The sequence below is a fragment of the Streptomyces colonosanans genome (genome assembly GCF_001866645.1).
GTDB classification, from domain to species: domain Bacteria; phylum Actinomycetota; class Actinomycetes; order Streptomycetales; family Streptomycetaceae; genus Streptomyces; species Streptomyces colonosanans.
This window is the reverse complement of the sequence record NZ_MLYP01000008.1, coordinates 113855-162550: the sequence shown is the minus strand read 5'-3', so window position 1 is coordinate 162550 and position 48696 is coordinate 113855. Positions and strand designations below refer to the sequence as shown.

53 protein-coding genes (1 of these 53 running past the window's edge) are annotated in these 48696 nt (G+C 69.6%); 21 read left to right on the top strand and 32 right to left on the bottom strand.

Annotation, left to right across the window (positions count from 1 at the left end; translation table 11 throughout):
- Positions 1-12: 12 nt before the first annotated feature.
- The 3 genes from icmA to BIV24_RS04530 form a co-directional block, all read right to left on the bottom strand.
- The gene (gene icmA, locus BIV24_RS04540) at positions 13-1713 is read right to left on the bottom strand and encodes a coenzyme B12-dependent isobutyryl-CoA mutase large subunit (protein ID WP_071364817.1); all 1701 of its coding nucleotides are present in this window, start codon (positions 1711-1713) and stop codon (positions 13-15) included.
- 94 nt (positions 1714-1807) lie between these two features.
- The gene (locus tag BIV24_RS04535) at positions 1808-2146 is read right to left on the bottom strand and encodes a DUF3817 domain-containing protein (RefSeq protein WP_071364816.1); all 339 of its coding nucleotides are present in this window, start codon (positions 2144-2146) and stop codon (positions 1808-1810) included.
- 65 nt (positions 2147-2211) lie between these two features.
- Positions 2212-2721, bottom strand: coding sequence for a MarR family winged helix-turn-helix transcriptional regulator (locus BIV24_RS04530; RefSeq protein ID WP_071364815.1), 510 nt, complete (start codon positions 2719-2721; stop codon positions 2212-2214).
- A gap of 124 nt (positions 2722-2845) precedes the next feature.
- On the opposite strand from BIV24_RS04530, the gene BIV24_RS04525 reads away from it, so the two are divergent.
- Positions 2846-3277 carry an SRPBCC family protein gene (locus BIV24_RS04525; protein ID WP_071364814.1) on the top strand — a complete coding sequence of 144 codons (432 nt, stop codon included), beginning with the start codon at positions 2846-2848 and terminating at the stop codon, positions 3275-3277.
- A 74-nt stretch (positions 3278-3351) separates the two neighbouring features.
- Here BIV24_RS04525 and BIV24_RS04520 read toward each other — a convergent pair whose 3' ends face one another.
- From BIV24_RS04520 to BIV24_RS04500, 5 genes are all read right to left on the bottom strand, one after another.
- Positions 3352-3987 carry a TetR/AcrR family transcriptional regulator gene (locus tag BIV24_RS04520; protein WP_071364813.1) on the bottom strand — a complete coding sequence of 212 codons (636 nt, stop codon included), beginning with the start codon at positions 3985-3987 and terminating at the stop codon, positions 3352-3354.
- Positions 3984-4664 (bottom strand): DUF4166 domain-containing protein, encoded by a 681-nt coding sequence (locus BIV24_RS04515; protein ID WP_071364812.1) that lies wholly within the window; start codon positions 4662-4664, stop codon positions 3984-3986. The genes BIV24_RS04520 and BIV24_RS04515 overlap by 4 nt, the downstream gene beginning before the upstream one ends.
- A complete protein-coding gene (locus BIV24_RS04510) occupies positions 4661-5413 on the bottom strand; it encodes a hypothetical protein (protein ID WP_071364811.1) in 753 nt (250 codons plus the stop codon). The genes BIV24_RS04515 and BIV24_RS04510 overlap by 4 nt, the downstream gene beginning before the upstream one ends.
- Before the next feature lie 148 nt (positions 5414-5561).
- The gene (locus BIV24_RS04505) at positions 5562-5858 is read right to left on the bottom strand and encodes an MTH1187 family thiamine-binding protein (protein WP_071364810.1); all 297 of its coding nucleotides are present in this window, start codon (positions 5856-5858) and stop codon (positions 5562-5564) included.
- Positions 5855-6205 (bottom strand): DUF3817 domain-containing protein, encoded by a 351-nt coding sequence (locus tag BIV24_RS04500; protein WP_071364809.1) that lies wholly within the window; start codon positions 6203-6205, stop codon positions 5855-5857. Before BIV24_RS04500 ends, BIV24_RS04505 begins: the two co-directional genes overlap by 4 nt.
- Before the next feature lie 204 nt (positions 6206-6409).
- On the opposite strand from BIV24_RS04500, the gene BIV24_RS04495 reads away from it, so the two are divergent.
- The 4 genes from BIV24_RS04495 (at position 6410) to BIV24_RS04480 (ending at position 9042) form a co-directional block, all read left to right on the top strand.
- Positions 6410-7042: an AIM24 family protein gene (locus BIV24_RS04495; protein ID WP_071364835.1), complete on the top strand. Its 633-nt coding sequence runs from the start codon at positions 6410-6412 to the stop codon at positions 7040-7042.
- A gap of 1 nt (position 7043) precedes the next feature.
- On the top strand, positions 7044-7694 hold the full coding sequence (locus tag BIV24_RS04490; RefSeq protein WP_071364808.1) for an AIM24 family protein: 651 nt from the start codon (positions 7044-7046) through the stop codon (positions 7692-7694).
- Positions 7695-7732: 38 nt separating this feature from the next.
- On the top strand, positions 7733-8473 hold the full coding sequence (locus tag BIV24_RS04485; protein WP_425442522.1) for an AIM24 family protein: 741 nt from the start codon (positions 7733-7735) through the stop codon (positions 8471-8473).
- A gap of 92 nt (positions 8474-8565) precedes the next feature.
- Positions 8566-9042 (top strand): MarR family winged helix-turn-helix transcriptional regulator, encoded by a 477-nt coding sequence (locus BIV24_RS04480; protein WP_071364806.1) that lies wholly within the window; start codon positions 8566-8568, stop codon positions 9040-9042.
- A gap of 101 nt (positions 9043-9143) precedes the next feature.
- Here the strand turns inward: BIV24_RS04480 and BIV24_RS04475 are convergent, their stop codons facing one another.
- From BIV24_RS04475 to BIV24_RS04465, 3 genes are all read right to left on the bottom strand, one after another.
- A complete protein-coding gene (locus BIV24_RS04475; protein ID WP_079167994.1) occupies positions 9144-10442 on the bottom strand; it encodes an MFS transporter in 1299 nt (432 codons plus the stop codon).
- A 200-nt stretch (positions 10443-10642) separates the two neighbouring features.
- Complete coding sequence (meaB, locus tag BIV24_RS04470) at positions 10643-11599, bottom strand: methylmalonyl Co-A mutase-associated GTPase MeaB (protein WP_071364804.1); 957 nt, start codon at positions 11597-11599, stop codon at positions 10643-10645.
- Positions 11600-11633: 34 nt separating this feature from the next.
- Complete coding sequence (locus tag BIV24_RS04465; RefSeq protein ID WP_071364803.1) at positions 11634-12836, bottom strand: acetyl-CoA C-acetyltransferase; 1203 nt, start codon at positions 12834-12836, stop codon at positions 11634-11636.
- Between the two features lie 149 nt (positions 12837-12985).
- Between BIV24_RS04465 and mce the strand changes: the two genes are divergently transcribed.
- The 5 genes from mce (at position 12986) to BIV24_RS04440 (ending at position 20985) form a co-directional block, all read left to right on the top strand.
- Positions 12986-13426, top strand: a complete 441-nt coding sequence (mce, locus tag BIV24_RS04460; protein WP_071364802.1) for a methylmalonyl-CoA epimerase — start codon at positions 12986-12988, stop codon at positions 13424-13426.
- Between the two features lie 233 nt (positions 13427-13659).
- Complete coding sequence (scy, locus tag BIV24_RS04455) at positions 13660-17508, top strand: polarized growth protein Scy (RefSeq protein WP_071364801.1); 3849 nt, start codon at positions 13660-13662, stop codon at positions 17506-17508.
- 182 nt (positions 17509-17690) lie between these two features.
- Entirely contained in the window at positions 17691-18629 is a 939-nt protein-coding gene (locus BIV24_RS04450; protein WP_071364800.1) for a coiled-coil domain-containing protein, read from the top strand.
- A 269-nt stretch (positions 18630-18898) separates the two neighbouring features.
- Positions 18899-20119 (top strand): ABC transporter ATP-binding protein, encoded by a 1221-nt coding sequence (locus BIV24_RS04445; RefSeq protein ID WP_071364799.1) that lies wholly within the window; start codon positions 18899-18901, stop codon positions 20117-20119.
- Positions 20116-20985 carry an ABC transporter permease gene (locus tag BIV24_RS04440; RefSeq protein ID WP_071364798.1) on the top strand — a complete coding sequence of 290 codons (870 nt, stop codon included), beginning with the start codon at positions 20116-20118 and terminating at the stop codon, positions 20983-20985. The genes BIV24_RS04445 and BIV24_RS04440 overlap by 4 nt, the downstream gene beginning before the upstream one ends.
- Positions 20986-20992: 7 nt before the next feature.
- Here the strand turns inward: BIV24_RS04440 and BIV24_RS04435 are convergent, their stop codons facing one another.
- Complete coding sequence (locus tag BIV24_RS04435; protein WP_071364797.1) at positions 20993-21322, bottom strand: ATP/GTP-binding protein; 330 nt, start codon at positions 21320-21322, stop codon at positions 20993-20995.
- A gap of 221 nt (positions 21323-21543) precedes the next feature.
- Here BIV24_RS04435 and BIV24_RS04430 point away from each other — a divergent pair, with 221 nt between their 5' ends.
- Entirely contained in the window at positions 21544-22572 is a 1029-nt protein-coding gene (locus tag BIV24_RS04430) for an LLM class flavin-dependent oxidoreductase (RefSeq protein ID WP_071364796.1), read from the top strand.
- Between the two features lie 106 nt (positions 22573-22678).
- Here BIV24_RS04430 and BIV24_RS04425 read toward each other — a convergent pair whose 3' ends face one another.
- A complete protein-coding gene (locus BIV24_RS04425) occupies positions 22679-23071 on the bottom strand; it encodes an SCO5389 family protein (RefSeq protein WP_071364795.1) in 393 nt (130 codons plus the stop codon).
- A 354-nt stretch (positions 23072-23425) separates the two neighbouring features.
- Between BIV24_RS04425 and nucS the strand changes: the two genes are divergently transcribed.
- Positions 23426-24097, top strand: coding sequence for an endonuclease NucS (nucS, locus tag BIV24_RS04420; RefSeq protein WP_071364794.1), 672 nt, complete (start codon positions 23426-23428; stop codon positions 24095-24097).
- A gap of 67 nt (positions 24098-24164) precedes the next feature.
- Here the strand turns inward: nucS and BIV24_RS04415 are convergent, their stop codons facing one another.
- The 4 genes from BIV24_RS04415 to BIV24_RS04400 form a co-directional block, all read right to left on the bottom strand.
- Positions 24165-26738: an ATP-binding protein gene (locus BIV24_RS04415; protein WP_071364793.1), complete on the bottom strand. Its 2574-nt coding sequence runs from the start codon at positions 26736-26738 to the stop codon at positions 24165-24167.
- Between the two features lie 251 nt (positions 26739-26989).
- Positions 26990-27313 carry an STAS domain-containing protein gene (locus BIV24_RS04410; RefSeq protein WP_071364792.1) on the bottom strand — a complete coding sequence of 108 codons (324 nt, stop codon included), beginning with the start codon at positions 27311-27313 and terminating at the stop codon, positions 26990-26992.
- A gap of 148 nt (positions 27314-27461) precedes the next feature.
- Entirely contained in the window at positions 27462-28310 is an 849-nt protein-coding gene (locus tag BIV24_RS04405) for a 3-hydroxyacyl-CoA dehydrogenase family protein (protein ID WP_071364791.1), read from the bottom strand.
- A gap of 127 nt (positions 28311-28437) precedes the next feature.
- Positions 28438-29079 (bottom strand): TetR/AcrR family transcriptional regulator, encoded by a 642-nt coding sequence (locus tag BIV24_RS04400; protein WP_071364790.1) that lies wholly within the window; start codon positions 29077-29079, stop codon positions 28438-28440.
- A gap of 79 nt (positions 29080-29158) precedes the next feature.
- On the opposite strand from BIV24_RS04400, the gene BIV24_RS04395 reads away from it, so the two are divergent.
- Entirely contained in the window at positions 29159-29944 is a 786-nt protein-coding gene (locus tag BIV24_RS04395) for an ABC transporter ATP-binding protein (RefSeq protein WP_071364789.1), read from the top strand.
- A gap of 10 nt (positions 29945-29954) precedes the next feature.
- A complete protein-coding gene (locus BIV24_RS04390; RefSeq protein ID WP_071364788.1) occupies positions 29955-30704 on the top strand; it encodes an ABC transporter permease in 750 nt (249 codons plus the stop codon).
- 70 nt (positions 30705-30774) lie between these two features.
- Here BIV24_RS04390 and BIV24_RS33800 read toward each other — a convergent pair whose 3' ends face one another.
- The 3 genes from BIV24_RS33800 to BIV24_RS04375 all read right to left on the bottom strand — a co-directional run bounded on the left by BIV24_RS33800 (position 30775) and on the right by BIV24_RS04375 (position 32894).
- On the bottom strand, positions 30775-31188 hold the full coding sequence (locus BIV24_RS33800) for a hypothetical protein (RefSeq protein WP_143064559.1): 414 nt from the start codon (positions 31186-31188) through the stop codon (positions 30775-30777).
- A 618-nt stretch (positions 31189-31806) separates the two neighbouring features.
- On the bottom strand, positions 31807-32067 hold the full coding sequence (locus BIV24_RS04380; protein ID WP_071364786.1) for a DUF397 domain-containing protein: 261 nt from the start codon (positions 32065-32067) through the stop codon (positions 31807-31809).
- Positions 32064-32894, bottom strand: coding sequence for a helix-turn-helix domain-containing protein (locus tag BIV24_RS04375; protein WP_071364785.1), 831 nt, complete (start codon positions 32892-32894; stop codon positions 32064-32066). The genes BIV24_RS04380 and BIV24_RS04375 overlap by 4 nt, the downstream gene beginning before the upstream one ends.
- Before the next feature lie 112 nt (positions 32895-33006).
- Between BIV24_RS04375 and BIV24_RS04370 the strand changes: the two genes are divergently transcribed.
- The 4 genes from BIV24_RS04370 (at position 33007) to BIV24_RS04355 (ending at position 34637) form a co-directional block, all read left to right on the top strand.
- Entirely contained in the window at positions 33007-33417 is a 411-nt protein-coding gene (locus tag BIV24_RS04370; RefSeq protein ID WP_071364834.1) for an ATP-binding protein, read from the top strand.
- 71 nt (positions 33418-33488) lie between these two features.
- Positions 33489-33755, top strand: coding sequence for a type II toxin-antitoxin system Phd/YefM family antitoxin (locus BIV24_RS04365; protein ID WP_071364832.1), 267 nt, complete (start codon positions 33489-33491; stop codon positions 33753-33755).
- Positions 33748-34011: a type II toxin-antitoxin system RelE family toxin gene (locus BIV24_RS04360; protein ID WP_071364833.1), complete on the top strand. Its 264-nt coding sequence runs from the start codon at positions 33748-33750 to the stop codon at positions 34009-34011. Before BIV24_RS04365 ends, BIV24_RS04360 begins: the two co-directional genes overlap by 8 nt.
- 50 nt (positions 34012-34061) lie before the next feature.
- Positions 34062-34637: a cob(I)yrinic acid a,c-diamide adenosyltransferase gene (locus BIV24_RS04355; RefSeq protein WP_071364784.1), complete on the top strand. Its 576-nt coding sequence runs from the start codon at positions 34062-34064 to the stop codon at positions 34635-34637.
- A 63-nt stretch (positions 34638-34700) separates the two neighbouring features.
- Here the strand turns inward: BIV24_RS04355 and BIV24_RS04350 are convergent, their stop codons facing one another.
- On the bottom strand, positions 34701-35273 hold the full coding sequence (locus tag BIV24_RS04350; RefSeq protein WP_071364783.1) for a hypothetical protein: 573 nt from the start codon (positions 35271-35273) through the stop codon (positions 34701-34703).
- A gap of 151 nt (positions 35274-35424) precedes the next feature.
- Here BIV24_RS04350 and BIV24_RS04345 point away from each other — a divergent pair, with 151 nt between their 5' ends.
- From BIV24_RS04345 to BIV24_RS04335, 3 genes are all read left to right on the top strand, one after another.
- Positions 35425-36606 carry a sensor histidine kinase gene (locus tag BIV24_RS04345; RefSeq protein ID WP_071364782.1) on the top strand — a complete coding sequence of 394 codons (1182 nt, stop codon included), beginning with the start codon at positions 35425-35427 and terminating at the stop codon, positions 36604-36606.
- Positions 36603-37244, top strand: a complete 642-nt coding sequence (locus BIV24_RS04340; protein WP_071364781.1) for a response regulator — start codon at positions 36603-36605, stop codon at positions 37242-37244. The genes BIV24_RS04345 and BIV24_RS04340 overlap by 4 nt, the downstream gene beginning before the upstream one ends.
- Before the next feature lie 118 nt (positions 37245-37362).
- Entirely contained in the window at positions 37363-39189 is a 1827-nt protein-coding gene (locus BIV24_RS04335) for a glycoside hydrolase family 18 chitinase (RefSeq protein WP_071364780.1), read from the top strand.
- Between the two features lie 72 nt (positions 39190-39261).
- Here the strand turns inward: BIV24_RS04335 and BIV24_RS04330 are convergent, their stop codons facing one another.
- The 11 genes from BIV24_RS04330 to BIV24_RS04280 all read right to left on the bottom strand — a co-directional run.
- A complete protein-coding gene (locus BIV24_RS04330) occupies positions 39262-39708 on the bottom strand; it encodes a DUF2550 domain-containing protein (protein ID WP_071364779.1) in 447 nt (148 codons plus the stop codon).
- 129 nt (positions 39709-39837) lie between these two features.
- On the bottom strand, positions 39838-40212 hold the full coding sequence (locus BIV24_RS04325; protein WP_071364778.1) for a F0F1 ATP synthase subunit epsilon: 375 nt from the start codon (positions 40210-40212) through the stop codon (positions 39838-39840).
- Between the two features lie 228 nt (positions 40213-40440).
- Positions 40441-41877 carry a F0F1 ATP synthase subunit beta gene (gene atpD, locus BIV24_RS04320; protein WP_071364777.1) on the bottom strand — a complete coding sequence of 479 codons (1437 nt, stop codon included), beginning with the start codon at positions 41875-41877 and terminating at the stop codon, positions 40441-40443.
- Positions 41877-42794 carry a F0F1 ATP synthase subunit gamma gene (locus BIV24_RS04315; RefSeq protein ID WP_071364776.1) on the bottom strand — a complete coding sequence of 306 codons (918 nt, stop codon included), beginning with the start codon at positions 42792-42794 and terminating at the stop codon, positions 41877-41879. Before BIV24_RS04315 ends, atpD begins: the two co-directional genes overlap by 1 nt.
- Positions 42795-42815: 21 nt before the next feature.
- Entirely contained in the window at positions 42816-44408 is a 1593-nt protein-coding gene (gene atpA / locus BIV24_RS04310; RefSeq protein ID WP_071364775.1) for a F0F1 ATP synthase subunit alpha, read from the bottom strand.
- Positions 44409-44523: 115 nt separating this feature from the next.
- The gene (locus BIV24_RS04305) at positions 44524-45339 is read right to left on the bottom strand and encodes a F0F1 ATP synthase subunit delta (RefSeq protein WP_071364774.1); all 816 of its coding nucleotides are present in this window, start codon (positions 45337-45339) and stop codon (positions 44524-44526) included.
- Positions 45336-45887, bottom strand: a complete 552-nt coding sequence (locus BIV24_RS04300; protein WP_071364773.1) for a F0F1 ATP synthase subunit B — start codon at positions 45885-45887, stop codon at positions 45336-45338. Before BIV24_RS04300 ends, BIV24_RS04305 begins: the two co-directional genes overlap by 4 nt.
- Before the next feature lie 39 nt (positions 45888-45926).
- On the bottom strand, positions 45927-46163 hold the full coding sequence (gene atpE, locus BIV24_RS04295) for an ATP synthase F0 subunit C (RefSeq protein WP_071364772.1): 237 nt from the start codon (positions 46161-46163) through the stop codon (positions 45927-45929).
- 71 nt (positions 46164-46234) lie between these two features.
- Positions 46235-47053 (bottom strand): F0F1 ATP synthase subunit A, encoded by an 819-nt coding sequence (gene atpB, locus BIV24_RS04290; RefSeq protein ID WP_483883269.1) that lies wholly within the window; start codon positions 47051-47053, stop codon positions 46235-46237.
- A gap of 225 nt (positions 47054-47278) precedes the next feature.
- Positions 47279-47716 (bottom strand): Cg1360 family ATP-synthase-associated protein, encoded by a 438-nt coding sequence (locus BIV24_RS04285; RefSeq protein ID WP_071364771.1) that lies wholly within the window; start codon positions 47714-47716, stop codon positions 47279-47281.
- A gap of 300 nt (positions 47717-48016) precedes the next feature.
- Positions 48017-48696, bottom strand: partial view of an MraY family glycosyltransferase gene (locus BIV24_RS04280; protein ID WP_071364830.1) — the 3' portion only. 646 nt of this gene lie beyond the right edge of the window; 680 of the gene's 1326 nt are visible here — the last part of the coding sequence; its start codon lies off the right edge, out of view; the stop codon is at positions 48017-48019.

The following is a 48696-nucleotide window of genomic DNA, read 5'->3' as shown; positions in this document are numbered from 1 at the left end:
CCTGCCGCGGCACTAGAAGCCCGCCGGCTCCGTGTACACCCCCCACTCGTCCCGCAGTACCCCGCAGATCTCCCCGAGCGTCGCCTCCGCCCGTACGGCGTCGAGCATGGGCTCGATCATGTTGGAGCCGTCCCGCGCCGCGCGCAGCATCGCGTCCAGGGCCGAGCGCACCGCCGCGTCGTCCCGCGCCGCCCGCCGATCCGCGAGCACTCGCACCTGCTCCCGCTCCACCTCGTGGCTGACCCGCAGGATCTCCAGATCACCGGTGACCGACCCGGTGGCGACGTTCACGCCCACCACCTTCTTGTCACCCTTCTCCAGCGCCTGCTGGTAGCGGAACGCGGACTCAGCGATCTCGCCCGTGAACCAGCCGTCCTCGATCCCCCGCAGGATCCCGGAGGTGATCGGCCCGATCGGATGCCGCCCGTCGGGGTGCGCCCGCAGACCCCGCTCCTTGATCTGCTCGAAGATCTTCTCGGCGTCGGCCTCGATCCGGTCCGTCAGCTGCTCCACGTACCACGAACCGCCCAGCGGATCGGCGACGTTGGCGACGCCGGTCTCCTCCATGAGCACCTGCTGCGTCCGCAGCGCGATCTCCGCCGCCTGCTCGCTCGGCAGCGCCAGCGTCTCGTCCAGCGCGTTCGTGTGCAGCGAGTTCGTACCGCCGAGCACCGCCGCCAGCGCCTCCACCGCCGTACGCACCACGTTGTTGTATGGCTGCTGGGCCGTCAGCGAGACCCCGGCGGTCTGCGTGTGGAAGCGCAGCCACTGCGCCTTCTCGCTCCGTGCGCCGTACACGTCCCGCATCCACCGCGCCCAGATGCGTCGCGCCGCGCGGAACTTGGCGATCTCCTCGAAGAAGTCGACATGCGCGTCGAAGAAGAAGGACAGACCGGGGGCGAAGACGTCCACGTCGAGCCCGCGGCTCAGCCCCAGCTCCACGTACCCGAACCCGTCCGCCAGCGTGTACGCCAGTTCCTGGGCGGCCGTCGAACCCGCCTCCCGGATGTGGTAGCCGGAGACGGACAGCGGCTTGTACGCGGGGATGCCCGCCGCGCAGTGCTCCATCAGGTCGCCGATGAGACGAAGGTGCGGCTCGGGCTGGAAGAGCCACTCCTTCTGGGCGATGTACTCCTTGAAGATGTCCGTCTGGAGCGTGCCGTTCAGTATGGCCGGGTCCACGCCCTGGCGCTCGGCGGCGACCAGGTACATGCAGAAGACGGGGACGGCCGGCCCGCTGATCGTCATCGAGGTCGTCACGTCGCCCAGCGGGATGTCCTTGAACAGGACCTCCATGTCCGCCGCCGAGTCGATCGCCACCCCGCAGTGCCCGACCTCGCCGAGCGAACGCGGGTCGTCGGAGTCACGGCCCATGAGGGTCGGCATGTCGAAGGCGACGCTCAGGCCTCCACCACCGGCCTCCAGGATCATTTTGTAGCGCTCGTTCGTCTGTTCGGCATTGCCGAAACCGGCGAACTGCCGGATGGTCCAGGTCCGACCCCGGTAGCCGGTCGGGTACAGACCGCGGGTGAAGGGGTACTCTCCCGGCCAGCCGATCCGCTCGAAGCCCTCGTACGTGTCCCCTGGCCGTGGTCCGTACGCGGGCTCCACCGGGTCGCCGGAGAGCGTCGTGAAGTCGGCCTCGCGCTTGCGCGAGGCGTCGTAGCGGGCCTGCCAGCGTCGGCGGCCCTCCTCGATGGCGTCAGCGTCCATACCCTCGAATTTACTAGGACGTCCAAGTAAATGTCGACGGCAGACCGCCGTACGCGTTCCGTACGGCGGTGCGGACCGGACCTCGGGCCTGGTCTCAGGCCTTGGCGACCGCGGGCGCCTCGTCCGCGAGCCGGGCCTCCAGCTCCTTGCTGACCTTGCGCTCCACGAAGAACGCGGCCGTCGGGATCGTCCCCGCCAGCAGCACCCACAGCTGCTTGCCGACCGGCCACTTCGCCTTGGCACCCAGGTCGAAGGCGAAGACCAGGTAGACGACGTAGAGCCAGCCGTGCGCGATGGCCACGACACGGGTGAGGTCGGCTGCGCCGTCCATGCCGAGGCCGTACTTGGCGACCATGCCGAGGCACAGCAGGACCAGCAGCACACCGGTGATGTAGGCCATGACGCGGTAGCGGGTCAGCACGCTTCGTTTCATGGGTACGAGCGTAACCACCCGTTTCGGGCGATCTTCCGGCACCCCCGGCACCCCGGGACCGTGTGTCACCCCTCCTTGAAGTCCCCCGCGGCCACCCGCAGCGGGCGCAGCATCGCGAAGATCTCGCCGCACTCCTCCGCGTCGTACACACCGAGCCCGAAGTCCATCGCCATCAGGTCGCGGGTGGCCGCGTCGCACACCTCGCGACCCTTGCCGGTGATGGAGGCGAGCGTGCCGCGGCCGTCGTCGGGGTTGGGCCGCTTGGCGACGAGACCGGACCGCACCAGGCGGTCGACGGTGTTCGTGACGGACGTGGGGTGCACCATGAGCCGCTCGCCGATCTTGGACATCGGCAGTTCGCCGGCCTTGGAGAAGGCGAGCAGCACCAGCGCCTCGTAGCGCGCGAAGGTCAGTCCATACGGCTTCACGGCCGCGTCGACCTCGGCGAGCAGAATCTGCTGCGCCCGCATGATCGAGGTGATCGCGGCCATGGACGGCACGCTCCCCCACCGCTGCTTCCAGTGCTCGTCGGCGCGGGCGATGGGGTCGAAGGACAGACTGAGGGGCTTCGGCACGGCACCGACCTTACCGGCCGGTCAGGTGGCGGTCAGCCCCGTCTCACGTCGCGGTCAGCGGCCCGCACCGGGCGCACACTGGAAGCAGAAGGCCCCGCATATGAGCCGAGCGTGGAGGTGGGCCATGAGCACCCTCGAAGAGCACGTCGACATCGAGGTCCCGATCGACACGGCCTGGGACAGACTTCATAGCGTGGAGAACTATCCGCGCTTCATGGAGGGAGTACGTGACGCCCGCGCGGAGACGGGCGGCCGGACGCATCTGGACGTCGAGACGGGCGGCCGGACCCGGGAGTTCGAAGCCCAGATCTCCGACCGCGGCAAAGAACGCGTGATGGAGTGGCGCACCACGGGCACCCCCAAACTGGCGGGCTCCCTCTCGCTGCAGCCGATCGACCCAAACAACACCCGGGTCCAGGCGCGACTCGAGTACGACCCCGGCACCGTCAGGGAAACGTTCGGCGGGCCGAAGGGATTCGCCCAGGCGAACGCGATCGAGCGGCTCGTCCGCAGCGATCTGGAACAGTTCAAGGAGTACGTGGAACGGGAACGGTGAGCAGCAGGAGCCCGCTGGTGTCCCCACGGGCAGTGTGAGGCCGTTGGGCAGGTGAGGACGCTGGGGCCGAGGGCCTACGGCCGCGACGACATCCGCCGCAGTGCGTGCCGTACCGTCCGCTGTGCCACCGGTCCCAGGTCGTCCAGTGCCGCCACCAGGGATCCGAGGTGCTCCAGAGCGGCGAGCGCGGCCGACGCGCCCTGCTCGTCCACGCCCTCGTACAGCTCGATCCCCACGAATGACGCCGACACCGCGCGGGCAAGACCGGCCGCGTCCGCGAACTCGCCCAGGGGCGTCGAGGCGAGCACCCGGGTAAGGACCCGCTCGATCTCCACGATCCACAGGTCGAGCCCTGCCGCCGTCGCCGACGCGAGCCGGGGGTGCGTCTGCGCCCCCGCGAGCAGCTGACCGAGGACCGCCACATGCCCGGCCGCCTTCTCCTCCTCGTGCATCTCCCTTCCGAACGTGAGGAGTTCATCGAGCGAGCCGATCCGGTCGAGCCGTTCCCGGTAGACCGCGACCCGCCGCTCGGTCCCGTACCGGCAAGCCGCCGCGAGCAACTCGTCCACCGAACCGAAGTGGTAGAAGACCAGCGCCTGGTTGACCCCGGCGGCGGTCGCGACCGTACGGGCCGACGTCCCGGCGATGCCCTGCTCGGTGAGCGTCCGCAGCGCCCCCTCCAGCAGCTTCTGTTTCGTCGCCTCGCTCACGCCCGCGCCTCCTCCCGAACCGGCCGCAGCCCGGGACGCACCCCGACCACACCGACGTCCGCGTACGACGCGGCGAACGACCCCTCATAGCCGAACAGCGGGCCGACATACCGGTTCACCACCCGCACCCGGATCCGGAAGCACCCCGCGGACTCGTCGAACGACTCTCTCACCTCCGCCTGCCCGCCGATCAGTTCCGGTACGCGCACATCCACCGGCCCCTCACGGAAGCGGTGTTCGCCGGAACGGATCAGCAGCGAACCGTCCGGCTCCGCACAAAAGTGCAGATCGCTCGCCAGGTGCTGGTGCGTACCCAGGTAGTCGAGCACGTGGTCGCCCTGGGGGCCGAGCACCATCTGGGCGTCGAAACGGCATGCGCGGCCCGGAAGGTCGAACGTGCGCACGAACGTCACCGACTCCCGGCCGAACGTGTCGGTGTACGGCACGTTCTCGATGGTGAAGGGGACGTTCCGCCCCTGGCGGGGAACGAGGATGTGGCGTGTGCCACCGAGCGCCAGGAACGGCTTCACCCACCCCCTGCCGTGCCAGATGCGGTCCATCACCCCGCGCCCCGTACATGCCTCGCCGCTCGCCAGCCCTACGGAGAAACGGCGCTGGAGCTGCGGGTGCAGCCGTTCGAAGTCCGCGCCCATCGCTGTGCGGAAGATCGAGGTCATGACCATCGCTCCAGGGCGGCGAGGAGGCGCGGTGCGCACGCTCGTGTGGGCGGGGTGCGCAGGCAGCGGCGGGCGGCTGGGGTGCAGGAGAGCGGTGACATGAACAGCGCCACCGAGACGGCGACGGCCAGCAGCAGCGGGAACAGGTAGGCCATCGCCGCCTCGAACGTGCCGAAGAGGTGCAGGAAGGAGCCCAGGCCGGCACAGGCGACGGTGACGATGACGACCAGAGCACGGACGGCCAGTTCCGCGAGCCAGTTCACCAGGGCGCGCTCCGGTGTGATCCCCCGCTCCAGCCACAGTCGCAGCCGGTCGAAGGACCAGGCGGTCGCCCAGCCCATCAGCGGCCGGAACAGCAGGCGGTCCGCGAGCGCGCCCGCGCGGCCCCAGCGGGGCCGGTAGTCGTACCCGGTGAGGAAGCGGACCCCGTCACCGTCAGGGACGTACCGCCAGTAGCCGCTCCCCTCGGCGATCAGCGACAGCGGGTGCGGTGAGGAGAACCGTAGCGCGGAGGTGCGTGTCCCGTCCGGGCGTGCCTTCTCCCCCGCCGACACCCCGGTCCCGGAGACCGTCAGGAACGGCAGGACGCGCGTGGCGTAGCGGAAGCGCTGCGGTTCGCCCTCCGCGCGCGGCAGGTAGTCGATCTCGGTGAAGCGGAGGTCCCAGCGCCGATGCTGCGCGGGGACCTGCGTCAGTGCCCACAGTTCGTCGAGGTCGCCGCGTATGCGCGCCTCTACGTAGAGCCCCATTGCGAATCCCCCATGTCAATGGCCCCTTTTGAGCGATCGCTCAATCAACTGCCCTGACCGTACAGCAGGTTTGAGCGAATGCTCAAACCCCGGAAACGAGAAAACCCCGACCCTTGGGGCCGGGGTTGTCCGCTGCTGGACAGCGAGTTCACTCGACGGACAGATACCGCTCCACCGTCTCCACCTTCGAGGTGAGGCCGTCCGTCACAGCAGGGCGGATGTCCGCCTTCAGGACGAGGGAGACGCGCGGCGCGCGCTCCTCGACCGCCGCGACGGCACGCTTCACGACGTCCATCACCTCGTCCCACTCACCTTCGATCGAGGTGAACATCGCGTCGGTACGGTTCGGCAGCCCCGATTCCCGGACGACACGGACGGCGTCGGCGACGTACTCCCCAACGTCCTCACCGACGCCCAGCGGCGTCACGGAGAAAGCGACGATCACGCGTTCACGACCCCTTCCTTGCGGGCCCGGGCGGCGATGACCGCGTCCTCGGACTCACGGCGCAGGCGGCGCTCGATGATGAAGCCACCGCCGGGAATGACCGAGTACGCGAGGTAGAGGGCGGCCTTGCCCTTGCTCCACTTGGTGCGGTTCCAGGCGTCCGCCCAGAAGAGCACGTAGAGGACGAACAGCACGCCATGAATCGGGCCCAGTACCGGGGCGACGTCGAAGCCGGAGGCAACCGTGTACTTGATGACGGTGCAGGCCGCGAGCACGATCCAGGAGATGCCTTCCGGCACGGAGATCAGACGCAGGCGGCGGATGGCGGAGGCTGTCTTGAGGTCCACGGGTCACCTTCGGTGGGAGAGACGCTGGGCTTGCGTCCGGGTTTGTGAACACAAGCACAAAGTTCCGTCCATTGTGGCAAACCGCCCGGGGTGCGTGGGGAGCGGGGGCGGGATCCCTTACCCCTAAGGGCTCGGTCAGGGTTGCTTTCCACCGGTGAGCCCTGTCGGTCGCCCTCCGTTCACCGCTAACGTCGCAGCGTGGCGATGTTCCGACTGCAAGACAGCAAGGTGCTGGCCGTCGACATGACCGGGGACGCCGTGAAGGCGAAGAACGGCTCCATGGTCGCCTACGACGGACAGATGACCTTCAAGAAGCTCACCGGCGGCGGTGACGGGATCCGCGGAATGGTGACCCGGCGGCTCACCGGCGAGCGCATGACCGTGATGGAGGCCAAGGGACACGGGACCTGCTGGTTCGCGGACCGGGCCTCCGAGATCAATCTCGTACATCTTCAGGGGGACAAGCTGTACGTCGAGTCGAGCAATCTCCTGGCGACGGACGCCGCCCTGCGCACGGGCACGACGTTCACCGGCCTGCGCGGCGCCTCGCAGGGAAACGGCCTGTTCACGACGACCGTCGAGGGCCACGGCCAGGCGGCGATCATGTCGGACGGCCCGGCGGTGGTGCTGCGGGTGAGCGCGCAGTACCCGCTGATCGTCGACCCGGGCGCGTACATCGCGCACCAGGGGAACCTGCGGCAGTCGTTCCAGTCCGGAGTGACGTTCCGCACGTTCATCGGTGAGGGCGGCGGAGAGGCCTTCCAGATCCGCTTCGAGGGGGACGGACTGGTCTACGTCCAGCCCAGTGAGCGCAACACGATCGCGGGGGACCTCTGACATGACCTTCCGCGAAGTGAACTCGAAGATGGTCGAGGCGACGGTCGTGCCGGGGCAGCGCCTGTACAGCCAGCGGGGCGCGATGCTCGCCTACCAGGGCGAGGTCTCCTTCACCCCGAACATTCAGGGCGGCCAGGGCGGGATCATGTCGATGATCGGCCGCCGTGTCGCGAACGAGGCGACGCCGCTGATGACGGTCGAGGGCAACGGCACGGTCCTGTTCGGGCACGGCGGCCACCACGTCCAGGTGATCGGCCTCGCCGGCGACACGCTGTACGTCGAGGCGGACCGCCTGCTCGCCTTCGAGGGCACCCTGCAGCAGGGCACGATGTTCATGGGCTCACAGGGCGGCGTCATGGGCATGGTGCGCGGCCAGGTCACGGGCCAGGGCCTGTTCACGACCACCCTCACAGGGCACGGCGCGGTCGCCGTGATGGCGCACGGCGGCGTCTTCGAGGTGCCGATCACCCCGCAGCGCCCGGTCCACGTCGATCCCCAGGCCTATGTCGCGCACCACGGCGACGTGCGCAACAAGCTGTCGACGGCGATCGGTTGGCGGGAGATGGTGGGCCGTGGCTCCGGCGAGGCGTTCCAGTTGGAGCTGAGCGGCAACGGTGTGGTGTACGTCCAGGCGTCCGAGGAGAAGCTGTGACCACCTACCCGGGCACCGGTCCCGTGATCTTCGACCCGATGACGTTGCCCGTCGACGACAACGTCAACGACTACACCTTCTGCGTGGACCTCAAAGGGAGCCAGTGGTTCCTGCAGAAGGGCAAGATGATCGCCTACTACGGCTCGATCGAGTTCAACGGCATCGGGCACGGCCCCCTCGAACACCTGGTGCGTACGGCGTTCCATTCGCCTCTGCATGCGAGCGACTGGGTGGTGGCGCAGGGCTCGGGCAAGATGCTCCTCGCCGACCGGGCCTTCGATGTGAACTCCTTCGACCTGGACAACGGCAATCTGACCATGCGTTCGGGCAACCTGCTCGCCTTCCAGCCGACTCTCGCGCTGAAGCAGTCGATCATTCCGGGATTCCTGACGCTGATCGGAACCGGCAAGTTCGTGGCCGCGTCCAACGGTCCGGTGGTGTTCATGGAACCCCCGATCCGGGTGGACCCGCAGGCCCTGGTCGGCTGGGCCGACTGCCCGTCCCCGTGCCACCACTACGACCACGGGTATCTGACGGGCGTCTGGGGCGGCGTACGCGCCCTGACGGGTTTCGGCGGGGCCTGCGGAGAGGAGCATCAGTTCGAGTTCGTCGGAGCGGGCACGGTCCTGCTCCAGTCCACGGAGACGCTCATGGCCGAGCAGGCGGCCGGCGCGGTCCCACAGGAGCCCGGCGTGCCGGGTGGGGGAACGCCGGGTCAGCCGGGGGCGACGCGCCTTCCGGGGCAGCTGGGAGACCTCTCGCGTCGCTTCGGGCAGTGAACGATAGTCTGCGGAGTGTGACGTCGAACGCGTGCACGCCGTCACGCCACCCTTTCTAGTTCGTCTTTCAACTTCTTAGGTAGACTTCACTCATGGAGACCGAGACGGCCACGCGCTGGCTGACCGAAGCGGAGCAGTGCGCCTGGCGTACCCACCTGGAGGTCAACAGGCTGTTGACGTACCAGCTCGAAAAGGATCTGCAGCCGTTCGGCCTGACGATGAACGACTACGAGATCCTGGTGAACCTCTCGGAGTCGGAGGGCAGGCGCATGCGCATGAGCGACCTCGCGTCCGCCACCCTCCAGTCCAAGAGCCGCCTCTCGCACCAGATCACCCGTATGGAGCACGCGGACCTGGTGCGCCGCGAGAACTGCGAGTCCGATCGCCGGGGCCTGTTCGCGGTGCTCACGGACCACGGCATGGAGATGATGCACAAGGTCGCGCCGCACCATGTGGCGTCTGTGCGGCGGCACTTCTTCGATCTGCTGTCCCCTGAGGACATCGAGCACCTGAAGTCGTCACTGGGCCCGGTCGCGGAACACCTTCGGGGGCAGCGCGGCAAGCCGTAGCGGCGCCCGAAGGAGCACCCCGGATCATCCGGTAGGGGGCGGCCGACGGTGCGGTCGCAGCAGCCGCCGGCCGCCCCCACGGTTCTGTGCGAAGGGGCCCCTCAGCCCCCGGCGCCCCCGTCGCCGGCGGACGGTGCCGCGTCGGCCGCGTCCCGGGACGCCTCCGGTGCGCGCACGGGCCGCGGGCGCCCGGCGGACCCGGTCGCCGCCCAGCCTCCGGCGAGGACGGCGGCAGCCACGGTCACCGCCCCGGACACCGCGAAGCACACCCCCAGCGGCAGCTGCCCCACCAGGGCCCCCATCGCCGCTGAGCCACCCGAACCTCCCGCGTTCACCGCCGTGTTGACCCAGGCGCCCGCCCGGGTACGGAAGCCCGGCGAGGCGGCCTCGTCCGCGATCAGGTACGACGTCGTGAGCGCCGGGGCGATGAACAGGCCCGCGCAGGCCACGGCCGCCGTGAGGACGCCGAGGCCGGGCGCCAGACCCGCCCCGGCCAGGGTCAGCCCCAGAGCCCCGGCGAACAGCGGCAGACGCGCCCGCGCGCCGATACGCCAGTCGATCGCACCGTTCAGCAGCCCGCCGACCGCGCTGCCCGCGGACAGCGCCGCGAGCACCCACGCCACGGTGTCGTCGCCGTGGCCCCGATGCTCGGCGAAGGCCACGATCAGCAGGTCCAGCGCGCCGATGGCCAACCCGACGCCGAGGGCCACGAGCACGGGCTGCATCAGACCCGGCGCACCCCGCAGCCGCCCTGCGGAGCGCACCTTCTTCACCGCCTCGGGGCGTCCCCCGGCCGCCACTGCGGGGGACGTGACGAAGGCGAGGGTTCCGGCCGCCACCAGCAGCGCGCTGAGCGCCACCCCGGCCGCCGGCGGCGCCCACCGCACCACCACGCCCACGAGCAGCGGCCCGGACACGAAGAGCAGTTCCTCGACGACGCCGTCGAGCCCGTAGGCGCGCTGCAGCAGCCGCTGGTCGTCGAGGAGTTCACTCCACACGGCCCGCATGGTGGGCCCCAGCGGGGGCGCGAAGGCACCGGCGGCGACGGCCAGGGCGCCCAGCAGCGGCACGGGTGCGCCGGGGTGCCAGCTCGCCACGCTCAGCAGAGCCAGGCTCCCGGCGTACAGCAGGGCCATCGGCGCCAGGGCCCGGCGGGGCCCGTACCGGTCGACGAGCGCCGCACGCAGCGGCGAGAGAAGGACCGTCACGGCCCCGAAGAGCGCCATGACCGTACCGGCCACGGCGTACGACCCGGTCGCCCGGGTCACGGACAGCAGGACGGAGACGGAAACCGTCCCGTACGACAGCCGACCCACGGCGGCGGCGCCGAAGGTGCGGCGGGCGTACGGGACACGGAGGACGGCGGCATACGAAGGCCGCACGGAAGAAGGCGTGGACACGCGGAAGTTCCTCAAAGGAAGGCAACGAGGGGACGCCGGATCGCCGCGACGACCACGGTCGAGAACCGCTCGTCGATCGCGGACCTGGGCGGGCCCTATGCCAAGAGGAGGAACATGCGGGTCAAGTTACCAACATCTACGGAGTGTTGACCACACGTTTCCGGTCGGCCGGGTTTCCCGTCGGCCGCTCCTCGCCCCCCTCAGTTGTTCGTCAGCCCCGCCACCAGTTCGTCCGCCGCCCGGTAGGGGTCCAGCTCCCCCGCCACGATCCGCTCCGCCAGCGCGCCCAGGTGGCGGTCGCCGTGCAGGTCGCCGATCCGCTCCCGCAGGGCGGTCACCGCGATCGTCTCGACCTCGTGGGCGGCGCGGGCCAGCCGGCGTTCCGCCAGCACCCCCCGCTCCTCCATCCACGCCCGGTGCTTCTCCAGCGCCTCGACGACCTCGTCGACGCCCTCGCCCCGGGCGGCGACCGTCTTCACGATCGGCGGGCGCCAGTCGCCGGGGGCCCGCGCCTCCCCGAGGCCCAGCATGTGGTTCAGCTCCCGGGCGGTCGCGTCCGCGCCGTCACGGTCGGCCTTGTTGACGACGTACACATCGCCGATCTCCAGGATGCCCGCCTTGGCGGCCTGGATGCCGTCACCCATCCCGGGCGCCAGCAGCACCACCGAGGTGTCGGCCTGGGAGGCGATCTCGACCTCGGACTGGCCGACGCCGACCGTCTCCACCAGGATCACGTCGCAGCCCGCCGCGTCCAGGACGCGGATCGCCTGCGGGGCCGCCCACGCCAGGCCGCCCAGATGCCCGCGGGTGGCCATCGAGCGGATGTAGACGCCGGGGTCCGAGGCGTGCTCCGACATCCGGACGCGGTCACCGAGCAGCGCACCGCCCGAGAAGGGCGAGGAGGGGTCGACGGCCAGGACGCCGACCCGCTTGCCCTGCTTGCGGTACGCCGTCACGAGCGCCGATGTGGACGTGGACTTGCCGACGCCCGGGGAACCGGTGAGGCCCACGACGTACGCGTTGCCCGCCAGCGGGGCGAGGGCCGCCATAACCTCCCTGAGCTGCGGGGACGCCCCCTCCACCAGGGAGATCAGCCGGGCCACGGCACGCGGCCGGCCTTCCCTCGCCTGGGCCACCAGCGAAGAGACGTCCTGCATCACAGCTCCGTTCGAATAGAGACGTACAGAATGCTCAGGCCTTGGCAACGCGCACGATCAGCGCGTCGCCCTGGCCGCCGCCACCGCACAGCGCGGCCGCGCCGACGCCGCCGCCGCGCCGCTTGAGCTCCAGGGCGAGGTGGAGGACGAGCCGGGCGCCGGACATGCCGATCGGGTGTCCGAGAGCGATGGCACCGCCATTCACATTCACCTTTTCGGCGGAAACGCCCAGATCCTTCATTGACTGCACGGCGACGGCCGCGAACGCCTCGTTGATCTCGATCAGATCGAGGTCCGAGACCTCCAGACCTTCCTTCTTCAGTGCGTGCAGGATCGCGTTCGACGGCTGCGACTGCAAGGAGTTGTCCGGTCCGGCCACGTTCCCGTGGGCGCCGATCTCCGCGATCCACTCCAGGCCCAGCTCCTGCGCCTTGGCCTTGCTCATCACGACCACGGCGGCGGCGCCGTCCGAGATCTGCGAGGAGGACCCGGCGGTGATCGTGCCGTCCTTGGTGAACGCCGGGCGCAGCTTGGCCAGCGACTCCACCGTCGTCTCACCGCGGATGCCCTCGTCCTTGCTGAAGACGACGGGCTCGCCCTTGCGCTGCGGGACCTCGACCGGGGTGATCTCCGCCTCGAAGACGCCGTTCTTCTGGGCTGCCGCGGCCCGCTGGTGGGACAGGGCGGCGATCTCGTCCTGCTCCTGGCGGCCGAGGCCGAGGCGCGTGTTGTGCTTCTCGGTGGACTCGCCCATGGCGATGCCCTCGAAGGAGTCGGTCAGGCCGTCGTACGCCATCGCGTCGAGCATCTGCACCGCGCCGTACTTGAAGCCCTCGCGGGACTTCGGCAGCAGGTGGGGGGCGTTGGTCATGGACTCCTGGCCGCCGGCGACGACCACGTCGAACTCACCCGCACGGATCAGCTGGTCCGCGAGCGCGATCGCGTCGAGCCCCGACAGGCACACCTTGTTGATCGTGAGCGCCGGGACGCTCATCGGGATGCCGGCCTTGACCGCGGCCTGACGTGCGGGGATCTGCCCCGCCCCGGCCTGGAGCACCTGACCCATGATCACGTACTGCACCTGGTCGCCGCCGATGCCCGCGCGGTCGAGGGCGGCCTTGATCGCGAAGCCGCCGAGGTCGGCTCCGGAGAAGGACTTCAGCGAGCCGAGCAACCGCCCCATGGGAGTACGGGCGCCCGCGACGATCACGGAGGTCGTGCTGTTCGTTCCTGACATGAGCTGCGATCCCCTTCCGGCCTGCACAGCCGAGGAGTGAACGAGGGTTTACTTCGAATGTACTGAGCGGCACTGCGCCCCGTCATCGGGCCGTCAGTGTGATCGCGCGCACGTTGCGTAACCACGTCGGGGACGCTGCACTTAACACCATGTTGACGCGAATCGACCACATTGGGATCGCCTGCTTCGACCTGGAGAAGACCGTCGAGTTCTACACCTCGACGTACGGATTCTCGGTGTTCCACACCGAGGTCAACGAGGAACAGGGCGTACGCGAGGCCATGTTGAAGATCAACAACACGGATGACGGCGGTGCCTCCTACCTCCAGCTCCTCGAGCCCATCCGCGAGGACTCCACCGTCGCCAAGTGGCTGGCGAAGAACGGTGAGGGCGTCCACCACATCGCCTTCGGAACGGCGGACGTGGACGGGGACGCCGCCGCGATCAAGGACAAGGGCGTACGGGTCCTGTACGAGGAGCCACGACACGGCTCCATGGGGTCGCGGATCACCTTCCTGCATCCCAAGGATTGCCATGGAGTACTGACAGAACTGGTCACTTCGGCGGCTGTTGAGGCACCTGAGCACTGACTCCCGCACATCAGGGCCGGTAGGGTTGGGCCGGTCGCCGCTCCACCAGGGCGACCGGGTCCCGCCGTGGTCGGCGGGACGCGAGTCCGGGGTCCGAGTTTCGGGGGACGAGCGACGGGGCGCCAGCCCATGCTCCGCCGTTGATCTGACACCATTCCCCGGGGGCCCCGTCCGGCGGATGGACGGAGCTCGTTTGGAGAGACTTGCGACCAGGGGACGGATGGGACCGCGCAGTGCGGGGCTACGAACGCCAGGAGCGACAGCCGGCGACTGACGTCGACCACCTCTCTCGGTTCGAGGCCGAGATGGAGCGGCTGAAGACCGAGCGGGAGAAGGCGATCCAGCACGCCGAGGATCTCGGCTACCAGGTCGAGGTGCTGCGCGCCAAGCTGCACGAGGCACGGCGCACGCTCATGTCCCGTCCCGCCTACGACGGGGCCGACATCGGCTACCAGGCCGAGCAGATGCTGCGCACCGCGCAGATGCAGGCGGACCAGATGCGGGCGGACGCCGAGCGCGAACTGAGTCAGGCCCGCGCGCAGACGCAGCGCATCCTTCAGGAGCACGCCGAGCAGACCGCCCGCCTCCAGGCCGAGCTGCACACGGAGGCGGTCACCCGTCGCCAGCAGCTCGACCAGGAGCTGGCCGAGCGCCGCAAGACCGTCGAGTCGCACGTCAACGAGAACGTGGCATGGGCCGAGCAGCTGCGCGCCCGCTCCGAGTCCCAGGCCCGCCGGCTCGTCGACGAGTCACGCGCCGAGGCCGAGCAGTCCCTGGCCGCCGCCCGCGCCGAGGCCGAGCGGATCACCGCCGAGGCCCGCCAGCGCCTGCAGAACGACGCCGAGGGCGCCCGCACAGAGGCCGAGCAGATCCTGCGCCGGGCCCGGGCGGACGCCGAGCGGCTGCTGAACGCCGCCTCCACCCAGGCCCAGGAGGCCACCGACCACGCCGAGCAGCTGCGCTCCGCCTCCGCGAACGAGTCGGACACCGCCCGCCGGCAGGCGGCCGAACTGAGCCGGTCCGCCGAGCGGCGGATGTCCGAGGCCGAGACCGCGCTGCGCGAGGCGCGCACCGAGGCCGACAAGGTCGTCGCCGAGGCGAAGGAGGCCGCGGCCAAGGCCCTCGCCACCGCCGAGGCCACCAACGAGCAGCGCACCCGCACGGCCAAGGAGCAGGTCGCCCGGCTGGTCACCGAGGCCACCAAGGATGCCGAGGTCACCAAGTCCGAGGCCGAGCAGGTGGTCGCGGACGCCAGGACCGAGGCCGAGAAGATCGTCGCGGAGGCCTCCGAGAAGGCCCGCAGCATCACGGCCGAGGAGAGCGCCTCCCAGCTCGCCAAGACCGCCCGTACGGCCGAGGACGTGCTCAACAAGGCGTCCGAGGACGCCAAGGAGACCACCAAGGCCGCCGCCGAGGAGGCCGAGCGGATCCGTAAGGAGGCCGAGGCCGAGGCCGACCGGCTGCGCGCCGAGGCGCACGACATCGCCGAGCAGCTCAAGGGCGCGGCGAAGGACGACATCGAGGATTACCGCACCAAGACGGTCGAACTGCAGGAGGAGGCGCGCCGGCTGCGCGGCGAGGCCGAGCAGCTGCGCGCCGACGCGGTCGCCGAGGGCGAGAAGCTCCGCTCCGCGGCCCGCCGCGAGGCCGTCCAGCAGATCGAGGAGGCGGCCAAGACCGCCGAGGAGCTGCTCGCCAGGGCCAAGGCCGACGCGGACGAGATGCGGGCGACGGCCACCGCCGACAGCGAGAAGGTACGCACCGAGGCCGGGGAGCGCGCCACGACGCTGCGCCGCCAGGCCGAGGAGACCCTGGAGCACGCCCGCGAGGAGGCCGAGCGGCACCGGGCCGAGGCCACCGAGCAGTCCGAGGCGGTCCGGGCAGAGGCCGAGCGGGCCGCCCGTGAGCTGCGCGAGGAGACCGAGCGGTCCGTCGAGACCCGCCGTACGGAGGCCGCGAAGGAGCTGACCCGCCTCCAGACGGAGGCCGAGCAGCGGCTCGCCTCCGCCGAGCAGGCGCTCGGCGAAGCCCGGGCGGAGACCGAGCGGATGCGCCGCGAGGCCGTCGAGGAGACCGACCGGCTGCGTGCCGAGGCCGCCGAACGCATTCGTACGCTCCAGGCGCAGGCCGGGGCGGAAGCCGAACGGCTGCGCACGGAGGCCGCCGCCGACGCGTCCGCCTCCCGTGCCGAGGGCGAGGCCGTGGCCGTACGCCTGCGGTCGGAGGCCGCCGCCGAGGCCGAGCGGCTCAAGTCGGAGGCACAGGACAGCGCCGACCGCGTCCGGGCCGAGGCACAGGCCGCGGCAGAGCGGCTGAGCACCGAGGCCACGGAGACCCTCGCCGCCGCCCAGGAGGAGGCGGAGAGGCGCCGCCGCGAGGCCGAGGACGTCCTCGGCGGGGCGCGCCAGGAGGCCGACCAGGAGCGCGAGCAGGCCCGCGAGCAGAGCGAGGAACTGCTCGCCGTGGCGCGCGACCGGGTCGAGAAGGCCCAGGCGGAGGCCGTACGGCTGGTCGAGGAGGCCGACCGGCGCGCGACCGAGATGGTGTCGGCTGCCGAGCAGCACGCCCAGCAGGTGCGGGACTCCGTGACCGGGCTGCACGAGCAGGCGCAGGAGGAGATCACCGGCCTGCGCTCCGCCGCCGAGCACGCGGCAGAGCGTACGCGCACCGAGGCGCAGGAGGAGGCGGACCGGCTCCGCACCGACGCCCACGCGGAGCGCGAGCGGGCCACCGAGGACGCGAACCGTATCCGGCGGGAGGCCACCGAGGAGTCGGAGGCCGCCAAGTCCCTGGCGGAGCGCACGGTTTCAGAGGCGAGCAGCGAGGCCGAGCGGATCCGTTCGGACGCCTCCGAGCACGCCCAGCGCGTGCGCACGGAGGCCTCGGACACCATCGCCACCGCCGAGCAGGACGCGGCGCGCACGCGTGCGGACGCCCGCGAGGACGCGAACCGGATCCGGTCGGACGCGGCCACCCAGGCGGACACCCTCATCACCGAGGCGACGGCGGAGGCCGAGCGGCTGACCGCTCAGACCGCCGCCGGGGCCGAGCAGGTCCGGGCCGAGTCCACGGCCAAGGCCGAGAACCTCCTCGCGGAGGCCACCGGTGAGGCGGAGCGGCTGCGCGCGGAGGCCGCCGAGACGGTCGGGGCCGCACAGCAGCAGGCCGAGCGGATCCGCAGCGAGTCGGAGCGGATCAAGGCCGAGGCGGAGGCGGAGGCCGAGCGGGTTACCACGGCCGCGCGCGAGGAGGCCGAGCGCACCCTGGACGAGGCTCGCAAGGACGCGAACAAGCGGCGTTCCGAGGCGGCCGAGCAGGTCGACACGCTCATCACGGAGACCGCCGCCGAGGCCGACAAGCTCATCGCGGAGGCACAGCAGGCCGCGCACAAGACGACGGCGGACGCCGAGGCGCAGGCCGACACGATGGTGGGCGCCGCCCGCAAGGAGGCCGAGCGACTGGTCGCCGAGGCGACGGTCGAGGGCAACGGACGGGTGGAGCGGGCCCGCGCGGACGCGGACGAACTGCTGGTCGGCGCGCGCCGGGACGCGACCGCGATCCGCGGCCGCGCGGAAGAGTTGCGCGACCGCATCACGACCGAGATCGAGGAACTGCACGAGCGGGCGCGGCACGAGTCGGCCGAGGCGATGAAGTCGGCGGGCGAGCGCTGCGACGCGCTGGTCAAGGCCGCCGAGGAGCAGATGGAGAAGGCCAAGTCGCAGGCCAAGGAGATCGTCTCGGAGGCCAAATCCGAGGCAAGCAAGGTGCGTATCGCCGCGGTCAAGAAGGCCGAGGGGCTGCTCAAAGAGGCCGAGCAGAAAAAGTCCTCGCTCGTCTCCGAGGCCGAGAAGATCAAAGCCGAGGCGCTCCGCGAGGCCCGGGAGACGGTCGAGGAGGGCAAGCGCGAACTGGAGATCCTGGTGCGCCGGCGCGAGGACATCAATGCGGAGATCTCCCGTGTCCAGGACGTCCTGGAGGCGCTGGAGTCCTTCGAGGCCCCGTCCGGTGGCAACAACGGGAGTGTCAAGGCGGGTGCCGCCGCGGGTGGGACACGTTCGGGTGGCAAGGCATCAGAACGCTAGCCAGAAGCGCCAATTCTGTGCTCGGCAGAGCGTTTAGCGCGGATCCTGGCAAGACTTGGGACGGTCGGCCACCCAAAAGGAGTGTCATTCTCCAGATCAAACACGCATCCGCTCGATGACACGCCGCTTCGACCTCTAGGATTTCATCTATCACCTCACCGGTCTCATTTGACAGGAAACCCATGAGCGACACTTCCCCCTACGGCTTCGAGCTTGTGCGGCGTGGATACGACCGCGCTCAGGTGGACGAACGGATCTCCAAGCTCGTCTCCGACCGTGACAGCGCTCTCACCCGCATCACCGCTCTGGAAAAGCGCATCGAGGAACTCCACCTCGAGACGCAGAACGCCCAGGCCGCGGTCAGCGACGCGGAGCCGTCCTACGCGGGTCTCGGCGCGCGCGTCGAGAAGATCCTCCGCCTCGCCGAGGAGGAGGCCAAGGACCTGCGCGAGGAGGCCCGCCACGCTGCCGAGCAGCACCGTGAGCTGGCCGAGTCCGCCGCCCAGCAGGTGCGTAACGACGCGGAGTCGTTCGCCGCGGAGCGCAAGGCCAAGGCCGAGGACGAAGGCGTCCGGATCGTCGACAAGGCCAAGAGCGACGCCGCCCAGCTGCGCACCGAGGCACAGAAGGACGCGCAGTCCAAGCGCGAGGAGGCGGACGCCCTCTTCGAGGAGACCCGCGCCAAGGCCGCGCAGGCCGCCTCCGACTTCGAGACGAACCTCGCCAAGCGCCGCGAGCAGTCCGAGCGTGATCTGGCCTCCCGCCAGGCCAAGGCCGAGAAGCGTCTGGCCGAGATCGAGCACCGCGCCGAGCAGCTGCGTCTGGAGGCCGAGAAGCTGCGCACGGACGCCGAGCGCCGCGCCCGCCAGACGGTGGAGACGGCCCAGCGCCAGGCCGAGGACATCGTGGCCGACGCGAACGCCAAGGCCGACCGCGTCCGCTCGGAGTCCGAGCGCGAGCTGGCGGCGCTCACCAACCGCCGCGACTCGATCAACGCGCAACTCACCAACGTCCGCGAGATGCTGGCGACGCTCACGGGCGCGGCGGTGGCCGCGGCCGGCACGCCGTCGACGGACGACGAGCCGGTCTCCCGCGGGGTTCCGGCGCAGCAGTCCCGGTAAGGCTGGGATGCACGGCGTCCGGACACCGGCGAAGCCCTCTGCCCCTGCGGGGGCGGAGGGCTTCGCCGTTCCGGTGCCCCGCCAGGCCCCGCCCCGGCCCCCATGGCCGGGCAAGACACCTCAGCTCACCGAGGCAAGAGCCAATTCACCTCGCTGACCAGCGGTCTTTTACTCTCTCTTGGGTGGAACCGTCAGCCCCCCGTTATGCTCCTAACTCTTACGGGGGGCAACACGTCCCGACGTCCTGAACCTTTCGATGGGTGCGGAGCATGATCGAGGCAGTCGGCCTGACGAAGCGCTATGGCGCCAAGACGGCCGTACACAACCTTTCTTTCCAGGTGCGGCCGGGTGCCGTCACCGGCTTCCTGGGGCCGAACGGCTCGGGCAAGTCGACGACCATGCGGATGATCCTCGGCCTGGACAACCCCACGTCCGGGCAGGTGACGATCGGCGGCTACCCCTACCGCAAGCTGCCGAACGCCTCGCGCCAGGTCGGCGCGCTGCTCGACGCCAAGGCCGTGCACGGCGGCCGGTCCGCCCGCAACCACCTGCTGAGCCTGGCCCAGCTCTCCGGCATCCCGGCCCGCCGCGTCGACGAGGTGCTCGGTGTGGTCGGCCTCCAGGGCGTGGCCGGGAAGCGGTCCAAGGGGTTCTCGCTCGGCATGGGCCAGCGGCTCGGTATCGCCGCCGCGCTCCTCGGCGACCCCCAGGTGCTCCTTTTCGACGAGCCGGTCAACGGCCTCGACCCCGAGGGCATCCTGTGGGTGCGCAATCTGATGAAGGCCCTCGCGGCGGAGGGCCGCACGGTCTTCGTCTCCTCCCATCTGATGAGCGAAATGGCGCTCACCGCCGACCACTTGATCGTGATCGGACGCGGGCAGCTGATGGCCGACATGAGCATCAAGGACTTCATCTCCGCCAACTCAGCGGACTTCGCGCGCGTCCGCACGCCCGGCACCGAGTCGCAGCAGCGGGAGAAGCTGACGACCGCGCTGACCGAGGCGGGCGGGCAGGTGCTGCCCGAGCAGGACGGCGCGCTGCGCGTCACCGGGCTGCCGTTGCCCCGCATCAGTGACATCGCGCACGAGGCCGACGTACGCCTGTGGGAACTGTCCCCGCACCAGGCCTCGTTGGAGGAGGCGTACATGCGGATGACACAGGGCGCCGTCGACTACCGCTCGACGATCGACCAGAAGGCCGGGCTCCAGCAGCCGCTGCCGCCCGGCGCGCAGCCCCCGATGCCGGTGCCGGGGCAGGGCCAGCCGGACTGGTACGCCCCGCCGCCGCCCCAGCAGGACGGGCAGCCGTTCGCGATGCCGGGGCAGCCGCCCGCGGGCCCGTACGGCGCCGCGGCGGCGCCCGTAGCGGCCGGGCAGCCCAACCCCTACGCGCAGCCCGCACCCATGGGCCAGGAGCAGACCCAGCCCGCCGCTCCGGCCGCGGCACCCGCGCCCCACCCCACCCCGACCGAGTCCGAGGACGCCCGATGAGCACGCCCCAGCCTCCGCTGCCGCAGGCCGCGCCCGCCTGGCAGGCGGAGACCGGTTCAGCCCACCCCGCCTACACCTCGCCGATCCCGGTCGTCCGCACCCACTTCGGGCACGCCCTCGCCTCCGAGTGGACGAAGATCAGGTCGCTGCGCTCCACGATGTGGACGCTCGGGGTCTTCGTCCTGCTGGTGCTCGGTATCGGGCTCGCCGCCGGTGCCATGGTCGCGAGCTCGCCTGCGGACATGCACGGCGACAGCCCGCTGCCCTTCGGCTTCTTCGGGCTGCTGATGGGCTGCATGTGCATCATCACGCTGGGCGTGCTCACCACGGCCTCGGAGTACGGCACCGGCATGATCCGCACCACGATGACGGTGTGCCCCAGCCGCGGGCGGGTGCTGGCGGCGAAGGCGACCGTGTTCTTCGTCCTCTCCTTCGTGATCACCCTGGTGTCCGCCTCGCTCGTCGCCTTCCTGCACGTCGCCATGTTGGAGGGCCACGGTGCCGGGACCCCCTCCGGCCAGGAGTGGCTGAAGGGCACGGTCGGCGTCAGCCTCTACATCGCGCTGCTCGGGCTGCTCTCGCTGGTGATCGGCTCGCTCGTGCGGCACTCCGCCGGCGCCATCACCATCATGATCGGGACGGTGCTCGCACCGCTGGTCATCGCGCTGTTCATGTTCGCGCAGTCCCTCGAGGGCGTGCGCCAGGCCTTGTTCGAGTACTCGATCCCGAGCCAGCTCAGCGTGTTCTACTCCACCTCTTTGACGGGTTCGGGCCCGTCCGGCTGGGATCCGCTGTGGATCATCCTGGGCGTGACGGCCGTCGCCTTCGCGGGTGCCTATCTGCTGCTGGAGAAGCGGGACGTGTAAGCCGGGTTCAGTACCTCGGCGCGTTTCGGGACCGCTGCACCCGTGTGGTGCGGCGGTCCTTGGCGTTCCAGCAGGCCTTGTGCCAGTGCCGCCGGTCGTCCACGCCCGCGTGCTCGGGCCAGGCCACCACGTGCGGGACGCCCGAGGGGATCACCTGGTCGCAGCCGGGGCAGCGGTAGGTCTTCCCCTGGGCGGCGGCGCCCACGACATGGCGCACGCTCCACTCCTCGCCCCGCCAGCTCTCGGTGACCTGCCGGCCGCCGTACCGCGGCGTGTCGTCGTCCTCGCCCCGACGGGACGAGTCGGCGCCCTTGGGTCGATTGCGACGCGGCGACACAGAACACCTCACAGGGCTGTACAGGGGGCGGGGCCGTATCCAGCGTACGCGGCCCCGCCAGGGGTGCGCGCACGTCACCGATTCCGACAAATCACCCTTCCCATCGGCACATTCTCCAGACAATCCGCAAATCCCGCCGTCACGCCGTGACTTGGGCACATGTCAGGCAGTTATGCCGGGTGGGGGAGCTCCGGGTCGGAGCCAGGAAAGCAGGAACTGCGATGCGCGTGGGAAGTTTTGTACTGGCCGCCCAGTTTCCGGGTCAGGGCCAGGGGGAGGCGCTGCACCGCGCGGTGCGGTCGGCCGAGGTCGCCGAGGAGGCGGGCCTGGACACGGTATGGCTGGCCGAGCACCACTTCGTGCCGTACGGGACATGCCCGTCGGCGATCACTCTGGCGGCGCTTCTGCTGGGCCGCACCCACCGGATCAGGGTCGGCACGGCGGTGAGCGTCCTGCCCACCCTCCATCCCGTGGCGCTCGGCGAGCAGGCCGCTCTGCTGCACCTCACCTCGGGCGGGCGCCTCTCGCTCGGGGTGGGGCGCGGCGGGCCGTGGGTGGACCTGGAGGTCTTCGGCTCGGGCCTCGAGGCGTACGAGACGGGGTTCCCGGAATCACTCGATCTACTGGTGCGCTGGCTGCGTCAACCGTCCGTCGCCGCCGCGGGGGAACGATTCAGCTTCCGTGAAGTCCCGGTCGTCCCCAGGCCGTCGGAGTCGCTCACCGACACCGAGGGACCCGAGGTCGTCGTCGCCTGCACCTCGCCGGCGAGCGTACGGCTGGCGGCCGATCGGGGGTTGCCGATGCTGCTCGGCATGCACATCGGGGACGAGGAGAAGGCCGAAATGATCGCGCTGTGGCGGCAGTACGCGCACGCGGCCGGGGTCGACACAGACGTGATCGCGGACGCCGGTCATGTCTCGGCCGGGGTCTGTCAGATCGCCGACCGGCGCACCGACGCGGTCGAGGCACTGACGAAGGCGATGCCGGCCTGGCTGAAACAGGGGCTCGACGCGCATATGACGGTCGACGGACGGGTCCGCGCGATGCGGGATCCACTGGCCTACACCGAACTGCTCTGCGGGCTGCACCCGGTGGGCACTCCGCGGCTGTGCGCCGACCGGCTCGCGGCGACCTCGGAGAGGACCGGAATCTCCCGTTTCGCCCTGCTCGTCGAGGGCTCCGGCGACCTCGCGGCGACGGAGGAGAACGTACGCAGGCTCGGCGCCGACGTACTCCCCCACCTCGACTGAGTGCGCCGGGGCACCGCCCACCGACGGGCTGCCGGCGGGAGCTTGCCGCTCCGGTACAGATGCACCTCCCGTGTACGGAGCGGCAAGCCGTGCGGCTTCGCCCGCGTCAGCAGTCGCGCAGTTCCGGCGACTGGTTGAGCAGCTGGTTACGGACCGAGGTGAAGCGGGCCAGTGTGTCGTCCACCGAGGAGTCCAGCGGGAACACGGCCACCCGGTGGCAGTTCTGGAAGGCCAGGCGGACTCCGAAGTGCCGCTGCAGGGCGCCGCGTATCGCGTCACTCGCAAGCGCACGCAGCAGCTGTCCACGTGCCTGCTCGTCCGGCGGGGGCGTCTGGTTGTCGGCGAACACTCCGCCGTCGACCTTCAGCTGAGCCACCAGGGAGCTGATCATCTCCCATGCGTAAGGCAGGGAGGTCCGGACGCAGTCGACGAAATCGGCTTCGTCGACCTCGCCTCGCTCGGCCTGTTCGAGTAGGGCCGGTGAGACGTCGAGCGACATGGGTTCTCCTCTCGCACCCCCGGACACCAGGGGCTGACGGACGTGGAAGGGAGTTCGCACTGTCGAACACGCTGCGTACACGCCGCACGACCTCCCGGTTACTACGGTATGCAACGGCCGGTGACGGCACCAGGAGAATGCGCACACAACGCGCTTTCACACTGCACACAACCGGCCACCAGTGAACTGGGGCAACCAGGGAGGAAACGGAGACCGAAGGGTTCGGGGAGTCTCTCGGTGAAGGACGGGCGGGTGGGGCCGGAGGGACTCGTAGAGCGGTCCGCGGGCCGGGCGGGCGACGTCTCACGAGGCCGAATCGCATCAGAGCGGGAGTGTCGAGTAGCGTTGCCGACCATGCGTCTCGTCATTGCCCGATGCTCCGTCGACTACGCGGGCCGTCTCACCGCCCACCTTCCCTCCGCGCCCCGTCTGATCCTGGTGAAGGCGGACGGCAGCGTCTCGATCCACGCGGACGACCGGGCCTACAAGCCCCTCAACTGGATGTCGCCGCCCTGCACCCTGAAGGAGGGCTCGGGCGACGAGGAGGGCGTCTGGACCGTCATCAACAAGGCGGGCGAGAAACTGATCATCACCATGGAGGAGATCCTCCACGACACCACGCACGAACTCGGCGTGGACCCCGGCCTGATCAAGGACGGCGTGGAAGCACACCTCCAGGAACTGCTCGCCGACCGCATCGAGACGCTCGGCGAGGGCTACACGCTCATCCGCCGGGAGTACATGACGGCGATCGGCCCGGTGGACATCCTGTGCCGGGACGCCGAGGGCCAGACCGTCGCCGTGGAGATCAAGCGGCGCGGTGAGATCGACGGTGTGGAACAGCTCACGCGTTACCTGGAACTCCTGAACCGCGATCCCCACCTCGCCCCGGTCCGCGGCATCTTCGCGGCCCAGGAGATCAAGCCCCAGGCCCGCGTCCTGGCCACCGACCGCGGCATCGGCTGCACGATCCTGGACTACGACGCGCTGCGGGGCATCGAGGACGACAAGCTGCGCCTGTTCTGAAAGGCGCTACGCAGACGGAAGGGCCGGGTCCGAATGACGGACCCGGCCCTTCTCGATCACCTGACCGTCAGATCACCGGAGCCGAACCGCGCGGCGTCCCCGCACCGGAGCTTCCCGGCGCGCTCGCCGAACTGCCGGCCGTGGCCGGGGCGCTGGAGGCCGGGCCGCTGGCCGTGGCCGGGCCGCCGGCCGAGTTGGACGCGGGCGGCGTGAGCGATTCCGTCGGCGGCGGCTCCGAGGAACCGGGTGGCGTCACCGGCGGGGTGGACGGCGGGGTGGTCGGCGGCTTCGTGGTCGTCGTCGGCTTGGGCGGCTTGGACGTGGGTGACGTGGTGGTGGGCGGCTTCGACACGGGCGGCTTGGAATCGGACGTCGACGTCGGTTTCGGCGGGGTCGTCGTCCCCTGCGTGCCCGTCGGGTCGCCCGAGGGGCCGCTGCCGGTGTCGCTCGGCGTCGGGGCGCCCGGGGTGCCGCTCGTGCCGTTCGTGCTGCTCGTTCCCGAAGGCTTCGGCGCCGGGACACCGGCCACGCCCGGGCCGCCCGATCCGCCGCCCCCGTTCGCCTTGTCCGCGCCGAGGCTGCCGTCGTCCGTGCTCTGGCTCGCGGAGGGGCCCACACCGATCTTCTCGGACGGGGTGTCGCTGCCGTTGCCCGAGGTCATGCCGAGCGTCACGACGGTCCCCAGCACGGCTGCCAGCACCACCCCGGCGCCCGCGGCCACCAGGTTCCGCCGGGTGCCCTTCACCACACTGCGGATGCCACCGGCCTTGGGCGCCGGCTCGGCCACGGCCTGGTGTGTCACCAGCGTCGCGGGGTCGCCGATCGGTTCGGACAGCCCGAAGCCCGCCGGTACACCGCCGGGCGGCGACGCCGACTCCTCGTGCCGCGCGTCCGGCACCTCCTCGCCCGCCGCCGTACGCCCGCCGAGCGGCGTGGCACCGGAGCGGTCGGCGACCAGGGCGAGAGCACGCCGTCCGGCGACCGTGCCGCGCTTGTCGGCGAGGGCGCCGCGCAGCCCGATGGAGGCCTCCAGTTCGGCGCGAGCCCTCTCGAGTTGGCCGGAGCACAGCGCGAGGATGCCCAACTCGTGGTGGAAGTAGGCCTGTTCGCCCACCTCTCCGGCAAGCCGGGACGCCTCCACACCGAAGCGCAGCGCCCGCTCCCAGGCGGCCCAGTGGAGCCCCGCGGCGAATGCGGGCGTGGCCTGCCGGGCCAGTCGTACGGCCGCGCTCTCCTCGTCCTCGGCGGGCAGTGCCGTGAGAGGCACCACGACCGCCAGCGCGGCCAGCACGGCGTCCGCCTCCGCCGAGACCCGTTCCGAGGTGACCGAGGGGTGCCCGGCCCACCAGGCGTAGTGCTGGGCGGCCTTGAGCACGTACTCCTCGGCGCCGGTCGCGTACCCGGCGGCCTCCAGCTGCATCTGCACCCCGGCCGCGAGCCGGTAGCGGGAGCCCACCGGGGAGACCAGCGCGCAGTCGACGAGTTCGGCGAGCGCCGCGTCCGCGTGGGTGTCGTCGACGAGGGCCGGCAGATGGGTCTGGTGGGGCACCTCGCCGCCGAGCGCGACCGCGAACTTGAGCGTCTCGCGTGCCGAGGGGCTCAGCTTGGAGGCGAGCAGCGGGGCGGGCGCGGCGGCCTCGGCGAGCGACGGCAGCGGTACCTCGTGCCCGTCCCCGGCGTCGGAGGGCGCGTCCACGGCACTGTCCTCGAAGACGCCGAACTCGTCGAAGGCGTCGGCGTTTTCACGCCGCTGGTCGCGCTGCCGCAGCAGCGCCCCGGCCTGCAGGAAACGCAGCGGCAGGCCCTCGGACTCGAACCACAGGTCGCCCGCCCACTGCGTCTCCTCCTCGGTGAGGTCGCGGCCCACGGCGCGCTCCAGGAGCTCGAGACCACCGGCGCGGTCGAGTCCGCCGAGGAACACCTCCTCGACGAGCGAGTCCGCGGAGGGGGCCGGAGCGTCGGGTGTGGCCGACAGCAGGAAGGCGCACTCGGGGGTCGCGTCGAGCAGCTCGTCGAGCGCGCTGCCGCCGAGTTCCAGGTCGTCGAGGACGACGACGGCACCGATCCCGCGCACGTACAGGAGCAGCTCGTCCCGTTCGGGGCGGTACAGGGGTGCGTGGTAGACGGCAGTGAAGAGGTCGTACAGGAGGTCGCTCGCGGTGCGCCGGTAGCCGCAGAGGCGGACCACGCCGTCGGGTGCGAGGTCCGCGCAGTCGTCGGCGACGACGTCCAGGAGCGCGCTGCGGCCGGAGCCGGAGGGTCCGGTGAGGCAGACCGAGCGGCCGCGCGCCAGCAGCCGTACGAGCCGCTCGCGTTCGTCCTGGCGCTCCAGCAGCGGCAGCCGCGGCCGTGAGTGCCCGGGCGGAACGGGCGGCCGACCCGCATGGGCGAGTTCGGCCCGCTCGGCGGTGGTGTGCTTGCGAGGACGCACGGGCCGCTGTCCGGGCGGGCCGGCCTCGATCTCGCTGCCGTCGACGGGATTGACGGTGAGCAGGAAGTCGCCCGACGTGAGCTGCACGGTGCGAGCGAGTGCCGGTGCCGGTTGTACGAAGTCCGGTGTGACGGAGTCCCGCGGCTGGCGCGGCGTGTCGCGGGCGCCGTCGTGGCCGTACTCCTCGGGTTCCCGGGTGTTCGGGTCCATAGGTCCAAGCCCCCCAAAAGCGTCGTGTGCCTGAGCCCCTCCCGGCCTTGCTGCACACTTCGCTGTCGCTTCTGGTCCGGTGCCCGCTCGAGGGTTTCGGGCGGCGGGCAGCCGAACCCTAAACCTTCGCACAGTATCTCCGACAAGCCGGGGTACCGCGCCGCCCGAGACGTCACAGTCTCGTGAGGATTGCGCCCGACATGCGTTTCGTGGCGTTCACACGTGTGAAGCCGCGCCCCCGTACCGGCCCGTCACACCCGGGGCAGGGACTCCACCCCGATGCCGCCCTCGATGGCCAGGATCCGGTGCAGCCGGGTGGCCACCAGCAGGCGCTGCATCTGCGGTGGCACGTCACGCAGCACCAGCCGCCGGCCGCACCGCCCGGCCCGCCGGTGGACCCCCATGATCACCCCGAGCCCCGTGGCGTCCCAGGAGTCCAGTTCGGACAGATCGAGCACCAGGTCGCCGGCTCCGTCGTCGACGGCCGAGTGCAGGACTGTACGGGCGTCCGCCGCGCTGTGGACGTCGAGGCGGCCCCCGACGACCAGCTCGGCGTGGTCGCCCCTGATGTGCATATGCGCTCCCCGTGAGTGCGTTGTCGTACTCCGCGTTGTGGTTGTGCAACATCTGACTGCCCCCAGGGCAATCAGGTTGCCGTCTGTGAGCGAATCGATACCGAATTCACCCCCGGAGGTGACACCTTCGGGGGTGTGCGGTGTCAGATCAGTACGAGTAGAAGCCCTGCCCGCTCTTGCGGCCGATGTCACCGGCGTCCACCATCCGGCGCATCAGCTCCGGCGGAGCGAACTTCTCGTCCTGGGACTCCGTGTAGATGTTGCCGGTGGCGTGCAGCAGGATGTCGACACCGGTGAGGTCGGCGGTGGCCAGAGGCCCCATGGCGTGGCCGAAGCCCAGCTTGCAGGCGAGGTCGATGTCCTCGGCGGTGGCCACGCCCGACTCGTACAGCTTGGTGGCCTCCACGACGAGCGCCGAGATGAGGCGGGTCGTCACGAATCCGGCGACGTCGCGGTTGACGACGATGCAGGTCTTGCCGACGGACTCGGCGAACTCCCGGGCGGTGGCGAGGGCTTCGCCGCTCGTCTTGTAGCCGCGGACCAGTTCGACGAGCTTCATCATCGGCACCGGCGAGAAGAAGTGCACGCCGACGACCCGCTCCGGGCGCTCGGTGGCCGCCGCGATCTTGGTGATCGGAATGGCGGAGGTGTTGGACGCCAGCACGGTGTCCTCGCGGACGATCTTGTCGAGGGTCCGGAAGATCTCGTGCTTGACCTCCAGCTTCTCGAAGACGGCCTCGACGACGATGTCCGCGTCGGCGGCGGCGGCGAGGTCGGTGGTCGACGTGATGCGGGCGAGCGCCTCCTCGGCGTCGCGCGCCTCCATCTTGCCCTTGCTCACGAACTTGTCGTACGAGGCCTTGATGGCGTCCGTGCCGCGCGTCAGCGCTTCGTCCGTGACGTCGCGCAGGACGACGTCCCAGCCGGCCTGGGCGGATACCTGGGCGATGCCGGAACCCATGAGTCCGGCTCCGATGACGGCAAGCTTCCGTGCCACTGTGCGACTCCCCTGACGCGCTGTTTATGTATGCCTCTCCGGCGGACCTTAGCGCCCGTAAGGAGCCTTGTGACCGGTTAGTAACGCGCGTCACGGTCTCGCATGACGGACATCACACCGTCCCGGGTCACGGGGCGGCACGAACGGCGTAGTTGAGCACCTTCTCGCTCAACAGCTCCTCGATGTCGTCGAGGAGGACGAGCACCTCCCGGGACACTTCGGCCGGCTCGCGCCCGGCGAGCATCTCGCGGCCGATGGTGACGAAGACCGCCTGGTGGATCCAGCAGATCTGCCCGGCCATCAGATCCGGCAGCGGGCCCTCTTCGGCAGCACCGGTCTCCTCGCGCAGGGCAGCCACCACGTTGTCGTGGATCTCCTGCTGCAGGCTCCACAGCCGGGAACGCAGCGGCGGCGCCTCATGAATGACCCGCATGAAACGGTCATATCCGACCATGAGGCCCACGCGGGGCGAGACGGCCTCGACCTCACCACGCAGCTCACGCAGGACGGCGCGCGCGGCGGACTCCCCCGCGTCCCGGCCGCGGATCCAGCGGGCGAGCCGGTCGACCATGCCGGCGGAGCGGTCGAAGAAGAGGTCCTCCTTGGCCGGGAAGTAGTTGTAGACGGTGTTGACGGAGACGTCCGCGGCGTCCGCGACCTCGGCCATCGTCACGGCGTCGAAGCCGCGTTCCAGGAACAACCCTGTGGCGACATCCGAGATGTGCTGCCGGGTCTGCCGTTTCTTCCGCTCCCTGAGCCCCTCAGCCATGCTCCGATCCTAACTTCGCTGGGCCGCCTGAAAACTTGGAGTCATTGCAAAATTTCAGCGACTCTGTTTTTCTGGTGTCATGGCAGCAGTCATCAGCACGGCGGGCCTCGCCCGCACCTTCCAGACCAAAGCCGGCCCCGTCGAGGCCGTACGCGGCATCGACCTCACCGTCCGCGAGGGCGAGATCCTCGGCCTCCTCGGACCCAACGGCGCCGGCAAGACGACCACCCTGCGGATGCTCACCACCCTGCTGAAGCCCACCGGCGGCACGGCCACAGTCGCGGGCTGCGACCTGACGGCGGACCCGGTCGGAGTGCGACGGGCGTGCGGCTACGTCGCACAGTCGGGCGGGACGGACCCGCAGATCACCGTGCGGGAGGAGCTGGTCACCCAGGGCCGGATGTACCGCCTGTCGAAGGCCGAGGCGCGCACCCGCGCCGAGGAGCTCGCCCGCGACCTGGACCTGACCGGGCTGCTCGACCGGAAGACGGGCGCCCTGTCCGGCGGGCAGCGGCGCCGCCTGGACATCGCGATGGCGCTCACGCACCGCCCGAAGGTGCTGTTCCTGGACGAGCCGACGACCGGCCTCGATCCCGGCAGCCGCGCCGACCTGTGGGAGCTGGTCCGCCGCCTGCGCGACGAGAACGGCACGACGGTCTTCCTGACCACCCATTACCTGGACGAGGCGGACGCCCTCTCCGACCGACTGGTCGTCGTCGACCAGGGCGTGGTCGTGGCAGAGGGCACTCCCAGCGCACTCAAGCTGGAGCACGCCGGCTCGATCGACGCCTCGCTCCAGGACACCTTCCTCGCCATCACCGGCCGCGGCCCCGCCCCCGCCGACACCATCCCCGTAGCCGTATAGGACAACCGGAATGCTTCTCCATGACACGGCCCTCATCTACGGCCGTTATCTGCGCCAGTCCCTGCGCTCCCGCTTCGCGCTGCTCTTCGGCGTGCTGATGCCGCTGCTGTACCTGCTGTTCTTCGGCCCCCTGCTGACCCACCTGCCGCTGGGCACGCGCGGCAGCTCCTGGCAGGTCCTCGTCCCCGGCCTGCTGCTCCAACTTGGCTTGTTCGGTGCGTCGTTCGCCGGGTTCATGATCATCGTCGAGAAGGGCCAGGGCGTGGTGGAGCGCATGCGGGTCACGCCCGTGAGCCGGCTCGCGCTGCTGCTCGGCCGGGTACTGCGGGACGCCACCGTGTTCGTGTTCCAGGCGGTGCTGCTGGTCCTGGCGGCAGTGGCGATGGGCCTCAGGGCCCCGCTGCCCGGGGTCCTGATCGGCTTCGCGTTCGTCGCGCTGCTGACGATCTCACTGGCCTCGCTGTCCTACGCGCTGGCGATGAACGTGCGCACCCCGCAGGAGTTCGGCCCGGTGATCAACGCGCTGACCATGCCGTCCATGCTGCTGTCCGGCCTGATGCTGCCGATGACCCTCGGCCCGGCCTGGCTGGACGTGCTCTCCCACTTCACCCCGTTCCGCTATCTCGTGGATGCGGTGCGCGACGCGTTCGTCGGCTCCTACGCGACCACGCACATGCTGTACGGCGTGCTGGTGGCCGTCGGTTTCACCGCGCTGTCACTACTGGTGGGCACGCGGGTGTTCCGTACGACCGGGGCGTGACGCCGGCCTTCTCAGAGCGACGGAGGCTGTCCGCACGGGCAGCCGCGTCCGCGTCGGAGGCTCGAAGGAGTCACTGGGCCGCGAGGACCTCTTTCGCGATCTGAAGCTCCGAGACCGCTCCCGGCGGTGTGGCCACGCGGAACGGCTTACCGAAGCCGCTGAACGACTCATCGAGGTCCTTGGCCGGGTGCGTGACCTGCAGGAGGAACGGAGTGCCCTCGGCGGCGATGTGGAACTCCAGCGTCCCCTCCTCACGCCTGTACGTGATCGTGGTGGCGGGTTGCCCCTGTACCACCCCCGACCGCTGCGTCGGGGTTGCCTCGGCGAGTTCGTCCAGGGACGGCATACGTTTCTCCAGCCAGGTCCGCCGGGTCTTCGACTCACACATGTCACGCATGGTCTTGTAGGCAGTGGTGTTGCGCTTCACCCACCGGTCAGCCATCACCTCCACGCGTACCGGGTCCTCCTTGGCATCGGGCGCCATCCTGAGCGCTTCCTTGCTGCCTCGCGAGTAGAGCGCCGATGAGGTGACGACGAAGTCGAGGGACCCCGTGCCCTTTCGGACGTGTGCCTCGCATTCCGCTCTGCCACCGCGCACAGCGCTGCGCAGGACAGTTGTCCCCTCGGTTTTCTTCCGCCGGGTCGAGATGAGGTAATCCTGATCGAACGTCACGTCAAGGGCCTTGCTGATGAGTCCGGCGGCCTGGGCACCGCGCGACCCGCCACTGTCCGATGACGCGGACTTACTGGCTGCCGGCCGCTTCGAGCTGTCTGCCTTGCCGCTGTCATCCGCTTCGTCGGCGCCGGTGCCGCATCCGGCCAGTGTGATGAGTGCGACGGTAGCGGCCACGGTGGCCGTCGTCGACCTTCGAGCACGCCAGCCTGGCGTGCCGGTGGTGCTTGGCATCAAGTTCCCCCCTGGGAGCACAGCAGATGGTGGATCCATGATCCACCATGCAGCGTGCCCCTGGGGGACCAGTCCGAGCAGGGACCCAAGCGGTGGGCGCGATGGGCACGATTGGAGGGTTTGTGCCACTGCCGGAGCCTCTCACCAGCGGTTCTGCCTCCGCCCGCTGGCACAAACCCTCCAATTGGCCACTGGTCAGCCAACCCCGCAGGCGACTCCTCCGGCCGATTCCAGGAACGCCGCCCAGGCGGCGGGCGCGACGGTGACGTGCGGCGCGGCGGGGTTCTTGGAGTCGCGGAGGTGGATGGCGGTGGGGTGGGTGGATACCTCTACGCACTGGCCGCCTTCGCTACCGCTGTAGCTGGACTTGCGCCAGTTGTAGGCGACTTCGAGGCACTGGCCTCCCTCGTCGCCGCTGTAGCTGGACTTGAACCACTCGAGTGCGGTGCCGCTCATGACTCCCCCAGAAGACGGTCCAACAAGTCCCTCGTGTCCTCGGTGTTGAGGGCCTGCGTCCGCAGCATCGCATACTTCTGGGTCAGGATCCCCACCTCGTCACGATCGGCGATCAGTTGGCTGCCGCGCTGCGTTTCGGTGTAGGCGAGCCGCTGGTATTCGGGCGTCTCCAGGAGGACGAACGGCCCGTCGAGACCGGCGTGAGAGGTGCGGCCGAGCGGCAGGATCTGCAGGGTGAGGCCGGGCATGTCGGCGTACTCACGGAGCTTCAGTACCTGCTCGACGTACACCTCCTTCCCGCCCAAGTGGTCCCGCAGCACCGCCTCCCAGATCACGAAGCTCGTGGTCGGTGGCACCTTGCGGTGCAGAATCTCCTGACGGGCCATACGCGCCGCGACAAGCTGCTCGATCTTGTCCTCGTCGTAAACCGGAACGCGACTGCGGAAGACCGCCCGCGCGTACTCTTCGGTCTGGAGCTGGCCAGGCACGGCCAGGGTGTCGTACACGGAGATGGCGATAGCCTCCCGCTCCCGGTCCAGGAACTCCTCCGCCCACAGCGGTACGAGATCCACCTCCGGCATGTACTTCAATGCCTCACTCAACGCGCCCTTCGTGCCCAGGAGTTCGTCGAGCTGCTCAGCGAGATCCGGCTTCAGGGGCCGTCGACCCTGCTCGATGGAGGCAATCTGCTGCTCGCTGACGAAGAACCGCTCGGCCAGCGACCGCTGGGTGTACCCGGCGGCCTCGCGAAAGACGGCGAGCAGCGCGCCCACCATCTTCATCGCCGAGGCGTTCCTGCGTGTCCGTGACCGTGTAGTGGTGCCCATGCGGCAGAACTCCCCACCAGCGTGCTTACGTTCACCGGCGCGTATGCGTACACACCGGCCGTACGGATACGCGCACTGTTCCATGATGACCACGGAACGTGACGATCGTCAGGTGAACACCGAAACACCACTCCCGACCGCACGTGAGCGGTTCTACCGACGCGAACGCCAGTCCGTTCCGGCCGCCCGCTCCTTCACACACAGCGCCCTCACGGACTGGGGCATGGCCGACCGCGCGGACGACATCCTGCTGTGCGTCAGCGAACTCACCACCAACGCCCTGGTGCACGGCGTACCGCCCGGCCGCGGCTTCCAACTGCGGCTGCTGCCGTATGACGGCGGCGCCCTGCGCATCGAGGTCCACGACAGCGGAGGCGGCGTCCCGGCCGTCCCGCACCCGGACCCCGGGGAGCCGGGCGAGAGCGGGCGCGGGCTGCTGCTGGTGGCGGAGCTGGCGGACAAGTGGGGCGTGGGCGAGCGCGACCCCGGCAAGGTGGTGTGGTGCGAGTTCGCGGGCCGGTGATGTGGTGGCGCAGCCTGAAGCCTCCCACCGGGGACCATGCGTACATGTGCGACCATGTGTACACTTGGTCCATGATGCAGATGCCCATAGAGTCCATCCGTGACGTGCGCGCCCACCTGGCGGAAGTGGTCGAGCGGGCGGATCGGGACGATACACCGACGGTCATCACGCGACGGGGCAAAGAAGTCGCCGCCGTCGTATCGATCGAGGTCCTGCGCAAGTACCAGGAATGGGAGGAGCGTGAGATCAACCGGATCATCGACGAGCGCATGGCGAATCCGGCGGTCGGCGTCCCCATCGAGGACGTCATGAGGGAGACGCTGGCACGTGGTGAGTAAGTACCGCACCGTCTTCCGGCCCGAGGCTCAAACAGAACTCCGCAAGGTCCCCCGGGACATAGCGCTCCGCATCCTGGCCAAGCTCACCGAGCTCGAAACCGACCCCTTGGGCTTCAACACCACCGCACTCGTCTCGCAGCCGGACCGGCGCAGACTCCGCGTCGGTGATTACCGGGTCATCTACACGATCGAAGACGGGGAACTGGTGATCTGGGTTGTTGCCGTCGGACACCGGTCCACGGTTTACAACAGCTGACACCGGACACAGGCATGCCGCACGGCTGAGGCGGTGACTACGCTGGCCGCATGGTCAACCTGACACGCATCTACACGCGGACCGGCGACAAGGGCACGACGCACCTCGGTGACATGAGCCGCGTACCCAAGACCGACCTGCGTATCTCCGCCTACGCGGACTCCAACGAGGCGAACGCGGTGATCGGTACCGCGATCGCGCTGGGCGGCCTCGACGAGGAGGTCGTCAAGGTCCTCACCCGTGTGCAGAACGACCTGTTCGACGTGGGCGCGGACCTGTCGACGCCGGTGGTGGAGAACCCGGAGTTCCCGCCGCTGAGGGTCGAGCAGTTCTACGTCGACCGGCTGGAGGCGGACTGCGACCGCTTCCTCGCCGAGCTGGAGAAGCTGCGCTCGTTCATCCTGCCCGGCGGCACGCCCGGCGCGGCCCTGCTGCACCAGGCGTGCACGGTCGTACGGCGCGCGGAGCGCTCGACGTGGGCCGCGCTGGAGGTCCACGGAGAGGTGATGAACCCGCTGACCGCGACCTACCTGAACCGGCTGTCCGACCTGCTGTTCATCCTGGCCCGGTACGCCAACAAGGAGACCGGCGACGTGCTGTGGGTCCCGGGCGGCGAACGCGACTGACCCTGCGCGGGGCCTGCAAGGCGTACTTCACACGCACACGGCCGGGTGAGCTACACAGCCGGGTCAGCGCCTGGCCGCCGTCCGGCCTTGCGCAGCATCACCGGCAGGGGCCTTCTTGGGGAAGAGCAGATACGTCAGAGCGATCACTCCATGGATCCCGGCGACGCGCAGCGCCGTCCACTGCCAGGACCTCAGCGGTTCGGTACCGGACGCGTCGCCGACGTACCAGACCGCCGCCTGCAGCAGGGCCAGGGCGACCGCCGCGGCGAGGGCGGTGCGCAGCCAGAGGCGGCCCTCGTGGCGGGCGCGGGCCAGGCCGTACTTCGGCGGCTTCGGCGGGCGCGGGGCGCCGGCCAGGCGATGGGCGGCGTGGCCGTCGAGCCAGCGGATGGTGTAGTGGCCGTAGGCGACGGTGAAGCCGATGTACAGCGCCGCAAGCCCGTGCTCCCAGCTCGGCTTCGCGCCGTTGCGCAGGTCGATGGCGGTGACCACGAACAGGACCACCTCCAGCAGCGGCTCGCCGAGCAGCAGCGCCACACTGGCGCGGCGCATCTTCAGCAGATAGCGGACGGCCAGGCCCGCGGCCAGCAGCACCCAGAAGCCGACCTCGCAGGCGACGATCAACCCGACGATCACATCTCGCCCCTCTCGTTCCTCCTCCAGGCTCCCTGTGAACGGGGCTCTTCTCGTCGTCGGTGATGAGGAACCCTGACTGCATCCTTCGATGTAGTCACGGACCGTCCTGCGGCATCAGGCACAGGCCCGGTACACCGTGTTGGATGGGGTCATGCCCGCAGCTCTCCCCCGCCCGCACCACCACGACGTCGCTATTGCGGCGGGCGGGCTCCTCGGCGGGCTCTTCCTGATCAGCGTCGGCCTGCACAGCCGGACCGGCGACGACCCGATGAGCGTCCTCGATCAGGACTGGGTGGTCCTGATCCCCCTCGTGGTGACGGCGGGCTGCGAGCTGCTGCGCCGTACACACCCGAGGGCGGGACTGTTCATCGGGACCGCGGCAGTCACCGCGGACCTGTTCACGCGCGGCAATCTCGCCACCGTGGTGATGTTCACGGACCTGGTGTACGCGGCCGTCCTGTACGGCAGCGCCGCCTCGGCCCGTCGCGTCCCCTGGATCACGGGCGTGCTCACGGTGGCCGGAAGCGTGGTCCCGCTCATGGTCTGGCGCGTTCCGCAGGCCCTGTTGATCGGGGTGGCCGTCGGGGCGGTCACCCTGTTGCCCGCGTCGACCGGCTGGGTGGTGCGCAACCATCGCGACACCGCCGTCGCCGCACGTCTGCGCGCCGAACAGACCGCCCTGCTCGCCGAGATGGACCGCACCCAGGCCGTCACCGCCGAACGCGCCCGTATGGCACGGGAGTTGCACGACATGGTGGCCAACCACCTGTCCGCAATCGCCATCCACTCCACGGCCGCGCTGTCCATCGACGACCCGAAGACCTCCCAGGAGGCCCTGGCTGTCATTCGTGAGAACAGCGTGGAGGGGCTCGCCGAGATGCGGCGGCTGATCGGGATCCTCCGGAACGGCACCGCCGAGGGCGAACCGGCCGCGACCCCCACGCTCGACGGGCTCGGCGCCCTGGTCGACAACGCCCGCGCCAACGGGCTCGATGCCACGCTCGACACGAAGTACGAGAAGGTGCCCGTGCCGGTGGAACTGGCCGCCTACCGGATCGTCCAGGAGTCCCTGACAAACGCCCTCAAGCACGCCGACACCGGCCGGGTCACGGTGCGGCTGGTGCAGCGGGACGAGGCCCTCGAGGTGCGGGTGACCAGCCCGTACGGTGACCGGGGCACACCGCGCGCACCGGGCTCCGGCGCCGGCCTCGTCGGGATGAGGGAACGGACGGCGCTGCTCGGCGGTGACTTCGAGGCCGGTCCCGACGGGGCCCTGTGGGCCGTGCGCGCCGTTCTTCCCGTCACCGACGTCCGTCAAGGAGAAACCACGTGATCCGCGTACTCGTCGCCGAGGACCAGTCCGCCGTCCGGGCAGGGCTGGTCCTGATCCTGCGCAGCGCGCCCGACATCGAGGTGGTCGGGGAGGCGGCGGACGGCGAGCAGGCGGTGGCGCTCGCCCGTGAGTTGCGGCCCGATCTGGTGCTGATGGATGTGCAGATGCCGCGTCTTGACGGGGTGTCGGCGACCCGGCAGGTGGTCGCGGAAGGGCTCGCCGACGTCCTGGTGCTCACGACGTTCGACCTGGACGCGTATGTGTTCGGGGCATTGCGGGCGGGCGCGTCGGGGTTCCTGCTGAAGAACACGGAGGCGAAGGACCTCATCGCCGCCGTGCGGACGGTGGCACGGGGCGAGGGGCTGATCGCCCCGGCGGTGACCCGGCGGCTGATCGCGGAGTTCGCCGCCACGCCCGTACGGGAGCCGTCGGCCGACCCGTCGGCCCTGGAGGTACTCACCCGACGCGAGCGCGAGGTGCTGTCCTGCCTCGGTGAGGGGCTCTCCAATGCCGAGATCGCGGTCCGGCTGGACATGGCGGAGGCCACGGTGAAGACGCACGTCAGCCGTCTTCTGGGCAAGCTGGAGCTGCGGAGCCGGGTCCAAGCCGCCGTGCTGGCACAGGAGTTGGGGGTCTGACGGCGGTCCGGCGGAGCACTGCGCAACACTGGTCCAGACCCATTGACCGATGGTCCAGACCTTTCTATTCTCGCGCAGAGCGCTCAGTCATGCCCCCCCACAAACGAGGAGGCGCACCATGCGCTTCAGACACCGGGCCGTGGCAGCATTCGCGACCCTTCTGCTCCCGCTCGCAGGCCTGGTCGGCCTCGCGGGCTCCGCCCACGCCGCCGCATCGGCCACCGCCACCTACGCCAAGACCCAGGACTGGGGATCCGGCTTCGAGGGCAAGTGGACCGTCACCAACTCCGGCACCGCCACCATCAGTTCCTGGACCATCCAGTGGGACTTCCCCTCCGGTACGTCCGTCACCACGGCCTGGGACGCCGACGTGACGAACTCCGGCACCCACTGGACGGCCAAGAACAAGTCCTACAACGGCACCCTCGCCCCCGGCGCCTCCGTCTCCTTCGGCTTCAACGGCGTCGGTTCGGGATCCCCGAGCAACTGCCGAATCAACGGGGCCAGTTGCGACGGCGGTACGACCGTTCCCGGCGACGACCCGCCCTCCGCACCCGGCACCCCGACCGCGTCCGGCATCACCGACACCTCGGTGAAGCTGTCCTGGGCGGCGGCCACCGACGACAAGGGCGTCAAGAACTACGACGTACTGCGGGACGGCGTGAAGGTCGCCACCGTGACAGCCACCTCGTACACGGACAGCGGTCTGACCGCAGGCACCGACTACTCGTACACCGTCCAGGCCCGTGACACCGCCGACCAGACCGGCCCGGTCAGCGCCGCCGTCAAGGTCCACACCACTGGCGGCGGCGGCACGCCCCCGCCCACCGGTGACAAGGTCAGGATGGGCTACTTCACCGACTGGGGCATCTACCAGCGCAACTACAACGTCAAGAACCTGGTGACGTCCGGCTCGGCGGCGAAGATCACGCACATCAACTACGCCTTCGGCAACGTCACCGGCGGCAAGTGCGCGATCGGCGACTCCTACGCCGACTACGACAAGGCGTTCACCGCCGACCAGTCCGTCGGTGGTGTCGCCGACACCTGGGACCAGCCGCTGCGCGGCAACTTCAACCAGCTGCGCCAGCTGAAGGCCAAGTACCCGAACATCAAGGTGCTGTGGTCCTTCGGCGGCTGGACCTGGTCCGGCGGCTTCGGGGCGGCGGCCCAGAACCCGACGGCGTTCGCGCAGTCCTGCTACGACCTGGTGAAGGACTCGCGCTGGGCCGATGTCTTCGACGGCATCGACATCGACTGGGAGTACCCGAACGCGTGCGGCCTCACCTGCGACACCAGCGGGTCCGCCGCCCTGAAGAACGTGCTGTCCGCGCTGCGCGCCAAGTTCGGCTCCAGCGCCCTGGTCACGGCGGCCGTCACCGCGGACGCCTCCTCGGGCGGCAAGATCGGCGCGGCCGACTACGGGGGCGCCGCACAGTACGTCAACTGGTACAACGTGATGACGTACGACTTCTTCGGCGCCTGGAACGCCCAGGGTCCCACCGCCCCGCACTCCCCGCTCACCTCGTACAGCGGTATCCCGCAGGCGGGCTTCAACTCGGCCGACGCGATCACCAAGTTCAAGGCGGCCGGCGTGCCCGCGAACAAACTGCTGCTCGGCATCGGCTTCTACGGCCGCGGCTGGACCGGCGTCACCCAGGACGCCCCGGGCGGCACGGCCACGGGCCCGGCGGCCGGCACGTACGAGCAGGGCATCGAGGACTACCGGGTGCTCAAGACGTCCTGCCCGGCCACCGGCACCATCGCGGGCACGGCGTACGCGCGCTGCGGCAGCAACTGGTGGTCCTACGACACCCCGGCCACCATCGGCTCGAAGATGGCGTGGGCCAAGACGCAGGGGCTGGGCGGCGCGTTCTTCTGGGAGTTCAGCGGTGACACCGGCAACGGCGAACTGGTCAGCGCGCTGAGCAACGGACTGTCGTAACCAAGGACCGCACTGTGATGCTCCCCGGGGCTTCGTCCCCGGGGGCAACCCCCCACCGGCGGGTGAATGTGGCTATGCCACGTTCACCCTCTGTCCGGGTGGAGCGGCCTCGAGCCACGCCAGGAACCCGGTCAGCGCATCCTCGCTCATCGCCAGTTCCAGACGGGTACCCCGGTGGTGGCAGGCGAGAATCACCGCGTCGGAGAGCAGCGCCAGCTCCTCCTCGCCCTCCGGGTCGCGCCGGCCGGCCACCTCGATCGCCGAGCGTTCCAGCACACGACGGGGGCGCAGGGCGTAGGAGAAGACGCGGAACCACTCGACCCGATCACCGTTGTAGCGGGCGACGCCGTAGCTCCAGCCCTTGCCACTGGTGTCGGACTCCTGCGGGACGTCCCATCTGAGGCTGCAGTCGAAGGTGCCGCCGGAGCGCTGGATGAGGCGCCGCCTGAGGCCGAAGACGAACAGCCCCACCACTACGAGTGCCAGGACCGCTCCGATCACACTCAGGGCGAGGACCATCGACACCGACCTCCTCGTCTCCTAGGTAACGGAACGGAAAAAACACCCGGATTCACCTCAGCCGCGACCGGCACCGGATTGCTCCGGGCCGGCCGCGGCTGAGTCACGTCATGACGCGGCGCGCTGGGTTCAGTGCGCGTTCACCGCGCGCAGTCGGACCTCCGCGCGACGCTCGGCGAGGGCGTCGGCCTCCGCCTTCGCGCGCTCGAGAGCCCGCTCCGCGCGCTGGACATCGATCTCGTCCGACAGTTCGGCGATCTCGGCCAGCAGCGACAGCTTGTCGTCCGCGAACGAGATGAAACCGCCATGCACTGCGGCGATGACCGTTCCACCATCACTCGTACGGATGGTCACCGGGCCCGACTCCAGCACACCGAGCAGCGGCTGGTGACCGGGCATGACGCCGATGTCGCCGGACGTGGTGCGCGCGACGACCAGGGTGGCCTCGCCGGACCAGACCTGGCGGTCGGCGGCGACCAGCTCGACGTGCAGCTCAGCAGCCAAGGGTGGCTCCTCGGGTCACCACCCGGCGGTGATGCCGGGTGTTGGGTCATAAGTCTAGTAGGGCTCGGGGCACCGAAGTGCCCCGGGCCCGCCCCGCCCATCGGCGGGGGGGGTGCGGGGGCCGTGCGCGGTGGCGCGATCCCCGCGGTCATGCGGTGGCGTGGAGAGGGGGACGGGACGCGGGCCGTGGCCGACGCGGTCTCGTCCCCCTCCGCTCAGAGCCCGACGTCAGGAGACGCCCAGCTCCTTCGCGTTGCTCTTCAGGTCCTCGATACCACCGCACATGAAGAACGCCTGCTCCGGGAAGTGGTCGTACTCACCGTCGATGATCGCGTTGAAGGCCGCGATCGACTCGTCCAGCGGGACGTCCGACCCGTCGACGCCGGTGAACTGCTTGGCGACGTGGGTGTTCTGGGACAGGAAGCGCTCCACACGACGGGCGCGGTGGACAACGAGCTTGTCCTCCTCGCCGAGCTCGTCGATACCGAGGATCGCGATGATGTCCTGGAGGTCCTTGTACTTCTGCAGGATCGTCTTCACGCGCATGGCCGCGTTGTAGTGATCCGCAGCGATGTAGCGCGGGTCCAGGATCCGGGACGTGGAGTCCAGCGGGTCCACGGCCGGGTAGATGCCCTTCTCGGAGATCGGACGGGACAGAACCGTCGTCGCGTCGAGGTGGGCGAAGGTGGTGGCCGGGGCCGGGTCGGTCAGGTCGTCCGCGGGGACGTAGATCGCCTGCATCGAGGTGATCGAGTGACCACGGGTCGAGGTGATGCGCTCCTGGAGGAGACCCATCTCGTCAGCCAGGTTCGGCTGGTAGCCCACCGCGGAGGGCATACGGCCGAGCAGGGTCGACACCTCGGAACCCGCCTGGGTGAAGCGGAAGATGTTGTCGATGAAGAACAGCACGTCCTGCTTCTGGACGTCACGGAAGTACTCGGCCATGGTCAGGCCGGCCAGCGCGACGCGCAGACGGGTGCCCGGCGGCTCGTCCATCTGACCGAAGACCAGCGCGGTCTTGTCGATGACGCCCGAGTCGGACATCTCCTCGATCAGGTCGTTGCCCTCACGGGTGCGCTCACCGACACCGGCGAACACGGAGACACCGTCGTGGTTGTTGGCGACACGGTAGATCATCTCCTGGATGAGCACCGTCTTGCCGACGCCGGCGCCGCCGAACAGACCGATCTTGCCGCCCTTGACGTACGGGGTCAGCAGGTCGATGACCTTGACGCCGGTCTCGAACATCTCGGTCTTCGACTCGAGCTCGTCGAAGTTCGGCGCCTTGCGGTGGATCGGCCAGCGCTCGCCCTGGTACTGCTCGTCGACGTTCAGCACCTCACCGAGGGTGTTGAACACCTTGCCCTTGGTGAAGTCGCCGACCGGGACGGAGATGGCCGAGCCCGTGTTCGTCACCGCGGCCTGGCGGACCAGACCGTCGGTGGGCTGCATCGAGATCGTACGGACCAGACCCTCACCCAGGTGCTGGGCGACCTCGAGGGTCAGGGTCTTCTTCTCGCCCTCGTTCGCCGGGTCGGAGACCTCGACGTGCAGCGCGTTGTAGATGTCCGGCATCGCGTCGACGGGGAACTCCACGTCGACGACCGGGCCGATGACCCGCGCGACGCGGCCCGTCGCCGTGGCCGTCTCAACAGTGGTGGTCATTACTTGTCACTCCCCGCGGTCGCGTCGGCCAGGGCGCTCGCGCCACCGACGATCTCGCTGATTTCCTGGGTGATTTCGGCCTGGCGGGCCGCGTTGGCAAGACGGGAGAGCGTGTTGATCAGCTCGCCCGCGTTGTCGGTGGCCGACTTCATCGCGCGCCGCGTGGCGGCGTGCTTCGAAGCGGCCGACTGGAGCAGCGCGTTGTAGATGCGGCTCTCCACATAGCGCGGCAGCAGGGCGTCGAGGACGTCCTCCGCCGACGGCTCGAAGTCGTACAGCGGAAGGATCTCGTCCTTCTTCTGCGACCGCTCCGACACTTCGTCGAGTCGCAGCGGCAGCAACCGGGAGTCGATCGCCGTCTGCGTCATCATCGAGACGAACTCGGTGTAGACGATGTGGAGTTCGTCCACGCCGCCGTCCCCGTTCGTCTTCTCGATGGCCTCGATCAGCGGGGCCGCGACCTGCTTGGCGTCCGCGTACGTGGGCTCGTCGGTGAAGCCGGTGAACGACTCCGTGATCTTGCGCTCACGGAAGTTGTAGTGGGCGACACCACGGCGGCCGACGATGTACGTGTCGACCTGCTTGCCCTCGCGCTCCAGGCGCTCGGTCAGCTGCTCCGCCGCCTTGATGGAGTTGGAGTTGAAGGCGCCGGCCAGACCGCGGTCGCTCGTGAGGAGCAGGACCGCGGCACGGCTCGGGTTCTCCGCCTCCGTGGTCAGCGGGTGCTTGGTGTTAGAACCGGTGCCGACCGCCGTGACCGCGCGGGTCAGTTCCTGCGCGTACGGCGTGGAGGCCGCCACCTTGCGCTGCGCCTTGACGACGCGCGAGGCGGCGATCATCTCCATCGCCTTGGTGATCTTCTTGGTCGCGGTGACGGATCGGATGCGACGCTTGTAGACCCGGAGCTGGGCTCCCATGAGTCAGGTCCCTTCCTTACGTCACTTGGCGGCAGCGGCCGGAGTGTCCTCGCCGAGCAGCTTGCCGTCCGAGGTCTCGAACTGCTTCTTGAACTCGGTGACCGCGTCGTCGATCGCCTGGATCGTGTCGTTCGACATCTTGGCGCCCTCCTTGATGGAGGTCATCAGGCCCTGCTCCTTGCGGTGCAGGTAATCGAGGAGCTCCGTCTCGAAGCGGCGGATGTCGATGACCGGCACGTCGTCCATACGGCCGTTGGTGCCGGCCCAGACGGAGACGACCTGGTCCTCGGTGGCCATCGGCTGGTACTGGTTCTGCTTGAGCAGCTCGACCATGCGCTGACCGCGCTCCAGCTGGGACTTCGACGCGGCGTCCAGGTCGGAACCGAAGGCGGCGAACGCCTCCAGCTCACGGAACTGGGCGAGGTCGACGCGCAGACGGCCGGAAACCTGGCGCATCGCCTTGTGCTGGGCCGAACCACCGACACGGGAGACCGAGATACCGACGTTCAGGGCCGGACGCTGACCGGCGTTGAACAGGTCGGACTCCAGGAAGCACTGGCCGTCGGTGATGGAGATGACGTTGGTCGGGATGAACGCCGAGACGTCGTTGGCCTTGGTCTCGACGATCGGCAGACCGGTCATCGAACCGGCACCCATGTCGTCGGAGAGCTTGGCGCAGCGCTCCAGCAGACGGGAGTGCAGGTAGAAGACGTCACCCGGGTAGGCCTCGCGGCCCGGCGGACGGCGCAGCAGCAGGGACACGGCGCGGTAGGCGTCGGCCTGCTTCGAGAGGTCGTCGAAGATGATCAGGACATGCTTGCCCTGGTACATCCAGTGCTGACCGATGGCCGAACCGGTGTAGGGCGCCAGGTACTTGAAGCCCGCCGGGTCGGACGCCGGGGCGGCGACGATGGTCGTGTACTCCAGCGCGCCGTTCTCCTCCAGCGCGCGGCGGACCGACGCGATGGTGGAGCCCTTCTGGCCGATGGCGACGTAGATGCAGCGGACCTGCTTCTTCGGGTCGCCGGTGCGCCAGTTGTCACGCTGGTTGATGATCGTGTCGACGGCCAGGGCGGTCTTGCCGGTCTGGCGGTCACCGATGATCAGCTGACGCTGACCACGGCCGATCGGGGTCATCGCGTCGACGGCCTTGTAGCCCGTCTCCATCGGCTCGTGCACCGACTTGCGCTGCATGACCGTGGGGGCCTGCAGCTCGAGGGCGCGGCGGCCCTCGGTGTCGATCTCGCCGAGGCCGTCGATGGGGTTGCCGAGCGGGTCGACGACGCGGCCGAGGTAGCCCTCGCCGACGGCCACGGAGAGCACCTCACCGGTGCGCTGCACCGGCTGACCCTCCTCGATGCCGCTGAACTCACCGAGGACGATGGCACCGATCTCGCGCTCCTCGAGGTTGAGGGCGAGGCCGAGGGTGCCGTCCTCGAACTTCAGCAGTTCGTTGGCCATGGCCGAGGGAAGACCCTCGACCTTCGCGATGCCGTCGCCGGCAAGGGTGACCGTACCGACCTCCTCGCGCGAGGCCGCGTCCGGCTTGTACGACTGGACAAAGTTCTCCAGCGCGTCCCGGATCTCCTCCGGCCGGATCGTGAGCTCCGCCATCTGGGTTCCCTGCTCTCCTTGTTGGGCCCGAAGTTTCTTTGGGGGTCTGGGGGCGGCCCCCAGGAATCCTCTGCACGGCCCAACGCGGGCCGTAGTACTGCGTATGGAGTTGCGCTTAGCTCGCCATGCGGCGGGCGGCGTCCTCGAGTCGGTCCGCGACGGAACCGTTGATGACCTCGTCACCGACCTGCACCCGGATCCCGCCGAGGACCTCGGGGTCCACGTCGAGGTTGAGGTGCATCTGGCGGCCGTAGACCCTGGCCAGCGCGGCACCGAGGCGCCGCTTCTGGGTGTCGCTCAGCGGTACCGCCGAGGTGACGACGGCGACCATGCGGTCACGGCGCGCGGCGGCGAGCTTGGACAGGGACTCGATTCCCGCTTCCAGGCTACGTCCCCGCGGCGCGGTCACAAGACGCGTCACCAGACGTTCGGTGGTCACGTTGGCCCGGCCACCGAGCAGCCGACGCAGCAGCTCGCTCTTCGCCGAGGCGGTCGCGGAACGGTCGGTCAGCGCGGCGCGCAGCTCGGTGTTCGAGGAGACGATGCGGCCGAACCGGAACAGTTCGTCCTCGACGTTGTCGAGCCCGCCCGCCTTCTCGGCGGCGGTGAGGTCGGCAATGTTCGCCAGCTCCTCCACCGCGTCCACCAGGTCGCGCGGCTGCGACCAGCGCGAGCGCACCATGCCGGCCACCAGGTCCGCGGTCGGCCCGCTGACCTGGCCGCCCAGCAGACGCTGGACCAGCTCGGCCTTGGCCTCGCCGGACTGCGCCGGGTCGGTGAGGACCCGACGCAGCGATCCCTCGCGGTCGAGCAGCGCGGTGACGGCGGCCAGCTCGTCGGCGAGCTGCGTCGCGTCCACGGACGTGGAGTCCGTCAGCGCGTCGAGACGCTCACGTGTGGCTGCCAGGGCCTCGCGGCTCGCTCCGTTCATCGCGCGGCCTCGGCCTTCTGCTCGAGCTCGTCGAGGAAGCGGTCGATCACGCGGCTCTGCCGGGCGTGGTCCTCGAGGGACTCGCCGACGAGCTTGCCGGCCAGCTCGGTGGCGAGCTTGCCGACGTCCTGCCGCAGGTTCTGCGCGGCGGCGTTACGGTCGGCCTCGATCTGCGCATGACCGGTGGCCACGATCTCCTCGCGCTGCCGCTGACCCTCCGCGCGCATCTCGGCGATGAGCACGGCGCCCTGCTCCTGCGCCTCCTGGCGCAGCCGCGCGGCCTCGTGCCGGGCTTCGGCGAGCTGAGCCTTGTACTGCTCAAGCACGCTCTGGGCCTCGACCTTCATGGCGTCGGCCTCTTCGATGCCGCCTTCGATCGCCGCGCGCCGCTCCTCCAGAACCTTGTTGATGTTCGGAAGCAGCTTCTTCCAGAAGAAGAAGAACACGATGGCGAAGGCGACGGCGCCGACGAGCAGCTCGGGGCCGGCCGGGATGAGCGGGCTCTGCGGCTCACCTTCGGACGCCAGCTGTACCAGGTTGGCGATCACATCAGTGCCTTTCGTCGATACGTGTCGGTCAGGGGTTGATTACCGACCGAACACGAACGGCATAACGATGCCGATGAGGGCGAGCGCCTCACAGAAGGCGAAGCCGAGGATCTGGTTGGCGCGGATCAGACCGGCGGCCTCGGGCTGGCGGGCCAGGGCCTGGGTGCCGTTACCGAAGATGATGCCGACGCCGATGCCGGGGCCGATCGCGGCGAGGCCGTAGCCGATGGAGCCGGTGGAACCGGAGACAGCGGCAAGGGTCTCAGTGGCAGCCATGCTGAATCTTCCTTCTCTTTACGGACCGGTGGGGGTTGACCACCGGACGACCGGGGGGGTGGGGGTGGGGCTCAGTGGTGCTCGACGAGAGCGCCCTGAATGTAGGAGCAGGCGAGGAGCACGAAGACGTACGCCTGGACGGCCTGCACGAAGAGCTCGAAGAGGATCATGGCCACGGTCATCACGAACGAGACACCGGCGGCCGGGATCATGTAGGTGTTCATCAGGTACCAGGAGGCGACGGTGAACATCACCAGCATCAGGTGACCCGCGAACATGTTGGCGAAGAGTCGCACCGCGTGCGTGAACGGGCGGACGATCAGGTTCGAGAAGAACTCGATGACCATGACGAGCGGCAGCACGCCGCCGAGCGACTTGTCGTAGCCCGTGACGTTCTTGAAAAAGCCGACGAAGCCGTGCTTCTTGAAGGTCAGCGCGACCCAGGTGATGTAGACGATGGCGGCGAGGACCATCGGGAAGGCGATCGCCGACGACACCGGGAACTGGGCCAGCGGGATCACGGACCAAATGTTCATGATCCAGACGAAGAAGAACAGCGAGACCATGAGCGGGACGTACTTCTCGCCCTCGCGCTTGCCGAGCGTCTCGTAGACGATGCCGCGGCGCACGAAGTCGTAGCCGGCCTCGCCCACCAGCTGGAGCTTGCCCGGGACCACCTTGGCCTTGCCGAACGCCGCCCAGAAGAACGTCACCACCAGGGCGGTGGTGATGAGCGCGAGCAGCATCACCTTGTTGAACTCGAACCCGCCGATCGTGGCGATCGGCTCGAAGAGAAACGAGTGCAGGCCCGGAGCCGGGAAGCCACAGCCGTTGTCGGACAGGATGCGGCAGCTCCAGTCAAAGGCGAGCTGGGTCTGGTCAGCACTCACCGCGGGCTCCTTCGGCGTGACGCATGGGTTGGGCAACCTCGTTGTGTCGGTGCGGCGCGCAGCCGCGGAACGGCACCGGACTGGTGTTACGGATGTGGGGGCGGCTGGGGGGCATCAAGCCTCGCGATTGAGCAGGCGTCAGCTCAGATGCCCTCGCCCGCGATGCCGCAGTTGGCACCGGACGATAGCAGGAACTCTCACACGTCTTTATCCCGGCCCTACCCCTCACGACGAGGAGCCCGTCTTCTCGGGCTTCTCGCTCTTGTGGGAGTCCGGCTCGACGTAGAAGATCTTGGCCTTCATGTGCGCACGCGCCTGCGCCGCCATCCACACGACCGTCGCGACGACGAGTCCGGCCGCGAACGTCTTCGGATTGAAGAGGGAAGTGTCCTTGAAGACGCCCACGAAGATCAGGAGCAGCAGGAGTTGAGCGACGTAGAGCAACAGCCCCATGGCCTGGAACAGGTGCGGGAGCGACTTCGCCGTCCACTGCAGGACATAGAGACCGATCCCCATGAAGAGGATGGCGAGCGCCGCCCCGACGGCCGCGCCGACCGCACCCTTGCCACCCGCGACCGCGCCACTGACGGCGACGGCGATCGCGCCGACAGCCGCTGTGGGTACAGCGATCTGCAGAAGATTGCGGGCATCAGTGGACGGCATGGCGGCAACTCCGCTATGTGGAGGGGGCAGGGTGTCGTCATGGACGAGCGTAGTCCCGGGCCGAGTGAGGGCCTCGCGCCGAGAGGCCCATCGCACTGGGGCCCCTGGGCTCTATCCCCGGGTTCTCGTGAACGGTATCACAAACTATTTGATGCGGTCTTTACCAAGTGGGTGTGCCCACTCTCACACATGAGAGTGAGTCCGCCCTTCTGGGCGAATCGACGGGCGACTTGCGGGGTATTAGGGCGCTTTGCACCCCCACGATTCGGCAATGCGCACGCCAGATTCTTACCTTGCACGTCAGCGCGACGACTCCGCCTCGCGGCGGTCCAGATGCGCACGAGAGCCGATCGCAGTGGCTCCGTTGACCCCTGAGACGCCTGCGCCGACGCGGGGGCGGCCCGCGTCGGGCTGCGGCTCCTCCCCTGCCATGTACGCGGTGGCCGGCACCGGTTCCAGGACGGCACGGCGGCGGTAGCGCGGCGGCACGAACGCCTCGGCCCAGCGCGGGGCGCGCGGCGTGAACCTCGGCAGCAGGAGCAGCACCAGCCCGATGAAGCTGAGGAACACGATGCCCAGCACGATCCACATGGACGCCGACTTCACGGAGTACGCGAGGGCGCCGAAGGCGATGAGCGCCGACCAGAAGTACATGATCAGCACGGCCCGGCTGTGCGAGTGCCCGATCTCCAGGAGCCGGTGGTGCAGATGCCCCCGGTCCGCGGCGAACGGCGACTGGCCGCGCCAGGTTCGGCGCACGATCGCGAGGACGAGGTCGGCGGCCGGGACGGCGATGATCGTCAGCGGCAGCAGCAGCGGGATGTAGACCGGGACGGTCTGGTGGACCGTGGCGCGCTCGGAATAGAGGTTCATCGCGTCCGGGTCGACCTGCCCGGTGATCGAGATGGCACCGGCGGCGAGCACGAGCCCGATCAGCATCGACCCCGAGTCGCCCATGAAGATCCGCGCGGGGTGCATGT

Bases quoted from the DNA above. Each gene is read 5' to 3' on its own strand.
- BIV24_RS04285 (WP_071364771.1), bottom strand. From the start codon at position 47,716: ATGCCGTCCACTGATGCCCGCAATCTTCTGCAGATCGCTGTACCCACA.
- BIV24_RS04535 (WP_071364816.1), bottom strand. From the start codon at position 2,146: ATGAAACGAAGCGTGCTGACCCGCTACCGCGTCATGGCCTACATCACC.
- BIV24_RS04410 (WP_071364792.1), bottom strand. From the start codon at position 27,313: ATGCACATCAGGGGCGACCACGCCGAGCTGGTCGTCGGGGGCCGCCTC.
- BIV24_RS04490 (WP_071364808.1), top strand. From the start codon at position 7,044: ATGACCTTCCGCGAAGTGAACTCGAAGATGGTCGAGGCGACGGTCGTG.
- BIV24_RS04395 (WP_071364789.1), top strand. From the start codon at position 29,159: ATGGCAGCAGTCATCAGCACGGCGGGCCTCGCCCGCACCTTCCAGACC.
- BIV24_RS04375 (WP_071364785.1), bottom strand. From the start codon at position 32,894: ATGGGCACCACTACACGGTCACGGACACGCAGGAACGCCTCGGCGATG.
- meaB (WP_071364804.1), bottom strand. From the start codon at position 11,599: ATGCAGGACGTCTCTTCGCTGGTGGCCCAGGCGAGGGAAGGCCGGCCG.
- atpD (WP_071364777.1), bottom strand. From the start codon at position 41,877: ATGACCACCACTGTTGAGACGGCCACGGCGACGGGCCGCGTCGCGCGG.
- BIV24_RS04465 (WP_071364803.1), bottom strand. From the start codon at position 12,836: ATGTCAGGAACGAACAGCACGACCTCCGTGATCGTCGCGGGCGCCCGT.
- BIV24_RS04355 (WP_071364784.1), top strand. From the start codon at position 34,062: ATGGTCAACCTGACACGCATCTACACGCGGACCGGCGACAAGGGCACG.
- BIV24_RS04400 (WP_071364790.1), bottom strand. From the start codon at position 29,079: ATGGCTGAGGGGCTCAGGGAGCGGAAGAAACGGCAGACCCGGCAGCAC.
- BIV24_RS04510 (WP_071364811.1), bottom strand. From the start codon at position 5,413: ATGGGGCTCTACGTAGAGGCGCGCATACGCGGCGACCTCGACGAACTG.
- BIV24_RS04440 (WP_071364798.1), top strand. From the start codon at position 20,116: ATGAGCACGCCCCAGCCTCCGCTGCCGCAGGCCGCGCCCGCCTGGCAG.
- BIV24_RS04515 (WP_071364812.1), bottom strand. From the start codon at position 4,664: ATGACCTCGATCTTCCGCACAGCGATGGGCGCGGACTTCGAACGGCTG.
- BIV24_RS04425 (WP_071364795.1), bottom strand. From the start codon at position 23,071: ATGTCGCTCGACGTCTCACCGGCCCTACTCGAACAGGCCGAGCGAGGC.
- atpA (WP_071364775.1), bottom strand. From the start codon at position 44,408: ATGGCGGAGCTCACGATCCGGCCGGAGGAGATCCGGGACGCGCTGGAG.
- BIV24_RS04335 (WP_071364780.1), top strand. From the start codon at position 37,363: ATGCGCTTCAGACACCGGGCCGTGGCAGCATTCGCGACCCTTCTGCTC.
- icmA (WP_071364817.1), bottom strand. From the start codon at position 1,713: ATGGACGCTGACGCCATCGAGGAGGGCCGCCGACGCTGGCAGGCCCGC.
- BIV24_RS33800 (WP_143064559.1), bottom strand. From the start codon at position 31,188: ATGGCGCCCGATGCCAAGGAGGACCCGGTACGCGTGGAGGTGATGGCT.
- BIV24_RS04430 (WP_071364796.1), top strand. From the start codon at position 21,544: ATGCGCGTGGGAAGTTTTGTACTGGCCGCCCAGTTTCCGGGTCAGGGC.
- BIV24_RS04495 (WP_071364835.1), top strand. From the start codon at position 6,410: ATGTTCCGACTGCAAGACAGCAAGGTGCTGGCCGTCGACATGACCGGG.
- BIV24_RS04380 (WP_071364786.1), bottom strand. From the start codon at position 32,067: ATGAGCGGCACCGCACTCGAGTGGTTCAAGTCCAGCTACAGCGGCGAC.
- BIV24_RS04445 (WP_071364799.1), top strand. From the start codon at position 18,899: ATGATCGAGGCAGTCGGCCTGACGAAGCGCTATGGCGCCAAGACGGCC.
- BIV24_RS04450 (WP_071364800.1), top strand. From the start codon at position 17,691: ATGAGCGACACTTCCCCCTACGGCTTCGAGCTTGTGCGGCGTGGATAC.
- atpE (WP_071364772.1), bottom strand. From the start codon at position 46,163: ATGGCTGCCACTGAGACCCTTGCCGCTGTCTCCGGTTCCACCGGCTCC.
- BIV24_RS04365 (WP_071364832.1), top strand. From the start codon at position 33,489: ATGATGCAGATGCCCATAGAGTCCATCCGTGACGTGCGCGCCCACCTG.
- BIV24_RS04390 (WP_071364788.1), top strand. From the start codon at position 29,955: ATGCTTCTCCATGACACGGCCCTCATCTACGGCCGTTATCTGCGCCAG.
- BIV24_RS04330 (WP_071364779.1), bottom strand. From the start codon at position 39,708: ATGGTCCTCGCCCTGAGTGTGATCGGAGCGGTCCTGGCACTCGTAGTG.
- BIV24_RS04525 (WP_071364814.1), top strand. From the start codon at position 2,846: ATGAGCACCCTCGAAGAGCACGTCGACATCGAGGTCCCGATCGACACG.
- BIV24_RS04480 (WP_071364806.1), top strand. From the start codon at position 8,566: ATGGAGACCGAGACGGCCACGCGCTGGCTGACCGAAGCGGAGCAGTGC.
- BIV24_RS04345 (WP_071364782.1), top strand. From the start codon at position 35,425: ATGCCCGCAGCTCTCCCCCGCCCGCACCACCACGACGTCGCTATTGCG.
- BIV24_RS04315 (WP_071364776.1), bottom strand. From the start codon at position 42,794: ATGGGAGCCCAGCTCCGGGTCTACAAGCGTCGCATCCGATCCGTCACC.
- BIV24_RS04485 (WP_425442522.1), top strand. From the start codon at position 7,733: ATGACGTTGCCCGTCGACGACAACGTCAACGACTACACCTTCTGCGTG.
- BIV24_RS04305 (WP_071364774.1), bottom strand. From the start codon at position 45,339: ATGAACGGAGCGAGCCGCGAGGCCCTGGCAGCCACACGTGAGCGTCTC.
- mce (WP_071364802.1), top strand. From the start codon at position 12,986: ATGTTGACGCGAATCGACCACATTGGGATCGCCTGCTTCGACCTGGAG.
- nucS (WP_071364794.1), top strand. From the start codon at position 23,426: ATGCGTCTCGTCATTGCCCGATGCTCCGTCGACTACGCGGGCCGTCTC.
- BIV24_RS04415 (WP_071364793.1), bottom strand. From the start codon at position 26,738: ATGGACCCGAACACCCGGGAACCCGAGGAGTACGGCCACGACGGCGCC.